This window comes from Flavobacterium salmonis (assembly GCF_903819435.1).
Taxonomy (GTDB): domain Bacteria; phylum Bacteroidota; class Bacteroidia; order Flavobacteriales; family Flavobacteriaceae; genus Flavobacterium; species Flavobacterium chungangense.
Genome location: NZ_CAIJDP010000066.1, coordinates 57672 through 107546 on the forward strand (window position 1 = coordinate 57672; position 49875 = coordinate 107546).

The 49875-nt window shown below is 33.0% G+C and carries 49 protein-coding genes, 3 tRNA genes and 1 pseudogene (1 of these 53 cut by a window edge); 30 read left to right on the forward strand and 23 right to left on the reverse strand.

The window, feature by feature from the left end; genetic code table 11:
* Nucleotides 1–384, forward strand: the 3' portion of a protein-coding gene (locus FLACHUCJ7_RS09540; RefSeq protein ID WP_180908737.1) for a 3-hydroxyanthranilate 3,4-dioxygenase. 156 nt of this gene lie to the left of the window's left edge; only the last 384 of its 540 coding nucleotides appear in the window; its start codon lies off the left edge, out of view; the stop codon is at nt 382–384.
* A 149-nt stretch (nt 385–533) separates the two neighbouring features.
* On the opposite strand, the gene FLACHUCJ7_RS09545 is transcribed toward FLACHUCJ7_RS09540, so the two are convergent.
* From FLACHUCJ7_RS09545 to FLACHUCJ7_RS09560, 4 genes and pseudogenes are all read right to left on the reverse strand, one after another.
* Nucleotides 534–911, reverse strand: coding sequence for an ASCH domain-containing protein (locus FLACHUCJ7_RS09545; RefSeq protein WP_180908738.1), 378 nt, complete (start codon nt 909–911; stop codon nt 534–536).
* A gap of 97 nt (nt 912–1008) precedes the next feature.
* Entirely contained in the window at nt 1009–2502 is a 1494-nt protein-coding gene (locus FLACHUCJ7_RS09550) for a PIN domain-containing protein (RefSeq protein WP_180908739.1), read from the reverse strand.
* Entirely contained in the window at nt 2502–3020 is a 519-nt protein-coding gene (locus FLACHUCJ7_RS09555; protein WP_180908740.1) for an ATP-binding protein, read from the reverse strand. Before FLACHUCJ7_RS09555 ends, FLACHUCJ7_RS09550 begins: the two co-directional genes overlap by 1 nt.
* A gap of 51 nt (nt 3021–3071) precedes the next feature.
* A pseudogene (locus FLACHUCJ7_RS09560) lies at nt 3072–4410 on the reverse strand (serine hydrolase domain-containing protein).
* Between the two features lie 225 nt (nt 4411–4635).
* Here FLACHUCJ7_RS09560 and FLACHUCJ7_RS09565 point away from each other — a divergent pair.
* The 7 genes from FLACHUCJ7_RS09565 to FLACHUCJ7_RS09595 all read left to right on the forward strand — a co-directional run bounded on the left by FLACHUCJ7_RS09565 (nt 4636) and on the right by FLACHUCJ7_RS09595 (nt 9381).
* Entirely contained in the window at nt 4636–5850 is a 1215-nt protein-coding gene (locus FLACHUCJ7_RS09565; protein WP_031453988.1) for an aminotransferase class V-fold PLP-dependent enzyme, read from the forward strand.
* Between the two features lie 82 nt (nt 5851–5932).
* Nucleotides 5933–6286 (forward strand): hypothetical protein, encoded by a 354-nt coding sequence (locus FLACHUCJ7_RS09570; protein ID WP_317170891.1) that lies wholly within the window; start codon nt 5933–5935, stop codon nt 6284–6286.
* A 2-nt stretch (nt 6287–6288) separates the two neighbouring features.
* Nucleotides 6289–6714 (forward strand): SufE family protein, encoded by a 426-nt coding sequence (locus FLACHUCJ7_RS09575; protein WP_031453990.1) that lies wholly within the window; start codon nt 6289–6291, stop codon nt 6712–6714.
* 182 nt (nt 6715–6896) lie between these two features.
* The gene (locus FLACHUCJ7_RS09580) at nt 6897–7307 is read left to right on the forward strand and encodes a GxxExxY protein (protein ID WP_180908741.1); all 411 of its coding nucleotides are present in this window, start codon (nt 6897–6899) and stop codon (nt 7305–7307) included.
* 144 nt (nt 7308–7451) lie between these two features.
* On the forward strand, nt 7452–7775 hold the full coding sequence (locus FLACHUCJ7_RS09585; protein ID WP_031453991.1) for an SUF system Fe-S cluster assembly protein: 324 nt from the start codon (nt 7452–7454) through the stop codon (nt 7773–7775).
* Between the two features lie 84 nt (nt 7776–7859).
* A complete protein-coding gene (locus tag FLACHUCJ7_RS09590; protein ID WP_180908742.1) occupies nt 7860–8369 on the forward strand; it encodes a DUF2480 family protein in 510 nt (169 codons plus the stop codon).
* A gap of 79 nt (nt 8370–8448) precedes the next feature.
* Complete coding sequence (locus FLACHUCJ7_RS09595) at nt 8449–9381, forward strand: DUF3078 domain-containing protein (protein ID WP_031453993.1); 933 nt, start codon at nt 8449–8451, stop codon at nt 9379–9381.
* 129 nt (nt 9382–9510) lie between these two features.
* Here the strand turns inward: FLACHUCJ7_RS09595 and hflX are convergent, their stop codons facing one another.
* The 8 genes from hflX to FLACHUCJ7_RS09635 form a co-directional block, all read right to left on the reverse strand.
* Entirely contained in the window at nt 9511–10740 is a 1230-nt protein-coding gene (gene hflX / locus FLACHUCJ7_RS09600; protein ID WP_031454005.1) for a GTPase HflX, read from the reverse strand.
* A 162-nt stretch (nt 10741–10902) separates the two neighbouring features.
* On the reverse strand, nt 10903–11766 hold the full coding sequence (locus FLACHUCJ7_RS09605; protein WP_031454006.1) for a hypothetical protein: 864 nt from the start codon (nt 11764–11766) through the stop codon (nt 10903–10905).
* A 296-nt stretch (nt 11767–12062) separates the two neighbouring features.
* Nucleotides 12063–13415 (reverse strand): DUF5689 domain-containing protein, encoded by a 1353-nt coding sequence (locus FLACHUCJ7_RS09610; RefSeq protein ID WP_180908743.1) that lies wholly within the window; start codon nt 13413–13415, stop codon nt 12063–12065.
* 20 nt (nt 13416–13435) lie between these two features.
* Entirely contained in the window at nt 13436–16273 is a 2838-nt protein-coding gene (locus FLACHUCJ7_RS09615) for a carboxypeptidase-like regulatory domain-containing protein (protein ID WP_180908744.1), read from the reverse strand.
* 302 nt (nt 16274–16575) lie between these two features.
* Complete coding sequence (locus FLACHUCJ7_RS09620; RefSeq protein ID WP_180908745.1) at nt 16576–17793, reverse strand: MFS transporter; 1218 nt, start codon at nt 17791–17793, stop codon at nt 16576–16578.
* 111 nt (nt 17794–17904) lie between these two features.
* The gene (locus FLACHUCJ7_RS09625; RefSeq protein ID WP_031454010.1) at nt 17905–18468 is read right to left on the reverse strand and encodes a DUF4256 domain-containing protein; all 564 of its coding nucleotides are present in this window, start codon (nt 18466–18468) and stop codon (nt 17905–17907) included.
* A 126-nt stretch (nt 18469–18594) separates the two neighbouring features.
* Nucleotides 18595–19638, reverse strand: coding sequence for a Gfo/Idh/MocA family oxidoreductase (locus tag FLACHUCJ7_RS09630; protein ID WP_180908746.1), 1044 nt, complete (start codon nt 19636–19638; stop codon nt 18595–18597).
* A gap of 76 nt (nt 19639–19714) precedes the next feature.
* Nucleotides 19715–20785: an NADH:flavin oxidoreductase/NADH oxidase gene (locus tag FLACHUCJ7_RS09635; RefSeq protein ID WP_180908747.1), complete on the reverse strand. Its 1071-nt coding sequence runs from the start codon at nt 20783–20785 to the stop codon at nt 19715–19717.
* 199 nt (nt 20786–20984) lie between these two features.
* Here FLACHUCJ7_RS09635 and rseP point away from each other — a divergent pair, with 199 nt between their 5' ends.
* The 3 genes from rseP to FLACHUCJ7_RS09650 all read left to right on the forward strand — a co-directional run bounded on the left by rseP (nt 20985) and on the right by FLACHUCJ7_RS09650 (nt 22604).
* Nucleotides 20985–22331: an RIP metalloprotease RseP gene (rseP, locus tag FLACHUCJ7_RS09640; protein ID WP_180908748.1), complete on the forward strand. Its 1347-nt coding sequence runs from the start codon at nt 20985–20987 to the stop codon at nt 22329–22331.
* 86 nt (nt 22332–22417) lie between these two features.
* Nucleotides 22418–22491 (forward strand) — tRNA-Asn (locus FLACHUCJ7_RS09645).
* A gap of 39 nt (nt 22492–22530) precedes the next feature.
* A tRNA-Asn gene (locus tag FLACHUCJ7_RS09650) sits at nt 22531–22604 on the forward strand.
* Nucleotides 22605–22656: 52 nt separating this feature from the next.
* Here FLACHUCJ7_RS09650 and FLACHUCJ7_RS09655 read toward each other — a convergent pair.
* Nucleotides 22657–23346 carry a hypothetical protein gene (locus tag FLACHUCJ7_RS09655; protein ID WP_180908749.1) on the reverse strand — a complete coding sequence of 230 codons (690 nt, stop codon included), beginning with the start codon at nt 23344–23346 and terminating at the stop codon, nt 22657–22659.
* 482 nt (nt 23347–23828) lie between these two features.
* On the opposite strand from FLACHUCJ7_RS09655, the gene FLACHUCJ7_RS09660 reads away from it, so the two are divergent.
* The 6 genes from FLACHUCJ7_RS09660 to FLACHUCJ7_RS09685 all read left to right on the forward strand — a co-directional run bounded on the left by FLACHUCJ7_RS09660 (nt 23829) and on the right by FLACHUCJ7_RS09685 (nt 28612).
* Complete coding sequence (locus FLACHUCJ7_RS09660) at nt 23829–24416, forward strand: GNAT family N-acetyltransferase (RefSeq protein WP_180908750.1); 588 nt, start codon at nt 23829–23831, stop codon at nt 24414–24416.
* A 17-nt stretch (nt 24417–24433) separates the two neighbouring features.
* A complete protein-coding gene (locus FLACHUCJ7_RS09665; protein ID WP_180908751.1) occupies nt 24434–25180 on the forward strand; it encodes an iron-containing redox enzyme family protein in 747 nt (248 codons plus the stop codon).
* Nucleotides 25180–26262, forward strand: a complete 1083-nt coding sequence (locus FLACHUCJ7_RS09670; RefSeq protein ID WP_180908752.1) for a DUF3419 family protein — start codon at nt 25180–25182, stop codon at nt 26260–26262. Before FLACHUCJ7_RS09665 ends, FLACHUCJ7_RS09670 begins: the two co-directional genes overlap by 1 nt.
* Nucleotides 26232–26885, forward strand: a complete 654-nt coding sequence (locus FLACHUCJ7_RS09675; protein WP_180908753.1) for a hypothetical protein — start codon at nt 26232–26234, stop codon at nt 26883–26885. Before FLACHUCJ7_RS09670 ends, FLACHUCJ7_RS09675 begins: the two co-directional genes overlap by 31 nt.
* A 76-nt stretch (nt 26886–26961) precedes the next feature.
* Nucleotides 26962–27690, forward strand: a complete 729-nt coding sequence (locus FLACHUCJ7_RS09680) for a 1-acyl-sn-glycerol-3-phosphate acyltransferase (protein ID WP_180908754.1) — start codon at nt 26962–26964, stop codon at nt 27688–27690.
* On the forward strand, nt 27683–28612 hold the full coding sequence (locus tag FLACHUCJ7_RS09685; RefSeq protein ID WP_180908755.1) for a fatty acid desaturase family protein: 930 nt from the start codon (nt 27683–27685) through the stop codon (nt 28610–28612). Before FLACHUCJ7_RS09680 ends, FLACHUCJ7_RS09685 begins: the two co-directional genes overlap by 8 nt.
* A 309-nt stretch (nt 28613–28921) precedes the next feature.
* Here the strand turns inward: FLACHUCJ7_RS09685 and FLACHUCJ7_RS09690 are convergent.
* Nucleotides 28922–29001: transfer RNA gene (locus tag FLACHUCJ7_RS09690), tRNA-Leu, on the reverse strand.
* Nucleotides 29002–29302: 301 nt separating this feature from the next.
* On the opposite strand from FLACHUCJ7_RS09690, the gene FLACHUCJ7_RS09695 reads away from it, so the two are divergent.
* The 4 genes from FLACHUCJ7_RS09695 (at nt 29303) to FLACHUCJ7_RS09710 (ending at nt 32898) form a co-directional block, all read left to right on the forward strand.
* On the forward strand, nt 29303–30244 hold the full coding sequence (locus tag FLACHUCJ7_RS09695; RefSeq protein ID WP_078226894.1) for a ribose-phosphate pyrophosphokinase: 942 nt from the start codon (nt 29303–29305) through the stop codon (nt 30242–30244).
* A 71-nt stretch (nt 30245–30315) separates the two neighbouring features.
* Entirely contained in the window at nt 30316–30927 is a 612-nt protein-coding gene (locus FLACHUCJ7_RS09700; RefSeq protein ID WP_110308570.1) for a 50S ribosomal protein L25/general stress protein Ctc, read from the forward strand.
* A 595-nt stretch (nt 30928–31522) separates the two neighbouring features.
* Entirely contained in the window at nt 31523–32149 is a 627-nt protein-coding gene (gene pth, locus FLACHUCJ7_RS09705) for an aminoacyl-tRNA hydrolase (RefSeq protein ID WP_180908756.1), read from the forward strand.
* 137 nt (nt 32150–32286) lie between these two features.
* Nucleotides 32287–32898: a superoxide dismutase gene (locus tag FLACHUCJ7_RS09710; protein ID WP_078226896.1), complete on the forward strand. Its 612-nt coding sequence runs from the start codon at nt 32287–32289 to the stop codon at nt 32896–32898.
* Nucleotides 32899–33347: 449 nt separating this feature from the next.
* On the opposite strand, the gene FLACHUCJ7_RS09715 is transcribed toward FLACHUCJ7_RS09710, so the two are convergent.
* The 5 genes from FLACHUCJ7_RS09715 to FLACHUCJ7_RS09735 all read right to left on the reverse strand — a co-directional run bounded on the left by FLACHUCJ7_RS09715 (nt 33348) and on the right by FLACHUCJ7_RS09735 (nt 38430).
* Entirely contained in the window at nt 33348–35246 is a 1899-nt protein-coding gene (locus tag FLACHUCJ7_RS09715) for an amidophosphoribosyltransferase (protein WP_078227943.1), read from the reverse strand.
* Nucleotides 35247–35324: 78 nt separating this feature from the next.
* Complete coding sequence (locus FLACHUCJ7_RS09720) at nt 35325–36248, reverse strand: PfkB family carbohydrate kinase (RefSeq protein ID WP_180908757.1); 924 nt, start codon at nt 36246–36248, stop codon at nt 35325–35327.
* Nucleotides 36249–36531: 283 nt separating this feature from the next.
* Nucleotides 36532–37449, reverse strand: coding sequence for an alpha/beta hydrolase family protein (locus tag FLACHUCJ7_RS09725; RefSeq protein WP_180908758.1), 918 nt, complete (start codon nt 37447–37449; stop codon nt 36532–36534).
* Between the two features lie 14 nt (nt 37450–37463).
* The gene (locus tag FLACHUCJ7_RS09730) at nt 37464–37859 is read right to left on the reverse strand and encodes a hypothetical protein (RefSeq protein ID WP_180908759.1); all 396 of its coding nucleotides are present in this window, start codon (nt 37857–37859) and stop codon (nt 37464–37466) included.
* Nucleotides 37846–38430 (reverse strand): RNA polymerase sigma factor, encoded by a 585-nt coding sequence (locus FLACHUCJ7_RS09735; RefSeq protein WP_180908760.1) that lies wholly within the window; start codon nt 38428–38430, stop codon nt 37846–37848. The genes FLACHUCJ7_RS09730 and FLACHUCJ7_RS09735 overlap by 14 nt, the downstream gene beginning before the upstream one ends.
* A 335-nt stretch (nt 38431–38765) precedes the next feature.
* Between FLACHUCJ7_RS09735 and FLACHUCJ7_RS09740 the strand changes: the two genes are divergently transcribed.
* The gene (locus tag FLACHUCJ7_RS09740; protein ID WP_031454026.1) at nt 38766–39116 is read left to right on the forward strand and encodes a DUF6249 domain-containing protein; all 351 of its coding nucleotides are present in this window, start codon (nt 38766–38768) and stop codon (nt 39114–39116) included.
* Nucleotides 39117–39165: 49 nt separating this feature from the next.
* Here FLACHUCJ7_RS09740 and rnhA read toward each other — a convergent pair whose 3' ends face one another.
* Both rnhA and purN read right to left on the reverse strand, forming a co-directional pair.
* Nucleotides 39166–39642 carry a ribonuclease HI gene (gene rnhA, locus FLACHUCJ7_RS09745; RefSeq protein ID WP_031454027.1) on the reverse strand — a complete coding sequence of 159 codons (477 nt, stop codon included), beginning with the start codon at nt 39640–39642 and terminating at the stop codon, nt 39166–39168.
* Nucleotides 39643–39721: 79 nt separating this feature from the next.
* Entirely contained in the window at nt 39722–40285 is a 564-nt protein-coding gene (gene purN, locus FLACHUCJ7_RS09750) for a phosphoribosylglycinamide formyltransferase (RefSeq protein WP_078226901.1), read from the reverse strand.
* A 175-nt stretch (nt 40286–40460) separates the two neighbouring features.
* Between purN and FLACHUCJ7_RS09755 the strand changes: the two genes are divergently transcribed.
* The 5 genes from FLACHUCJ7_RS09755 (at nt 40461) to pyk (ending at nt 44931) form a co-directional block, all read left to right on the forward strand.
* Nucleotides 40461–40697, forward strand: coding sequence for an acyl carrier protein (locus FLACHUCJ7_RS09755; protein ID WP_007137004.1), 237 nt, complete (start codon nt 40461–40463; stop codon nt 40695–40697).
* 178 nt (nt 40698–40875) lie between these two features.
* Nucleotides 40876–42129 carry a beta-ketoacyl-ACP synthase II gene (fabF, locus tag FLACHUCJ7_RS09760; RefSeq protein WP_180908761.1) on the forward strand — a complete coding sequence of 418 codons (1254 nt, stop codon included), beginning with the start codon at nt 40876–40878 and terminating at the stop codon, nt 42127–42129.
* Nucleotides 42130–42137: 8 nt separating this feature from the next.
* Nucleotides 42138–42878, forward strand: coding sequence for a ribonuclease III (gene rnc, locus FLACHUCJ7_RS09765; RefSeq protein ID WP_078226903.1), 741 nt, complete (start codon nt 42138–42140; stop codon nt 42876–42878).
* Nucleotides 42879–43003: 125 nt separating this feature from the next.
* Nucleotides 43004–43492, forward strand: a complete 489-nt coding sequence (locus FLACHUCJ7_RS09770; RefSeq protein WP_031454031.1) for an IPExxxVDY family protein — start codon at nt 43004–43006, stop codon at nt 43490–43492.
* 5 nt (nt 43493–43497) lie between these two features.
* Nucleotides 43498–44931, forward strand: a complete 1434-nt coding sequence (gene pyk / locus FLACHUCJ7_RS09775) for a pyruvate kinase (RefSeq protein WP_031454032.1) — start codon at nt 43498–43500, stop codon at nt 44929–44931.
* A 159-nt stretch (nt 44932–45090) separates the two neighbouring features.
* Here the strand turns inward: pyk and FLACHUCJ7_RS09780 are convergent, their stop codons facing one another.
* Both FLACHUCJ7_RS09780 and FLACHUCJ7_RS09785 read right to left on the reverse strand, forming a co-directional pair.
* Nucleotides 45091–45951, reverse strand: a complete 861-nt coding sequence (locus FLACHUCJ7_RS09780; RefSeq protein WP_180908762.1) for a CPBP family intramembrane glutamic endopeptidase — start codon at nt 45949–45951, stop codon at nt 45091–45093.
* Between the two features lie 78 nt (nt 45952–46029).
* Entirely contained in the window at nt 46030–46827 is a 798-nt protein-coding gene (locus FLACHUCJ7_RS09785) for an AraC family transcriptional regulator (protein WP_078226905.1), read from the reverse strand.
* Between the two features lie 243 nt (nt 46828–47070).
* Between FLACHUCJ7_RS09785 and FLACHUCJ7_RS09790 the strand changes: the two genes are divergently transcribed.
* The 3 genes from FLACHUCJ7_RS09790 to FLACHUCJ7_RS09800 all read left to right on the forward strand — a co-directional run bounded on the left by FLACHUCJ7_RS09790 (nt 47071) and on the right by FLACHUCJ7_RS09800 (nt 49723).
* Nucleotides 47071–48267 carry a C1 family peptidase gene (locus FLACHUCJ7_RS09790; RefSeq protein ID WP_078226906.1) on the forward strand — a complete coding sequence of 399 codons (1197 nt, stop codon included), beginning with the start codon at nt 47071–47073 and terminating at the stop codon, nt 48265–48267.
* 156 nt (nt 48268–48423) lie between these two features.
* Nucleotides 48424–49149, forward strand: a complete 726-nt coding sequence (locus tag FLACHUCJ7_RS09795) for a metallophosphoesterase family protein (RefSeq protein WP_031454036.1) — start codon at nt 48424–48426, stop codon at nt 49147–49149.
* Nucleotides 49150–49192: 43 nt separating this feature from the next.
* A complete protein-coding gene (locus tag FLACHUCJ7_RS09800; RefSeq protein WP_180908763.1) occupies nt 49193–49723 on the forward strand; it encodes a DUF6646 family protein in 531 nt (176 codons plus the stop codon).
* Nucleotides 49724–49875 lie beyond the last annotated feature (152 nt).

Here is a 49875-nt window from a genome sequence, read left to right on the forward strand (position 1 = left end):
AACGAAACCGAAGAGCTTTTTTACCAATTGGAAGGCAATATAAAAGTAGTGATTCAGGAAGATGGCGAGCGTAAAGAAATGATTCTGAATCCAGGCGATATGTATCTCAATCCTGCAAAAGTGCCGCATTCTCCAGTTCGTTCCGAGGGGTCTATTGGTTTGGTGATTGAGAGAAAACGTGCCGGATTAGGCTACACAGATGGTTTGCTTTGGTATTGCGACAACTGTAACCATAAATTATACGAAGTGTTTTTCGAACTGCACAATATCGAAAAAGATTTCCTGCCGCATTTCGAACATTTCTACAATTCAGAAGAGCTGAGAACCTGCGATAATTGCGGAACCGTTATGGAATCTGATCCGAGGTTTGTGGCTAAAAAATAATTATATACAAAATCTATAAATAAAAAACCGATAGACTTTTATTAGTTTATCGGTTTTTTTAGGAGCTATTTCCCGCTATTCGTTGCAATCTTTTTTTCGATAAAGAATCTCAAAAAAGGATTTACACTTCTATCGGGGCTAAAACTAACTTATTCATTTGACCAATATGCAAATGATTGAGGAGGAGTTAAATTATAATCTGTTTTTAAACATTTAGGATTTGTAAATCTTTTTTTATTTTTTATTTGAATTGCAAAACCTTGTTCTCTATTTTCAAAATATTCATAAAAATAATCTTCCGTTATACCTGAATGCTCTTTGGTTTTATCCCAAAGTTCTTTAAGGTCTAAATTGAATATTTCACCAATTTCGAATTCACCAATTACTTTTTGAACAGGAGAAGAAGCATAAACTAAAACCGAAGTAACATTTTGGTTTTTGAAAATAGCTTTTCTAAACTCAAATTTCTTTGTCCCGTCAAATATTTTATTTGCAAATTGGGGCTTAATCGACATTACTACTTTCATAATTAAAATTAATTAAATATTGATTTAGATATAAAATACACTAACACATAAATTACTAATTGCAAATATCGCATTTTTAAAAAACCTTTAAAGATTTTTATTCATAAGCATACCTTAAAACTTTATTAAATTGTTCAACTGTTATTTTAGAAAAGCCTCTTGGTACATTTTCATAACTTGAAATAATTCCATTATTGACTAACCATTCAAGATTAGGTCTATTTCTAAATGAATATGTATAAAGAAAGTTCACAATAAAGGGTCTATTTGCTAAATTATGATTCCAGTGTTCTGATAATTCCTGATTTGTAAAGACACTTCTTTTTCTACATAGAGAAATGAATTCTTCTTCATTTTCAATTTCTAAAATTGAAGATTCAACTATTCCTAATGTTGTTGCAACGCCCTTATATTTTCCGCCAGTCATATAGAAAACAATAACATCACCTGATTTCATTTTTTTCTCATAAGAACGAGAAATATATACTTTACTTAAAGCATTTCTATGAGGATAGTTTTCAATAAAATCTTTTGGGGATTGAGTGTTTAATATCGAATCAGGAAATAATTCTGTGTGATATTCAGGATAAATTGGAACTATAAAAAGATTTTGTTCTCGAGAAAAGAATGGAAATGTTAGTTTAGGATTGTCAACATTGATAAGTTCTTTATTAAATTTTCTAACATAGACTTGCTCTTCCCCATTTTGAGTGGTTTTTATCCCAAAATGATTAAATCCCCATATTTTTAATAAGTCTATCAATCTTTCTTGTTCTTCTCTTTTATCAAAAATTGTAACATAGATTTCATCAACTCTAAATTGTAAAGCGTTATCAAAAATTATTTTTAAAAATCGTTCTCCAATCTTATAACCATTTGCAGTTACTTTAAATGTACCAATTTTTAATCTTTTTTTAGGTTGGAAAACAGGAGATAGATTAGAATAATTCTCATTTTCATCTTCTCTTTTTATAAATAAAAATGCGGTTAATTGATTTTCACTATAACAGACATAACAAATGTCATCGGACTTTTTATTAAACCATTTGTCAAATTCAGCATAATCCTCTCTGAAACTATTAAAAAAATCATCTTTTATATTTACTTCAGCAAAATCAACTTTTTGTACAGATAAAACTTTATAATCAACTAATTCTGGATTTTCAGATATTACTTTTTCTAAGAAATTTTGAATTTTAAAAACTTTATCTCCTATACCTAATAAATTAGCCTTTGTGTGGATTTTTTTATCTTCTGAAATCAAAATATCAACTCGACCTTCATAAACTTCGTTTAAGATTTGAGTGTCATTTATATCATTGTGTTGACTATCAATATTTTTGCTGACTTTTAATATTTGCTGACCTAAAGGAGCTTGATGTTTTAGTAAATTATAACTTTCAATCTTAATACTCATAGTACCAAGAGCATTTGGATCTTTATATCTTTCTAATTCTTCAACGGTTAAAGGATGAATATATTTGGAGTATTTAAGATTGTCAATCCATTTAAAAAGCTGACCAATTTCAGGTTTGTAAATTTTGTTTGCTTCTCTATGAATAATGATATTGGTGTCTAGTAAAATTTTCATCAAATATTTTCCATTAGTTGATTATAATTTCCGTCTGTTATTTCGATATAAGGAATTGAATACTTATCTGAAAGATATTTTGCATATTCTATTTCCATTTCTTGCAATTCATTCAAAATCTGAATATTATAAATTTTACCATCTCGTGATTTTAATCTTTTTGCAATTTTTTCAACATCATCAATTACAATTGTTATTGCTTTTGGATTAATTTGATCAAAAGTATCTTCATTGATTCTACATGGAATGCTATCTGAATTTAATAAACAAAAGTGACCATCAAGAAGATATATTTCATCTTTTTTAATTAGATTTTTCAAGTTTTTGATTAATCGGTCTTGTGATGAATTAATATCTTTTACAAGTTTATTATCGCTATCGCTAATTTCTTCCCATTTTAAAACTTGACTTGCAGTTATATGTATTAGTCTAGTCTTAGATGCTATTTCTTTACAAATAGTTCCTTTTCCCACACCATGAATCCCGCCGATAAAATATATGTTTTCAAATACTTTCACAAATGAATTTTTGACTAATATATTAAAAAGAATGAAATATATTACATTTTTTTATTTCACACTCCCAACAATCCCTTTCAAAAACCCATTAAAATCAAAAGCAGGATCTTCCTTCAGTCCCATTCTCACAATCACCATATCTTTTGATGGAATAATCGCAACCATTTGACCCTGATAACCGTTGCAGTAAAACATGTCGCGTGGAGCGTCCGGGAATTTTCCGCCAGCATTCAGCCAGAATTGTGCACCATATTTTCCTTCAGAAGTATTGGTTGGAGTTGCGGTGTATTTTATCCAGCTTTCGTCGAGAATTTGTTTACCGTTCCAATTGCCTTTATTTAGATATAATAATCCAAATTTTGACCAGTCACGTGCAATTGCCATCCGTATGAAGATCCTACAAAAGTTCCGGTCATGTCCTGCTCTGTAATCATCGAAGTCATTCCGATTTTGTCAATAACGGCGTTGTACCAGAAATTCAGGTATTCCTGTTGGGTTTTAAATTGTCTTCTTAAAATAAGCGACAACAAATTTGTTGTTCCCGAAGAGTAATTCCAATGTGTGTTGGGCTTAAACTGAGCCGGTTTGTCCAGCTGTACTTTACCCATATCTTCGGCCAGAAAAAGCATTTTTGTTGCATCGCAGATGGTATTGTAGTTTTCTTCCCATTCCAGACCTGAATTCATGTGCAGCAGGTCGTTTAGGTGATGTTTTTACGCTCATCTTTTTGCCATTCTGCGACAGGAGCTGGTTTAAAAATATCTATTTTTCCTTGTTTCGCTAAAACCCCAAAGACCGAACTGGTAATGCTTTTTGTCATCGACCAGCCTAAAATTTTACTGTCTTTCGTAAAACCGGTATCGTATTTTTCGGCAATCAGTCTGTTTTTGTATAAAACGACTATGGCACGTGTTCTTTTTAATTTTCCACCGGATTTATCGAAAGCATTGTCGATCGCTTTTTTTAGTTTTGAGTAATCAATATTGGTAAAAACCGTGTCTTTTGGCTCGATGTTTCCGTAAGGGAAAGGCAAAGTTTTAGATTTTAATCTTCTGGGAAGCAAATAGGGTTTTGAAACATCAAAATCATCATTTATTAAAGTTGCTCCCAAACCTTCACGGTAAATGGCTTTTCGTTCCTTTAATCCATAGACATTGGAAGTAGCAAATTTTCCGGCATCATCAATTGTGTTTGTTGCCAGGTCGATGAGGTTAATATCATTGTCGGTTTTTTCGATTAACTCTTTCGAACGGTTATCCAAAAAATGTCCCGAAGCAATACTTTTGGCTGAAAAGCCTGAAATCAGATCCAGTTTTGGGTAAGTGGTAAAACCAAAATAAAGAATTATTAAAAGAAGAAGAATGCCAAGTAAACGAAAAACTTTTTTCATAATTTTTTGCAGTTGTTTTGAATGCAATATAAATAATTTATAGACAGTATTTTATCAGGCTGGTTTTTAAATTATTTGAAAGAAACTCTGAAAAAAAGAATTAATTTTTGAGGAATCTGCATTACAATTTTGAATTTGATAGTACTATAAAAGGAAATGATAGAATTGGCAGATAAAACAATTTAGTTTTAGTACTTTTGTAAATAGAATTTTTCTAAATAAATTATGCTGGATATTCAAAAAATAAGAGCTGATTTTCCGATACTTTCTGAAAAAGTAAACGGAAAACCATTAATATATTTCGACAATGGGGCAACCTCGCAAAAACCACAAATCGTGATTGATGCCGAAGCGAAATACTATCAGGAAATAAACGCCAATATTCACCGTGGAGTTCATACTTTGAGTCAGTTGGCGACAGATGCGTATGAAATTTCGCGTGTAAAATTGCAACATCATATCAATGCCAAATTTTCTCATGAAGTTTTATTTACTTCAGGAACAACACACGGAATCAATTTAGTAGCGAATGGTTTTGCTTCTATTTTAAAACCGGGTGATGAAGTTTTAGTTTCTTCTTTGGAACATCACAGCAATATAGTGCCGTGGCAAATGTTGTGTGAAAAAACGGGAGCTGTCTTAAAAGTGATTCCGATCAATGAAGAAGGAGAACTGATCATCAGCGAATATGAATCTTTATTATCTGAGAAAACTAAAATCGTTACGGTAAATCATATTTCGAATGCACTTGGTGTAATCAATCCTGTGAAGGAGATGATTGCTAAAGCACATGCCGTTGGAGCTGCTGTTTTAATTGACGGAGCACAGGCTGTTCCGCATTTAAAACCGGACGTTCAGGATTTGGATTGTGACTTTTACGCTTTTTCAGGGCATAAAATGTGCGGGCCAACCGGAACCGGAATTTTATTCGGAAAAGAAGAATGGCTAAACAAACTGCCTCCATATCAAGGTGGTGGTGAAATGATCAAAGAAGTTACTTTCGAAAAAACAACATATGCTGATCTGCCTCATAAATTTGAAGCCGGAACCCCAAATATCGCTGGCGGAATAGTTTTAGGAACTGCAGTTGATTATTTAAACAATATTGGTTTTGGAAATATTCAGCTTCAGGAAAACAAATTGTTAGAACATGCTACAAAACGTTTGTTAGAAATCGAAGGTTTGAGAATTTACGGAAACGGAAAAAATAAAGCTTCGGTAGTTTCGTTTAATATAGACGGGATTCATCCTTATGACATTGGTTCTATCATCGATAAATTAGGAATTGCAGTTCGTACCGGACACCATTGTGCGCAGCCAATTATGAATTTCTTTTGTATCCCGGGAACGATTCGTGCTTCGTTTTCTTTTTACAATACGAAAGAAGAAATTGATATAATGGTTGAGGCCGTTAAAAAAGCAAAAACAATGTTAAGCTAAAATTCATCTTATGAGAATTGTATCATTATTGCTCCTCGTTATTTTTATCGGAACGGGATGTTCCAGCCAAAAAAAAACAGACATGACGTCAACAGTTATTGAATATTCGGCTATGTCAAGAGGCTATTTTAAAAAGATAGTGGTTCAAAATCAGTCCGTTTCAGTTATCAATGGCAGAGATGTACAAGCAGTAGAAAATAAAATCGATGATGCAAAATGGAAACAGATTGTAGCGGAATTCGAAAAAATAAATTTAGAAAGTATACCAACTTTAAAAGCACCAACTGAAAAACGTTTTTATGACGGTGCCGCAATTGGGAATCTAAAAATAACCCAAAATCAGAAAACCTACGAGACACCGGGTTTTGACAATGGTTTTCCACCAAAGGAAATTGAAAAACTGGTAAATTTGCTGACTGATTTTGTTAAAGAATAATTATGACAATTAAAGAAATACAAAACGAAATAATAGATGAATTTTCGATGTTTGACGATTGGATGCAGCGTTACGAATACATCATCGAATTAGGAAAAAGTCTTCCGTTAATCAAAGAAGAATATAAAACAGAGGAAAATTTAATCAAAGGCTGCCAGTCGAAAGTGTGGCTTCAGGGAGAACAAAATGATGATAAAATTGTTTTCACAGCAGACAGTGATGCGATTTTAACCAAAGGAATTATTGCAATTCTGATTCGTGCTTTCTCCAATCAAAAAGCTGAAGATATTATAAAAGCAGATACGGAGTTTATAGACGAAATTGGTTTAAAGGAACATCTATCTGCAACACGTGCAAACGGTTTAGTTTCAATGATAAAAAACATCAAAATGTACGCTTTGGCTTTTGATTCAAAAAACAAAAATTAAAAGTTTTTTTAACCATATAAGTTCATATTAGAAAATATAAGCTTTGTGCTTACTGGTTTACTTAAGAAAGAAAATCATATAAGATTACAGTATTTAATGAACTTATATTACTTATATGGTGAAAAATAAAAAAAGTAAGTTTTATCGTTCTTTTTTATTTCTTATTATTGTGAAAAAATTACATGATAACAAAGAAATATTTAACGGATTTAATTTATCAGGTTAATGGAGCGGCGATTGAAGTTCATAAAAATATTGGCGCAGGGCTTTTAGAAAACATTTATCATCAGTGCTTGATAAGAGAATTATCTTTAAGAGGAATAAATTTTCAATCTGAGTTGATTATTCCGGTTGAATATAAGGGCTTAGTATTGGAATCAGATTTAAGATGTGATTTATTTATAGAAAATTGTTTAGTACTTGAATTAAAAGCTGTTGATCAGATTATTCCAGTTCATATTGCCAAATTAATGTCTTATATGAAACTTTTAAAGTCTCCAATTGGACTAATGATAAACTTTAACGTTACAAATATTTATCACGAAGGCCAAAAAACATATGTCAACGAATTGTATCGCTGGCTAGAAGATTAAAAAAAATAAAAATTAAACCATATAAGTTATATAAGTAAATTTAAGTTCGCTTCTTAAATGCGCTTTTATTATCCGACACAAATAGGTTTCAAAAATTAAATGAACTTATATCACTTATATGGTGAAAAAGAAAAAACAAATAAAATGGAACAAGAAATAGACACAAACGAATTAGGAGAATCAATTGTAAAAGTTTTAAAAACGATTTACGATCCTGAGATTCCTGTAGATATTTACGAATTAGGATTGATTTATGATGTAATGGTGAATACGGATTACGAAGTGAAAATCCTTATGACTTTAACATCTCCAAACTGCCCGGTTGCAGAAAGCTTACCAAGAGAGGTAGAGGAAAAAGTAAAAACAATCGAACACATAAAAGATGTTGAGGTAGAAATTACTTTTGATCCGCCATGGAGTAAAGATTTAATGAGCGAAGAAGCAAAATTAGAATTAGGAATGCTTTAAAAAATAGTCGTAAAGTTGAAAGTCATAAAGTCTGAAAGTACAAAGACTTTATGACTTTCGACCTTCGACTTTCAGACTAAAAAAATGGAAGAAATTATCAATAAAGTTGCCAACAGCGCCTTAGAAGTTTTTGATCTGGAGGATTATTATCCCAAAGGAATGCGTGTACAGATTGACATTTCGCAATGGCTTCTGGAAGGATTTTTATTAAAAGAAAAAGACTTTAGGGAGCATCTTAAAAATCATGACTGGACACAATATCAGGATCAGTATGTGGCTGTCCATTGCAGTACAGATGCTATTATCCCGGCTTGGGCATTAATTTTAGTTGCAGTACAATTAGCTCCATTTGCAAAAAAAGTAGTTAATGGAACAATAGAAGATCTGGACGGAAGTTTGTACGAAGAAATTTTATTAACAATTGATTATTCGGCATACAAAAACAAACCTGTTATTGTAAAAGGCTGTTCCAAAAAACCGGTACCTATGCGCGCTTATATTTTGGCAACAACATATTTACAGCCTTTTGCCAGAAGCATTATGTATGGAGAGGCATGTTCTGCGGTACCCTTATATAAAGAATCTAAGAAATAACTTTCTTTATAACCCAATAAACTCTCGGGCTTTAGCGTTTTTAGTACTATATTTGTTAATACACTTAAACTAAACAACCATGAGAAAGATACTTGTATTACTCTTCGTTTTAGCAAATTTAGCTTTAGTTCAGGCACAAAACACCGAAAAAGAATTAATTCAGAATACTGAAAAAGCAGTTAAAATTATAAACGATACTGTTGTAGATGAAGGCTGGAAAACCAAAGGAACCGTATCACTGTTGTTAAATCAATCGAGTTTCAACAACTGGATTGCAGGAGGAGAAGACAGTTTTTCAGGGACTCTTGGAATTAATTACGACTTCAATTACAAAAAAGACGATATAACCTGGGATAACAAAATTCTGGCTTCTTACGGACTTTTACAGACTAAAACGGCTGATTTCGCAAAAAAGACAGATGACCGTTTAGAATTTAACTCTATTGTAGGTAAAAAAGCTTTTGGAGAATGGTATTACTCCTATTTTTTGAATTTTAGGACACAGTTCACAACAGGATATATTTATGGTCAGGATAGTAACGGAAAAGAAATCAGAACCGAAAGTACTAAGTTTTTGTCTCCGGGTTATCTGACTACTGGTCCTGGTATTTACTGGTCAAAAGATGCCAATCTAAAAATAAACTTTGCACCGTTAACCTCAAAATTCACTTTTGTAGATAATGCTTACACTTCAGGAACTGGTTACGTAGATGGAACTTATTTTGGAGTCGATGCCAATAAAAGTGTACGTTACGAATTAGGTTTTTATTCCTCGATTTATTACAAACTGGCTATTATGACCAACGTAACTGCAGAAAACACCCTGAATGTTTATTCAAACTATTTAGAAGATCCACAGAATGTTGATATGGATTACTCTTTAAATATCATTATGAAAGTTAATAAATATCTATCAGCCAATTTTTCTTTCCAGGCCATTTACGATGATAATGCTTTCAGGGGATTTCAAACCAGACAAGTTTTTGGACTAGGGATTAGTTTCGGATTTTAAAAGTTTTAAAAGCAATAATAAAAAGGCTGCTGAAAATTTTCAGCAGCCTTTTGTTATTATATATTGTATCTGGTTTATACTTTAATAAAAATATAAATTATTTTTTTGCACTTACAATATCAGGAATTTTTATTCTTCGTCCTTCTCAATTGCATCCTTGTAATCCGGATACAGGAATTTATTATAAGGAAATCTCGTAATATGAATCTGTCGGACAGCTTCGTAAACCCTTTCCCTGAATTCTTCGAAATTCTCTTTATTGGCAGCCGAAATAAAGAGAGCATTATCTTCGCCTAAACGATGCATCCAGGTTGTTTTCCACTCCTCAAGTGTAAAATGTCTTGGCGTCTTTTCAGTCATTAAATCATCTTCATCAATCGTCAGATGTTTGTAAGCATCAATTTTATTGAAAACCATAATAACCGGTTTTTCATGTGCTTTAATATCCTGCAAAGTCTGATTTACAGAGGCAATATGATCTTCAAATTCAGGATGCGATATGTCTACAATGTGTAGCAATAAATCGGCTTCGCGAACTTCATCAAGTGTGCTTTTAAAAGAATCTACCAATTGAGTTGGCAATTTTCTAATAAAACCTACCGTGTCCGAAAGTAAAAATGGCAGGTTTTTAATCACCACTTTTCGAACCGTAGTATCTAAGGTTGCGAACAATTTATTCTCAACAAAAACATCGCTTTTGCCAATAGCGTTCATCAAGGTTGATTTTCCAACATTGGTATAGCCCACAAGAGCAACTCTGACCATCGCACCGCGATTGCTTCGCTGAACACCCATTTGTTTATCAATGGTTTTGATTTTATCTTTCAGAAGCGAAATTCGGTCACGCACGATACGTCTGTCTGTTTCAATCTCAGTTTCACCCGGACCACGCATACCAATACCCCCTTTTTGGCGCTCAAGGTGTGTCCATAGACCAGAAAGTCTTGGCAGTAAATATTGACATTGTGCTAGTTCTACTTGTGTTCTTGCATACGATGTTTCGGCTCTTTGAGCAAATATATCCAGGATAAGATTGGTTCTGTCCAGAATTTTACAATCTATAATTTTAGAAATATTTTTTTGCTGCGATGGCGTTAATTCATCATCAAAAATTAAAGTTGATATACTGTTTTCTTTTACAAAAAGATTAATTTCATCTATTTTTCCCGTACCAACAAAAGTTTTAGGATTCGGGCGTTCCATTTTTTGCGAAAAGCGTTTAATCACTTCACCACCGGCGGTAAAAGTCAAAAACTCTAATTCATCCAGATATTCGTTAAGTTTTTCTTCACTTTGATTTTGAGTTACAATACCAACAATAGCTGTTTTCTCAAAATTTATAACTTCTTTTTCTAACATAGCTTTGAATAAGTTGCAAATTTAATGATTTGTAAACTACTAACACTTATAGAATATTGTTTTTAAGTTCTATTTAAGAAATTGTTGCAGACCTTGTATAAAAACAAAACCATTTAGAAAATTAATTCTCTAAATGGTTTAAAGTAAACTGAAATACAGTGTTTATTCGTAAATAAATGTTTTTTCTGTTTTTACAATTCCGTTTTCTTCAATTTGAGAGCATGAAATAGGAAAATTTAATTTATTGTATTTGTACTTTCTGCTTACGGCAACTAAAGCAGTAGAAGTAGGGCTGAAATTTACTTCATTATTATAAGATATTGTTTCAAAGCTAAACTCATTTTCATGATATGAAATCATTGGAACAATAATTTTATAATTATCGCCAAATAAATTCTGAACGATTAACTGATCTACAGACTTTTTATCATCAAAAGTATACGTTTTAGAGATCTTATCTCCAACAAGCCCCTTATGTTTTGATACGTTGTCATTTACATAGACATATTCAATTTTACCAATAATGGCCTTATTTCTGTCACGTGAGGTGCGTCTTACAATAATGCCGTTTTCTACAATATATTCAATATCTTCAAGGATATTCTGGTGATTTGTACTTTTCTTTGTTATAGCTTTTATTCTTGCTCCATCGTATGAAAAGGTCACGGTTTTAGTTATGTAGTCATTACCTTCGTGATACTTGTTTACAAATTTTGTAATATTGTTATCTGCGTTATAAGTGTAATTAATAACTTCTTTCCAGTCGCTCCCAATTTTATCCTTCACGGTCATATCCAATAATCCATTTTTATTGTAAAAGAATTTCTGAATAACATCTGAAGTTGTGATGCTTTCAATTTTTCCGTCTTTAAAAAGAACTGTTTTGTTTACAATTTCACCGTCTTTAGAATTTTGGTAATTTGTTTTTACAATGTTAATTTGTTTTAAGCGAACTGGGCTGTCCTGACTGTGTAATAAACTGGTAGAAACCATTGCAATGATGGCAAACAAGTAGATTTTTTTCATATGTATTTCAATTGATTTGGGACGACCAAAATACAAAATTCTATAAAAAATTAACAATTTATGATTAAAATAATTTTTAAAATTAATTCATAAACCATTTGTACTTTGTAATCTATTATATTTTCTAAATTTTAACTGGTTTATTATTGATTTTAAGGGTGTTTATTATTTTGGTTGCTTCTTTAAAATACAGATTAAAAAATTTATTAACTAACTTTATTTGTTTTTGGATTACAATTAAACAAAGCTATTAACTACCAACTTGAATTAATTATTATTTGATGTTTAGTTATTAGCTAATTTTTTTCTCCAAACATTTTCACATCGTCCACCATAAATGCTCCGTTAAGTGTCTTGTCTTTTCCTGATCCTGTATATTTAAATGCAATATTTACATTTCCTGAATAAGCAGATAAATCAATTCCACCGGAACTCATAAACTGGCGTGTTGGTGTAGAAAGTGATGCTACTTTTGCGTCTAGTTTTATCCAGGTGGCTTTGGTTACATTTGATCCGTCAAAATTGGTTGAGATGTAAACTTCTAAAGTGTTCAAAGCCGAATCGACTTTTAAGTCATGTTGTGCACTTCTAAAAGACAATACCGTATTTTTATATTGAGTTAAATTAATTTTTGGCGTTACCAGCCAGGCAATATTTTGTGCAGCTGTTGTGCTTGTAGTGTTAAATTCTGCATAACCGTTTCCGGCGGTAACCATAGTTCTCCATAATTTTGAAGCTTTTTCTACGATATTGCTCCAATCGGGTAATGCAAAATTGACATTATTGGTAACCGTTTGAAAATCTTCGGTAAAAAAAGGAATATTGCTTTTTCCATCCATAACAACATCTTTTTCTGAACGGATCATTAATTGATAATCGGAAGCATATTTGGTTAAAATTCCGCGTACTTTTCCGCTGCCTTCAGGAACTAAATGGTCTGAAAAATCAGCAAAACTACTGGTTCTGAAAATGATCTGATTTCCGGATTTATCTCTTAGTCCCCAGTTGGTAGATCCTCCAACATTATTCGCCTCTTCAAAATAATGACGGCCAATAGCTGCTTCCAAAAACTGAACGTCAGACAATTCAATAAGCGTGTTTAGTTTACTGTCGTCTAAAGCTTCTTCAATAGAAATTGAATTGACTAATTGATCTTCATCGAGCATCGTACACGAAGCATGTACTACTTTTTTATAATCATTTTGAGAAATTCTTCCTACCGAAGCGGCTCCTGAATTGCCTTCATATAGACTTCCAATTCGCATTCCTCCATAAAATAAATCGGTAAACTGGTCTTTTAATTTGATGTACACTTTATTTCCAACACGATAATCTATAAAAGTGTTTGTCGCATCTATAGCAACGCTGAATCCAACAGCTGGCTTGGTGTCTGTCGCCAGAGTCTGAAGATACAGGATTTTAAAAAAGTTTCCGTTTTCATCACTTGAAATTACATAAGCTTCAATTATATCATCGTAAACATATTTTGTAGCAGTAATCGTTGCCGTTTTCAGCACATTTTCAACGGTTCTGTTTACGATTAAATCAGGCTGCGTGCATTCTAATTTTGGAATGTTGACATCATCATTGCAATTACAAAAAAGGAATAGGAATAATATTGATATGAAACTTTTATTGCTGTTTTTCATTTGAAAAAAGGATTTTTAAATTATAAATTAATAGTCATATTGACAAAATAAGTTCTTCCGTAGCCATAAAAATATTTGGGTCCAAAAGAAGGAGTTCCGCTGGAAACATCCTGATTCAATTCTCTGAAGTTTGAATTTCTTGCCTGCTCAAACCCGCCTGTTTTATATCTAAAATCAACTATATTGTTAACACTGGCAAAAAGTCCGATTGTTTTATTGTAAATGCGCCAGGATTTTCCACCGGTTATATTTAAGAGGGATACCGGATTTAGTTTTTCTTGTTTTAACAGCATTTTTGCCCGTTCTTCTGAAGCCTCGGGAAAATTAAAACCACTGGCAGGATTGGTATAAAAACGGGAGGTTCTTGAAATTGGAGAAACATCGACATAACTGTTTGTAATGTAATTGAGATTAGCAGAAATCCACCAGAATTTAGGATCACGATATTCTATTCCACATGAAAAAGCCTGTTGCGGCATACCGGATTGTTTGTAATTTTTGAGTAAGGATTTACCAAAATCAAATGTGTTTTCTGTATCTGCAACCGCTGCATTGGCATCATTGGTAATCAAAACATTTGGATTGCTGCTATAGGTGTAACTTCCGTAAGCCGCTGAGAAAATACTTTTAAGAGTAGATGAAACCTGATATTCAAGGCTTAACTCGGCACCGATGTTTTTCTTGTCTAAATTGGTCAGTGTCTGACTCACAAAAGCATCTGTATTGTCATAGCCGGCTCCGTCATCAAAAATTCCTTCGGCATAAAAGAAGGATGTTTTTGTGGTATTTTTTATCAATGCATAATAACCTGAAATACGCATTTTTAGTTTTGGGGAATGGTAAACATAATTGAGATCAGCACTACTTATAGTTTCGTTTTCGATTCCGTTTACAATTGAATTGTTTAGTCTCGAATTAGAAAAAGTATTTCGGAGAGAAGGCGCTTTGGTTTGATGCATTCCACTAAAAAGAAGCCATTGTTTTCCTGAAATTTTATAGTTAAGTCCGCCTTTGAATCCGAAATTTTCAAAATTTGCTTTTTCGCTTTTGCCGAATGAATTGTCCGGATAAATGCCGTTTTGGTATAAACCTTCTCTCTGGTATTTTGAAGTTGAAAAAGAATTTCCTAAGTAAAAATCGACTTTTCTGTACACAAATCGAAACTGCGTAAAAGCTTCTGCCGTTGTAGCATAAAAATTAAAATTATAGCCATAAGTATCACCGGTTTTTACCTCACGATCCGGGTTTTTTAGATCCGATTGAGATTGGTCTCCTATATAAAATAAATCAATATCCTCAAAATATTCACCGCCTAATAAATCCAGAAGATTCTGAAAATTATGTGATTTTAGATTTTTAAAAAGTATTCCTCCGCTAAAAAAAATGTTTTCTGTAAGCTGCGTAGTAAGGTTTGAGTTAAACGCTAAAGTTTTGTCGTCGGTTCTGTCTTCATAAAGAACATAATGGCTTTTTGAAGGTTCATATCCAGTAATGATTCCTTCCTTATTAACGACAGCTTTTTGATTGGCTTTGTACATTGCATCCCAGTTAATCTGCGAATTTTCTAAAAACAAGGTTTTACTTATTGCCGCATTTTCGTAATCAGGAGTAAATTCTCCCGAAAATTCTCCATTGTCGGCAGCATAAAGTGAACTAAAATAACTGGGCAATTTCCTGTAATAAGTTGGGTCAGGACTGTCTGCATTTTGATAATCAATATTACTGTTACCGATTTTTCCGAACTGATACATAATTGCTGAGGTTAGATTGGTTCGGTCATTGATTTTAAAATAATGATTGAGCATCAGCAATGGTTCTTCGACATTTTTTACTCTTGCATTTCTTTTTTCACCATTTTGATAGCCCCAATAAGAATTGTATTTCTCAGATTTTAGATTAATAACTTCATTAGTATTTGGCGAGTTTTTTCCGCGGGCATTTGGGGTGTAAAAACCCGTAAAGTTTAAAGAATGTTTTGGGTTCAATTTTTTCTCGACACTTATAAAAAAAGAGTTTGCATTATAATTCGTTCCTTCAAAATAGCCTTCGCCGGCCCAGCGTTTTCCAACAGAAAAGACATACGCCCAACCAGAGGTTTTCATTCCTGAAGCATAGGTAACCATGGTTCTCCAGCTATAATTTGTATTGGTTCCCGAGAAAGATATTCGGGTTCCTTTTCTATAAGAAGATGCCTGTGTAAAAATTTGCTGAGTACCTAAAATACCTCCAAAAGTATAGTCGGAAGGAGCTGCACCTATTGAAAAGTCCTGATTTCTGAGTACATCATTCAATCCACCCCAGTTATTCCATTGTGGTCTGCCGTCAAAAATTTTATTCATTTTCATCCCATTAAGCATCATGGTTGCGTTTTCACTGTCTAATCCACGAACACTGAATCTTGCCTGACCCCAGTTGAATGCTGCTGCCTGTAAAAATGCATCTCTCGAAGATTGTAAAAGTCCGGAGGTAGTTTCAGAAGAGGTATTATTTTCTTCTAAATCGCTTTCTAAAAGCGAAATAATAGTTGTTTGTAAATTTTCTGTTTGATCTTCTTCTAATACTAAGATTCCGAGATTTACTTTTTGCCCAAAATTGGAATTAACTTTTAGTAGTAAATCTTTATAACCCTGAGTGTGTACTAAAAGTAATTGCTCACCAGGAAGAACTGAATGCAGTTCAAATGTTCCGTCTTTTTTGGTGAGTTGCATCAATGTTGAATTTTGAACACTGACTACGGTGTTTTCTAATGGACTTTGAGTTTTAGAATCGATAACCAGCCCTGAAAAAATAGTTTTTTCCTGAGCAGAAGCAATTTTGAAAGTTATAAATAAAGTAAGAACCAATAATTTTTTATGCATGAAACCAAATTTGTTTAAAAAAACCCTTTTCCTGTAAAAGGAAAAGGGTGTAAATAGTTTTTTGACTGAAACTTTGAATTTTCAGAAATTTTAGTCAAAAAAATCAAATTGAGTTTGGAAATATAAATGATTGAAAATAAGAGAATTAGTGGTATTAAAATTTTTCAAACATTAATAACTTTAAAGTTAGGTGTGAATTATATTACAAAGATACTACAAAAATACTTTTTATTTGTTTTTTCCTGTTAAAAATTACTTGTATGCAGAATTATCGTCCTATAAAATTTGAGAAATGATTTAGATTATGCTGATACTTTTATTTTAGAAACCATAAAAGCAATCAAAACACCAAAGATTCCAATAAAGGCAAAAGAAAATTTAAGCCCTAAGGTTTCTGCAACATACCCAATAACAGGAGGACCCATAAGAAATCCAAGGAAACTGACACTCGAAACTATCGTTAAGGCTTCGCCTGCTGACACAGTAGGGTTTTTACCTGCAAGGCTGTAAACGGTAGGGACTATAGTAGAAACACCCAGACCAATAATCATAAAAGCAATTGTACAAGGTATAATGTAAGGAAAGAAGACAGCCGTAAAAAGACCCAAAGAAATCATGCAGCCACTAATTTGCATGACGCGTTTTCGGCCAAATTTATTATTCATGGCATCTCCGATAAAGCGTCCGCTGGCCATCATAATCATAAAAGAAGTGTAACCTAAAATTACTAAAGCACCCGGAGCTTTTACGATATCTTTAAAATAAATTCCGCTCCAGTCAAACATAACGCCTTCGCTTGCCATGCTGCAAAAACCAATTATTCCGAGCCATAATAAGGAGCTATCTGGTTTGGTAAATAATTTTTTACCTTCTTTAGCAGGTTTGATTTTTTCTTTTGCTTTAACCAAAAATTTAAAATTGAAAGCAACCATCAACAAAACAACAATTCCTACAATTATAAAATGATGGTAAGGAGTTAAATGAAGTGATAGCATACCCAGCCCTACCAAAGCGCCTGTAAATCCGGCAAAACTCCACATACCGTGAAAGGATGACATGATATTTTTTTTGAAAAGTGTTTCAGTATAAACGCCCTGAGTGTTCACGGCAATATTAGCCAAGTTTCCAAATATACCAAAGGTGAATAATCCCAAGGAAAGCTGAAGCGCACTTGCTGCCAGACCTAAATTGGTCAGGCTGAAAACATACATGATTAATGAGAAAATCAAAATGCGGTGACTTCCAAATTTAGTTACCATTTTGCCCGAAAAAGGCATGATAATCAATTGTCCGACCGGAAGTGCAAAAAGAACAGAACCTAATTCTCCCTCGCTTAAATGTAAAGCCGTTTTAATATCCGGAATTCTGCTTGCCCAGGTGGCAAAACTCAAACCCATTCCAAAATAAAACATTCCAACAGCAAAACGAATTCTATTCAAATAGGAAGCTTTTGCCTCACGATAGACTTTTTTGATTTTTCCTTTGGTTTGGAATAAGGCTAATGGATTGAAATCTATCACAGAAATACATTTTAAATTTGTATATACAAAGGTACGGAATTCCTATTTTAAAGTTAAAGAACAACGAATTGTTTATTAAATATACAACGTTATTGTTTATAAATTGTGAATTTAAACCCTTAGTGCTCCCCGAAAACCTCTTGCAGCATAATACGATTCAGCTCCGTTGTGATACACAAAAATAGTTTCATAACGATAATCGCAAAAAAGCGCACCGCCAAGTTTTCTAATTTCAGGAGGCGTTTTTATCCAGCTGGAACTTTTTTGGTCAAATTTTCCAAGCTTTTGTAATTCCCTGTATTGTTCTTCGGATAAAAGTTCAATGCTCATAGCGGCAGCCATGTCAATAACATTGTTTTTTGGTTTGAATTCTTTTCTTGATTCTTGTGCTTCACTGTCAAAACAAACACTTCTGCGTCCTTTTGGGCTTTCTGCAGAACAGTCAAAAAAAATGTATTCGTATGTTTTTTCGTCAAAGCTTACAACATCCGGTTCGCCTCCGGTTTTCTCCATTTCATTAAGAGACCACAATTTTTCAGGATTAGATTCCAGTTTTATCTGCACTTTGTCCCAATCCATATTTTGGTGACGGTTTATGTTTTTCTCAAAACGGGTTTTTAGAGTTTTAAGCAGCTGATCACGTTCTTCCGGTAACAATTCTTTTTTGTTTTTCATGACAAAAAGGTCTTTTAGCAAGTTAGTTTTAATTGAAATTCAGTTGTCAGGCTGAGCGGAGTCGAAGCCCTTTTAAGATCAAAACCTTCAATTCTGTTAAGTGCGGCAATAATTTCTATATAACATTTATTGTAAATTAATAATTTTTTTCTGCACATTACTCTCAATCGCGGCTTCAATAACCTGCATTACTTTTACACCGTCCTGAGCGGTAACAGGTTCCGGTTTATTATTTGAAATGGCATTGTAAACACCATCAAAATATTCAAAATAATTGCCCTGAAGTGTTTTGATTTTTTCACGGATTGGTTTTCCATCAATTTCGGTGTGCAAGAGTCCTTCAAAACCGTCTAATTCTGTTCCCCAGGAGTCACGGTTTGGTTTTTTACCTATTTTGAGTTCGTCTTCCTGAACATCGCCACGCTGTTTTAAAAAAGAACCTTTTTTACCGTGAATGGTATAAGCAGGATGTGCTTCTCTCACAAAAAAACCAGCTTTTAAACGTACCCTGAAATCTTCATAAATCAATAACAAATCGATCCAGTCATCTACTACCGAGTTTTCTCTGGTATAACGAATATCTGAAAAAACAGATTTTGGAGAACCAAACAGACAAACGGCCTGATCAATTAAATGAGGCCCTAAATCTTTGAGGATTCCGGCTCCGTCATTGACAGTTTCTTTGTGAGCTTTTGGACTTAATATCGGATTGTATCTGTCAAAATGAAATTCGGCTTCAACCAGATCTCCCAAAACGCCATCGTTAATTACTTTCTGGATCGTTTTAAAATCGCTGTCCCATCTTCTGTTTTGAAAAACAGCCAGTTTCAAACCTTTCTCTTTGGCAATTTGAGCCAGTTCTTCAGCCTCAGCTACGGTTGTAGTAAATGCTTTTTCAACAACGGCATGTTTTCCGGCCAGAAGCACTTTTTTAGCATATTCAAAATGAGTTCCAACAGGCGTGTTTACAATAACCAAATCTACATCGTCTGCCAATAATTCATCAATTAAAGGATAACTTTTTACAGTTGGATAATCTTCCTGAATCAGTTTTTTGCTTCTTTCCCATGAACCTAATAATTCAAAACCGGGATGAAGATCTAAAAAAGGAGCGTGAAAAACTTTTCCCGACATTCCGTATGATAATAGTGCTGTTTTTATTTTTTGCATTGTTATATGTTTTTTTCTGCTACGTATCCACGAATTTATTTTAAAAACTATAATTCGTAAAGCGTGGCTAATAAATTTATAGTTTAGCTCTTTCGTATTGTTTTGGCCATTGAATATTGTCGTTTAATGCAGCGGCGAAATCTAATGGCAGGCGTGGATTTCTTAGTGATTCTCTGGCAAACAAAATTAAATCGGCCTGACTGTTATTTAAAATTTCTTCAGCTTGTTTGGCTTCGGTAATCAAACCAACTGCTCCGGTTAAAATATTAGCTTCTTTTTTTACTTTTTCTGCAAAAGAAACCTGATAACCCGGGGCAATAGCAATTTTTTGATGTGAAACCAATCCGCCGGATGAAACATCGATTAAATCTACTCCTTTTTCTTTTAATAGTTGCGAAAGCTGTACAGATTCTTCAGGATTCCAGCCTCCTTCCGCCCAGTCTGTCGCTGAAATTCTGACAAACAAAGGCCAATCTGAAGGCCACTCTGTCTGAACGGCTTCAACAATTTCTAAGGTAAAACGAATTCTGTTTTCAAAACTTCCGCCATATTCATCTGTTCTCACATTCGTTAAAGGCGATAAAAACTGATGTAATAAATAACCATGTGCGGCATGGATTTCGATAACCTGATATCCGGCTTCAACGGCTCTTTTAGCAGCGTTTTTAAAATCAGAAATCACTTTTTGAATTCCGGTTTTATCTAAAGCTTCCGGAAGAAATGGCTCATTTTCGTGATAGGGTATTGCGCTTGGAGCGACAGTTTGCCATCCTATATTTGATTTCTCTAACTTTTTATTTCCCAGCCATGGAGCCGAAACACTGGCTTTTCGTCCTGCATGAGCGAGTTGGATTCCCGGGATCGAATTTTGAGAAACTATAAATTCATTTATTTCTTTTAGTTTTTCGATGTGCCCGTCTTTCCAGATTCCCAAATCTGCCGGAGAAATCCTGGCTTCGGGAGAAACGGCTGTAGCTTCCTGAATAATCAAACCTGCGCCACCGCTGGCCCGGCTTCCTAAGTGAACCAAATGCCAATTATTTGCAAATCCCTCTACTGCAGAATATTGGCACATTGGCGAAATAACAATCCGGTTTTTGAACGTAATATTTTTTATAGTAAGTGGTGAGAATAATAATGAAGCCATATCTGTAACTTTTAATGGTTTTATGCTACCAATTGAATAGGATAGCGATTAAAAAGTAAAGTTAAAGCATCTTTGTAAAAGTAGAAATTCAAATGTTTATTAATTAACAAACATTTAAAACCTTATGTATTATATTGCGCTGTCAAATTAAAATAGAAACGTTACTTTTGTGCGTTAAATTAAGAACTAAAAATACAAAATGGATATAGTTATCAAGCTTTCTCAATTTCTATTGAGTTTATCATTACTTATTATTCTTCACGAATTAGGGCATTTTATTCCTGCAAAATTATTTAAAACCAGAGTCGAAAAATTTTATTTATTTTTTGATGTTAAATATTCGTTGTTTAAAAAACAAATAGGCGAAACCGTTTACGGAATTGGATGGCTTCCGCTTGGAGGGTATGTAAAAATCTCCGGAATGATAGACGAGAGTATGGACAAAGAGCAAATGGCTCTTCCTCCTCAACCATGGGAATTTCGTTCGAAACCGGCATGGCAGCGTTTGATTATTATGTTGGGAGGGGTTACGGTAAACTTTATTCTTGCTTTTATTATATATATAGGTATGGCATTTGTTTACGGTGATACGTATGTGGCTAATGCGGATTTGAAAGATGGTATTTGGGTAACCAATCCTGCAATTGAAAAGGCAGGAATACAAACGGGAGATAAAATTATTGCTGTTAACGGAAAGAAAATGGATCGTTACAATGATATCGCTAAGAACTTATACATGGGGAAAGAAGTCACGGTAGAGAGAAACAACGAAACAAAAACGATTAAGTTTCCTATTAACATCATTAATAAGATTAGTAACTCTGGAGTAAAACATTCTTTAGTAGAAATGAGAATTCCGTTTGTGGTTAGTGGATTCCAGAAAGGTTCTCCTAACACTAAAACTTTACAAAAAGCTGATATCATAACTCACGTAAATGGGATTCCTCTAAAATATGCAGATGAAGTATCTTCACAGTTTAAAAATTTTAGTGGAAAAACTGTTCCTGTAACAATAAAAAGGGATAATAAAATCATTCAGACAACCATAAAGTTCAATAATAAATCTCAGGCAGGAATAGAGTATCCTCATAGATTACCTTATTCTAATCTGGAAAAATTGAATCTTTATAAAATTAATCGTGAGCAATATACTTTTGCAGAATCTATTCCAATTGGAATTAGAACAGGAGCAAACGGATTGGTTGAATATGCAGGTCAGCTTAAAACGATATTCAATCCTAAAACAGAAGCTTATAAAGAAGTAGGTGGTTTTGCTTCAATTTTTAATGTTTTTCCAGACACTTGGAGCTGGGAAGCTTTCTGGTCAATCACTGCTTTATTATCAATTATGCTTGGCGTAATGAATTTATTGCCAATTCCGGCCCTTGACGGAGGCCATGTGATGTTTTTATTATATGAAATTGTTAGTGGCAAAAAACCAAGTGATAAATTCCTTGAAAATGCCCAAATGGTTGGTTTCGTAATACTTATAGCACTACTTTTGTTTGCCAACGGGAACGATATTTACAAGGCAATTGTGAAGTAGAAAAAATATTTTTTAAAAAGAGTTAAAATATTTTTGAGAAACTAAAAAATCAATTATATTTGCACTCGCTAAAAAGAGCAACAACTTCCTCCTTAGCTCAGTTGGTTAGAGCATCTGACTGTTAATCAGAGGGTCCTTGGTTCGAGCCCAAGAGGGGGAGCAAACTTTTTTTAGCAAACATATTTACCTTTAAGGTGATTCCTCCTTAGCTCAGTTGGTTAGAGCATCTGACTGTTAATCAGAGGGTCCTTGGTTCGAGCCCAAGAGGGGGAGCTTATTAAAAGACTATCATTTTTTGATAGTCTTTTTTTGTTTCGAACCGATTCTATTTTTTGGACATTGCAAGAGCTGTATTTTTACTTTCAAACAATTTAATCATCTCCTCAGCTTTTTCCGGTTGATTAATTGCTTTTAGAGACTTGGCACATCGTAAATAATATACAGGTTCTGAATTTTCTTCAAGACTAAATAGTTCTGAGTAGTATTTAGTCGCTGCTTCAAAATCATTTTCAAAATAAAATTTATCTGCGACCTTTTTAAGCATGTCTGCTGATTTGTATCCTTTGTCTACAACATTAGTGTATATGTTTAAAACATTAATGCTTACGGAGTCTTTACTATATGCAGGAACGGTTGTCTTAATGTTTATCGGCTGAATGGTTTTGTCGGTTTTGACAGTTATTATTTTTGAGGGTGCGACAGGTTCAGTAGCTTTAACATGTGCTTTTTGGTATATGGCTGTTACGGTTCTGGTGTTATTGGGTCCTAAATCGTAGGTGTTGACCATGTCGAGTTTTGAGACTTCGTATGTCGTAATTCTTTTTTTTCCGACAGCGAGATTGATTACTTCTTCGACAGAATACGATTCTATAACAAGATCTTCGTCGGATTTGTCGTCAAACTTTAAGGGTGCTTTTCGAATATCGGCATTGGTAATTACCTGGTTTACCTGACTAAAACTATTCAAAGAAAAAACACCTGCAATTACTATAAGATGTATCGCATTAGCTTTCATGATAATTAAATAAAAGTTGAGAACAGCAGTGAAATTACATATAAAGATACTGATTATGTGTTGTTTGTGATTTGTTTTGACGTTCAATTGCTCTGAAAAACGTTTAAGTGCAGCCTGAGACCGTTAAATATTTTCATAATTAATCTCCTAAATCAATTTTCTGCTATAATTCAGTTAAAAAGAAAGAAAAATATTGTTATATTTTAGAAAAAAAAACTAAATTTGATATAGTTTTTAATCAAAAACTTAAAATACCACAAAATTTAACGGCGCAATAACTGCCAATTGTTGTTGCATATAGTTCATCGTTTAGTTTTTAGCCTAAAGCTTTTTACTATTTGAAAAAATTAATCTTACTCATGCTTTTTTGCATGATGTGTTTGATTTAATTATATAAACGAAATAGAAATAACTAAGGGAATACTACAAAATCCTTAAAACAAGGGAACAATAGGTTAAAAGTTAAAGTAAATCAAACCAATATGACTAAAATCAATGACACATTAACAAGAGATACTAGTTTTACCTTTAAGTTAGCGGAAACACAGACAGAGAAAAATGAAATATATAATTCAAGGTATGAAATTGCCAAAGAAAAATTTCCTTACTTGTTTAATACCAGCAAATATGGTCATATAGCAAAAGATGGCTATGATGATCATTCTTTTCTCTTTTATTGCAAAGACAAGGCAATAATTGGCAGTTGTAGAGCCTCTCCTATAATAAATGGCAAATGGGAATTTAGTGACGCTCTTCCTGAATACTTAAATTTTGTTTTTAACGATCAATCCACATTGCAACTAAACAGGGTATATATTGATGAAAATCATAGAAATAAAGAATTACACGCTTTGTTATTTTACAATTTCAGCTGTTGGGTCATTAACAATACTTCTTATACTAGATATTTCGCAATCTGTAATGCAGGATTAGTGAGAATGTACAAAAGACTTGGAGCAGAATTATTGCTGGAGCAAGGTTTCGAGTTAAAAGACAGATCGTCACACAACTACTATTTAGTAGGCGGTCAGATTGAAGATATAATTAATACAATTGAACATAAACATTAACCAAAAAAATTATAAATATGTCAGTACAAAAAATTGAAGAAAACGTATCGGTTTCCCGATTCATCGAGCTAAAACAAAAAAGAGACAGCGAATGGGCTAATTTATTGGAAAATTCAAATTGGGCTAATTTTATTTTAAACGGAGATTTTGATGCCCGATTTTATGGCATATATCTAATCGAAACCTACCATTATGTAATGCACAATCCAAAACACCAGGCTCTTGTGGGTGCACATATGAAAGAAAAAATATTTAAATATATAAAATTTTGCTTTGAACATGCGGAAGAAGAAACTGGACATGAAATGATGGCCATGCACGACTTACTGAGTTTGGGTTTAGAGAAAGAAAGCTTTCTGGTTCCAAGCCCACATCCTAATACCGAAGTATTCATTGGATACTTGTATTGGATTTCTACAAATGGAAACCCTTTGCAAAGGCTAGGATATAGTTTTTGGGCGGAAGATTCATATCAGTATATAGGACAATTAATGGAAAAGGTAAAAACAACTTTGAATTTGCAAAAAAGCCAGATGACTTTTCTGATTTCACATGCAACGATTGACGAAAAACATGCTGAGGAAATAGATGAAATGATAAGCGAATTCTGCAAAACAGATGATGATTGGTATGTTGTTGAAAAAGTTTTGAAAACATCTCTTCGACTTCAGTCTGAAATGCTAGATAGTGTTTTGGATGAGTATTTAAACCTAAAAAAGGGAGGAAAAAGTAGGTATCATTTATTGAATGACCTGATAAAGTAATGAAAAGTAAATATTTTAATACACTAAACTATACATTAGGTGATGAGGATACAAGTCTTGAATTAAGCTTGTGTCCTCAAAACAGCAAAAATGTCTTTTCTATTGCAGGCAGCGGCGGACGTATTCTGCCTCTTTTTGCAAAAGAACCGGTATGTATAAATTGTGTTGATATATTAAAAGAGCAATTATATATTACAGAATTGAGAATTGAAACCGTAAAAGCATTGACTCACGAAGAGTTTTGTAACTTTTGGGGATATTCTGTAACTGACATAACTCCAACAGAAAGACAGGAAATTTTTAATCGTATCACAATCTCAAGTGAAGCCAGGCTTTTTCTTTGGGCCTTCTTTCAACAAAATAAGTGGAGTAAGATAATCTACATGGGGAAATTTGAAAAAATGCTTATTCAATTATCTAAAATAAATAATCTTATAACAGGAAAGAAGGGGCAAAAAATCTTTTTTTCAAAATCCCTTGAAGAACAGAAATTCTATTATCTTAATTTCTTCCCTCATCTGCGCTGGAAAATCGTTTTATTGCTACTTGGAAATTCTGCAGTTTTAAATTCTATCCTGTATAAAGGTGATTTCCCTAAAAAAAACATTAAAGGTTCTACTTATAAAAATTTTGCTCGAATATTTTTGAATATTTTTGAAACCATAAGCATAAGAGGTAGTTTTTTTGCTCAAATGGCTTTCTGGGGTAACATAAAATTTAAAGAAGGTTATCTTATTGAAGCAGATCCTGAACTATTCCAACAAATAAAGCAAGGTGCTAATAAAACTACTGTCAAATATATACAGGGCAATATTTTTGAAGTTATAAAAAACAGTCATGAAAATGCAACTTTTCTTTCTCTCTCTGATGTTCCGTCTTTTCTCAAAGGAAAAACAGAAGAGACTTATCTGCAAGAAATTAGCCCTAAAATTGAACAAGGGAGCTTAATTGTAGTTCGTGGAAACCTTCGAGTAACAAAACCATTTTCGGATGATTATTTTATTTTAAGTGATCAATACGATGAGTTAATAAAAAAAGAAACTACTCAATTATGGAACATACATATATACAAAAAGAATTAAATGCTTTAGATATAGTGCTAAAAGTTATAAGCGATGACCAGATTCATGAAATTGCAGACTTACTGACTGTATCTATGCTGAACAATAATGCATATTTGTACGTTTTTAACAATAAAAAAACAAGAGCAACTAAATTGAAGCTATTGCTAACCTGTATGGTGAGATTGTATTCAAGACATAATGGGACTTTTGCCATATATCATAATTCAAAAATAGTAGGTACATTTACGTTTTTACCTTCAAGTTATTTAAGACCTAATCTTATTGATTTAATAAAGAGTAGAATTATTTTTATCCCTTTTCTGATTGATTTTGGAGAGTTAAAAAGATTATTGAAGATTTCAAAAATAAACATTACTTTCTTAAAAAAAATAGAACCCCATTTATCATTTTGGCATTGTTGCATGCTGGCAGTAAAATTGGAGAGTCAACAATTTCGTATCGGTAAAAAATCAATAGAAATTTTTCTTCAACAAAATGATATTATCAATAAGTGTATTGTACTTACAACACAGGGAGATAAAAATATTAAATTTTTTAGTCAGTTCGGATTTTCTATAAAACACAAATATGTCATAAATAATTTTGAAAACATCATAATGCAAAAAAATGAACTTATATGAGTTGATCATAAAAAAAATAGGGTTTAATAATTTCTTTATTAAAATTATTTTACAACCTATATGTTTATTGCTCAAAATGAATCGTTTTGAAAGTCTTTTAGATGAGGCTAAAACCTATAAGAATATAAAATTTATTGATTTTGTGTTTTATAAGTTTAACATTAAAAACCAGGCTGTTTTTCTAAATGATGATATCTTTCTGTCGAACAAGCCATTCATAATTGTAGCAAATCACCCTACAGGATTATTAGATGGACTATCCATCATTCATGTTTTGTTGAAACGTAATAAAAAAGTAAAAATTGTTGTCAATTATTTGCTTAAAGAATTTGCTCAAATTCACGAGGCTCTTGGAGAGAATTTCATTTATGTTAACCCTTTTGATCACAGTAAAAAAAAGCATTTAAGTTATCTGGGATTAAAGGAAATAATTAAAAGTTTATCAAATAATGAAGTAGTTGTTTTTTTTCCGGCTGGAGATATATCAAAAATAAAAGGAAGAAAATTTAACATTGCAGATAATGAATGGAATGACACTTGTATAAAATTTATTAACAAATCAAAAATAACTGTGGTTCCTGTATTTATTGATTCGAAAAATTCATCTGTTTTCTATCTTTTAAATACTTTAAGTAATAAAATTGGTTTGTTGTTTATTTTTAGAGAATTTTTTAATAAATGTAACACTAATGTTCGGTTGGTTTTTGGTAATGAATTTGAAAATCAAATGTTTGAAAACCATCAGGAAATGAAGAAAAAGTTAAAAGACAGCGTGTATCAATTAAAAAAAGACAGTTATGCTTAAAGCAAACGAAAAATATCCAATCCCAAATAAAATAAACATTGTGCTTTCCATTTTGTTTGTGAGTGCAATCCATTATCTTTTATTCATTGGAGGAAAAAATGAAGTTCTGGGCTTGAAATTTTTAATTATCTGTTTGCTTTTTGGGCTTTTTCTTATTCCTGTTTATTCCATTATTCATGAAGCTGAACACAATATAGCATTAAATGATAAAAAGATGAATTATTATTTAGGTGTTATGCTTTCTATTGTGTTTGGATCTTCCTTTACCTTTATTCAGAAAGCGCATTTAAATCATCATAAAAACAATCGAACAGACTATGAGCTAATTGATTTGTATTATGACCATCGTAAAAGATGGTTTAAAAAAATAAGCTTTTTTATGATTAACATAGGGTTTAAATGGATTAGTATTCTCATTGCTACTTTTGTTTTCGCTCTTTTGCCAAGGGAGATAATAAATTTACTTATTCAAAATAAAAACGATATATCAGAATTGGTGAACGGTACTAATTCTAACAGTCAAAGGTATATTAAAATTAGAATTGAAAGTGTGATAACAATTTGTTATCATATTGGTATAATAATTTTTCTAAACTTGAATATAGTGCCATATTTACTTATGTATCTATTTCATGCATTTATATGGTCTTCTCAAAATTATGTTAGTCATGCCTTCTCTCATAGATCTGTCGTTCATGGTGCTCACAATCATAAAATGAATCCATTGTTTAGGTTGTTTTATCTTAATTTCAATCTCCATCTGGCACATCATGAAAATCCTTCTGTTCCATGGTTGCATTTAAATAAATTTGTTAAACCGCATAACAATATTTCTTATTTCAGGGCCTATATGAGGTTATGGAAAGGGCCAAAACTAATTTTGCCAGATGATCCCATTGAATACAAACAAATGGTAAAGTGACTTATCCTCAACCATGTCAAAATATAGATTGAAAGATTGTTTTAAAATCGTTACTATTAAAAAACATTCAAAAACTCGAATTCAAAATATCAAAATTTACCGGGTCCGATTGGTTTGTATGAGAGAGTTGTCAAAATAATTAGCCAGACACTAAATAATTCTTCAATTCAAAGAATTGAGTTATCTGATAAAATTGAATATCTGCAATTCTAGTATTAAATTAGAAAACATGCATTTTAGTAGAGTTAGCAAGTGCTTGCAGGAAATTAAAAACGGTCAAACCGTTAAAAAACAGTTTGACCGTTAATGTACCCGGAGCCGGAGTCGAACCGGCACGGTTTCCCACAGGTGTTTGAGACCAGCGCGTCTACCAATTCCGCCATCCGGGCTTAGCAGACGAAAAAACAACTAATAAATCAGTTATTTTAACGCAATAGAATAAGTAATTATGAAGTCATAAGTGTGCTTATTCCTTTAACACGGTGCAAATGTAAAAAATAAAATTAAATGTGCTACTAAAAATACTTAAATTTTTCCTTTCAGTGTCCAATAAATTTTCTAAATTTGCACCTCGTTAAAACGAAGCACACACAACTAACTACACCCGAGGTAATTATATGTATTTTGCTTTACCGAAAATGGTGAAGCCGAATTGTACAAAGAGCAGCGGAGCAAAAACAACAAATTATAATGTCGCACCTAGAACCAGAAGCTAAAATTTTTGCTTGTTCACAAAGTGTTTATCTTGCAGAAAAAATTGCCGAACAATACGGGATTCCGTTAGGTAAAGTAACGATGTCAACGTATAGTGATGGAGAATTTCAGCCATCTTACGAAGAATCAATCCGAGGATTACGCGTTTTTATCGTGTGTTCCACTTTTCCAACTGCTGATAATTTGATGGAATTGTTGCTAATGATCGATGCGGCAAAACGTGCATCAGCAAGACACATTACAGCTGTTATGCCTTATTTTGGTTGGGCAAGACAAGACAGAAAAGACAAACCAAGAGTTCCGATTGGAGCAAAATTAGTAGCTAATCTATTAGATGCTGCCGGAGCAACAAGAGTAATGACAATGGATTTGCACGCAGATCAAATTCAGGGGTTTTTCGAAAAACCGGTAGATCATTTATTTGCATCAACCATCTTTTTACCATACGTAGAAAGTTTAGGATTAGAAAATTTAACCATTGCATCTCCGGATATGGGAGGTTCAAAAAGAGCATATGCTTACTCTAAGTTTTTAGAATCAGATGTAGTAATCTGTTACAAACAAAGAAAAGCAGCTAACGTTATCGACACTATGGAACTAATTGGTGAAGTAAAAGGACGTAACGTAGTATTGGTAGACGATATGATCGATACTGGCGGTACTTTGGCGAAAGCAGCCGATTTAATGATCGAAAAAGGAGCGTTAAGTGTAAGGGCAATTTGTACCCACGCTATCTTATCAGGTGGAGCTTACGAAAAAATTGAAAACTCGAAATTGAGCGAATTAATCGTAACAGATTCTATTCCTTTAAAGAGACATTCAGATAAAATAAGAGTAGTGAGTTGTGCGCCTCTTTTTGCAGAAGTTATGCACATGGTGCACCACAACAATTCCATCAGTGGAAAATTTATAATGTAGTCATTGCGAGGAACGAAGCAATCTCACTACAACAAGAATTAGAATATTTTTAATAACTATATTTTTTTACAATGAAATCGATTACAATTAAAGGATCAGAAAGAGAAAGCGTGGGCAAAGTGTCAACTAAAGCCTTACGTAATGCTGGAGCGGTTCCTTGCGTGTTATACGGAGGAAATCAGGCAGTACACTTCTCAGCAGACGCTGCAGCGTTCAAAAACTTGGTTTACACTCCAAATGCACACACAGTTGTGATTGAGCTTGGAAAAGGAAAATCATTCAATGCAATTTTACAGGATATTCAGGTTCACCCGGTATCTGACAAAATCTTACACATTGACTTCTTTCAATTATTTGATGACAAAGAAATCACTATGGAAGTTCCTGTAAAAGTTGTAGGTACATCTAAAGGTGTTCTTGCAGGTGGTGTTTTACGTTTAAACACTCGTAAATTAAAAGTTAAAGCTTTACCTAAAAACCTTCCAGATTTTGTTGAAGCAGATATTACGCCACTTGAAATGGGTAACAAATTATACGTTACTAAAGTTGGATCACCAGAATACAAAGTGATGCACCCGGACAACACTGTTGTGGCTCAGGTAAGAATTTCTCGTGCTGCAATGAAAGCTGCTCAGGAAGCTGCAAAAGCTGCAAAAGCTCCTGCAAAAGGAAAGAAAAAATAATTTTTTCAAATCAATACAAAAGCATCAATCGAAAGGTTGGTGCTTTTTTTGTTTTTAGAGGTTTTGAGTTGCTAAGAGGTTGAGGTTCTAAATTTTCAAATGTCAGACTGAGCGAAGTCGAAGCTTTTTATATTTTTACATTTTTTGTTTGTAGCAGATACTTTTCGTTTTTTCAAGGCCAGACGTTCCTGCCATCCACTTGTATCTTTTCCTGGCTAAAGAAGCCAGAAAAAGGATACCGCTTCTGTCAGGGCTAGCTAAACGTTTAGTTTTTATAAGCTTTTGAGATGAGAAAATCTACAACATGTCAGACTGAGCGAAGTCGAAGTCCAGTAAAACAATTTTCTTTAGATTGTCGAGCTTCTTGCGGAGATCCTTCCTTCGTCAGGATGACAAAAATGTGGGTAAATTTGGTGTTATAAATAAAAATCCGCGTAAATCGGTTTAAAATCTGCGTCATCTGCGTGCTACCCTTAGCGAACTTAGCGAACTTAGCGAAAAAAACCTTTGCGTTCTTTGCGGTTAATGACAATGTAAATCAAATTATCTAATTGACACATTTTCTAATTACCAAATTAAACCTATTTTTGCAAGCATGATAAAATGGATTACAAAACTGTTTTCATCAACACAAAAAGAAGAGAACACAGATTATATGAAAAAATATTTAATCGTAGGATTAGGAAACATCGGAGCCGAATATGTTAACACAAGGCATAACATTGGATTTAAAGTACTGGACTTTTTAGCCAAAAAAGAAAGCCTTTCCTTCGAAACTGTCAAACTCGGTGCACTTGCCCAATACAAGTTTAAAGGAAGGACCTTTTTGCTGCTCAAGCCAAACACTTATATGAACCTTAGTGGAAAAGCGGTAAAGTACTGGATGGATAATGAAAACATTCCGTTAGAAAATATTCTGGTCATTACAGATGACTTAAACCTCTCTTTTGGAACCATCCGAATAAAACCAAAAGGAAGCGACGGAGGGCACAACGGACTTAAAAACATCAATCTGGTTTTGAATACGCAGCAATATACCCGATTCCGGTTTGGTATCAGTGATCAGTTCAAAAAAGGGCAGCAGGTTGATTACGTTTTAGGGGATTGGGATGAAGAGGAAAAAACAAAATTACCTGAAAGGCTCGAAGTCGCTTCAGAAATTATCAAATCTTTTGGTACTGCAGGATTAGAAAATACAATGACAACTTTTAACGGTAAGTAAAGGCTTTTACATCGATTTTAGTGTAAAAACAACAATTATCACTTAACTAAATTCAATTATAACGAAATAGAATTTTCTATTCCAAAGTTAAATGTATAAATTTGAATAAATTATTATAAATCATAAAATCATATATCATGGCTTTTGAATTACCACAATTACCTTATGCATATGACGCATTAGAACCACATATTGATGCGCGCACAATGGAGATCCACCATTCTAAACATCATAATGCTTACACAACAAATCTTAACGCTGCAATTACAGGTACAGATTTAGAAGGAAAAACAATAGAAAATATCTTAATCAATTTAGATAAATCTAACGCAGCAGTGCGTAATAACGGTGGAGGTTTTTACAACCACAATTTATTCTGGACTGTTATGTCTCCAAACGGTGGCGGATTACCAACAGGTGATTTGTTAGCTGCAATTGAGGCTTCTTTTGGAACTTTCGAAGAGTTTAAGGCAAAATTTGCTAAAGCTGGTGCAACGCAATTCGGTTCAGGATGGGCTTGGTTAACAGTTCAAAAAGGAGGAAAATTAGAAGTTGTAGGTACTCCAAATCAAGATAACCCATTAATGCCAGAAGTTGCTGGTAACGGTGGAACTCCAATCTTAGGAATGGACGTTTGGGAACATGCTTACTACTTAAACTACCAAAACAGAAGACCAGATTATATTGAAGCTTTCTTTAGTGTAATTAATTGGACAGAAGTTGCAAGAAGATTTGCTTTAGACAAATAAAAGAATAGAGTAAGTAATATAGAAATAGACGGATAATCAAAAGATTGTTTGTCTATTTTTTTTATTTATGTTTCTGAAATTGTTATGTTCAGTTTGGGAGAATTTATTAAATAAAAAAGGCGGAATCTCTTCCGCCTTTTTTGCCCCAAATTTACCATATACTTAACCTACTTAATTTTATGGTGGATCAAATGTATGGCACTATATTATTTATTTCAAATATTTCTGATTAAATGTAATAATATCCGATTAACTGATTGGTTTCTAAAAATTTAAATTTATCCCAATAAAAAAGGTGAGATTGCTCCCACCTTTTTTGCCCCAAATCTACCATAAACTTAACCTACTAATGTTATGGTTCTTCAAAGATATATTAGCATTGTAGTTTTCCCAAAAATATAGGATGAAATACATAAAAATCCGATGAAATGCATTTTTTAACTTTTTATTTAGTATGCTCTTGCGTTTTTTCCTTCATAAAAGTTAATAAATGCTCTATTTACAACACGATTTCCGCCTGGAGTTGGATACTCTCCGGTGAAATACCAATCGCCGAGATTTTTCGGACAGGCAATGTGTAAGTCTTCTACTTTTTGGAAGATAATTTTTACTTCGGCATTGATTTCAGGAGAGCTTAACATCTCGGCAATTCTGTCTGAAACTTCTTCAGGTGTAAATTGATCATAAATCGCTGTTACATAATTTACAACATCTGTATCTACATAATTTTCCTGTGCTTTACATTTTGCATATACTTCATCAACGATATGATATAAATTTCTTTCTTTCAATAAATCCAAAGCCGCTCTAAAAGCAACAAGGCCTTCCAGTTTTGCCATATCAATTCCGTAGCAATCCGGATAACGAATTTGCGGGGCAGAAGAAACAATTACAATACGTTTTGGTTTTAAACGATCCATCATTTTAATGATGCTCATTTTTAATGTTGTACCACGAACAATACTATCGTCAATAATGACCAAATTATCTTCTGGCTTAATCACTCCGTATGTAACATCATATACGTGAGCTACTAAATCGTCACGGCTGCTGTCTTCTGTAATAAAGGTTCTAAGTTTAGCATCTTTAATGGCCACTTTCTCTGTGCGTATTTTTACAGCTAAAAGTTCCTGAAGTGTCTCAGCGGTTAATGTATTTCTGTTTTCTAAGATATAATTGTTCTTTCTTTGGTTTAAGAAATCCTGGGCTGCTTCAACCAATCCATAAAAAGAGGTTTCAGCTGTATTTGGAATATAAGAGAAAACGGTGTTATCTGTGTCGCTGTCAATTGCTTTAAGAACTGCAGGCAAAATTAATTTTCCTAAATTTTTACGTTCCTGATAAATTTCAGCATCACTTCCTCTTGAAAAGTAGATTCTTTCAAAAGAACAAGCCTTTTTAACGGTTGGTTCCAGAATTTGATTCATGGTAACTTTTCCGCTTTTCTTTATAATTAAGGCATTTCCAGGTTCAATTTCCTTAACGCTTTCAAACGGAACATTAAATACAGTTTGAATAACAGGTCTTTCTGAAGCTACAACAACAACTTCGTCATCCTGATAGAAATAGGCCGGACGAATACCCGCCGGATCTCTAAAAACAAATGCGTCTCCGTGCCCTAATAAACCAGCCATTGCGTAACCACCATCTAAATTTTTAGCTGAGCGTGTTAGTATTTTTGCAAGATCCAGGCGTTCTGCAATTACCGGAGAGGCTTCTCTTTTTGAATATCCTTCTGCTTTACAGTCCTGATACAATTGCATTACTTCTTTATCTAAAAAGTGACCAATTTTTTCCATGACAGTAACGGTATCAGCCATTTCTTTTGGATGTTGTCCAAGTTCAACCAGATTTTGAAAGAGTTCTTTAACATTTGTCATATTAAAGTTTCCTGCCAAAATCAGATTACGGTGCATCCAGTTGCTCTGACGTAAAAAGGGGTGTACGCTTTCGATGCTGTTTTTGCCGAAAGTTCCGTAACGAACGTGTCCTAAAAACAATTCTCCTATATAAGGTATGTTTGCTTTTAGCTCTTTTATATTGTCATTCAGTTCAGGATTTGCTTTTAGTTCCTCACTGATACGTTCATTGATTTGTTTGAAAACATCCTGGATTGGCTGTGAATGGTTTGAACGAACCCTGCTGATATAACGTTCACCAGGTTCTACATCTAATTTGATACTTGCAAAACCAGCACCATCCTGACCACGGTTGTGCTGTTTTTCCATCATCAGGTACATTTTCTGAATTCCGTAAAAAGCAGTTCCGTATTTTTCTTTGTAATATTCAAGCGGTTTAAGAAGTCTGACTAAGGCTATACCACATTCGTGTTTTAAAGCGTCGCTCATTGTTTTTGTATTTGTGTTGTTGTAAGTTGTCTGTATTGTCGTAATAAAAAAGCCCCGTTTTATCGAGGCTCTTCGGCATTATATTTCTATGTCAAACTGAGTTAACGACTTAAATTGCTGTAATCGAATCGCTACTTCGGCCTTGCTTAATGTTTCCATCCTCTCGGTTCCGAATTTCTCGACACAAAATGAAGCTAAATTTGAACCGTAAATAATTGCGTTTTTCATGTTGCCAAACGAAATATTTTCACTTTGCGCAATAAATCCTGAAAATCCGCCAGCGAAAGTATCTCCCGCTCCGGTTGGATCAAAAACTTCTTCCAGCGGTAAAGCTGGCGCAAAGAACACTTCTCTGTTGTGGAATAAAAGCGCACCGTGTTCTCCTTTTTTGATCACCACATATTTTGGTCCCATTTCCTGAATTTTAGCAGCCGCTTTTACTAATGAATATTCACCTGAAAGCTGTCTTGCTTCTTCGTCATTGATTGTAATAACGTCAACACGTTTGATAACCTCCAGTAATTCCGGAAGAGCGCAGTCCATCCAAAAGTTCATGGTGTCTAAAACCACTAATTTTGGTTTTTTCTCCATTTGATCCAAAACACTGCTTTGTACTAACGGGTGTAAGTTTCCTAACATCACAACATCAGCATCTTTAAAATTTTGAGGAACTTTTGGCTGAAAATCAGCTAAAACATTTAACTCTGTTACCAAAGTGTCTCTTGAATTAAGATCGTTGTGATATAAACCGCTCCAGAAAAAGGTTTTTCCGCCTTTTACAATTTCGATACCCGAGATATCGATATTTTTTGAAGTCAGTAAATCTAAATGTTTCTGAGGAAAATCGTCACCAACTACAGAAACTATGGCTGATTGCAGGTTGAAAAATGAGGCTGATAAACCAATGTATGTTGCAGCACCACCTAATATTTTATCTGTTTTTCCGAAAGGAGTTTCAATCGCGTCGAAAGCAACTGTTCCAACAATCAATAATTTATTCATTTTATGAATTTCGAATTAAGGTGCAAAGATACTTCATAAGTTACAATATTGCAACGGTTTGCAATCTCAAAATTTTCATAAAAAAACGACAACGATTTCTAGGTAAAACTCTTGTAAATGAATTGTTTAAAATTGTTTTTTCAGAAAGCTTAAAATATGTTTTCCTGATTTAAAATGCAACTTATATTTTGGAAAAAACTAATTTGCTTTTGTCTTAGTTTTTTAAAGGATGAAGTTTTTCTTTTTTCGCTTAAAACGTTAAGAATAGTATTAGGATATTTTTTTACTTATGATTCTTTAACTTGTTTATATTTTTTATCCAATTGATTGCATCCTTCATAGGTTCTTCATAGTTTGAAAATGCTGTGTTGTGACCCAAGTTTGGAAACAATTTATATTCATAACGTTTTCCTTTAGATTTTAATGTATCAAGGTATTCGATTGATAGCTTTACTGGAACTTGAATGTCTTTACCTCCAAAAATCCAGAGTCCTGGAATTGATAATTTTGAAAGAATGTCATTGGGATTTGTATCAATAAATTCATATTTGTCTGGATCATTGAATACATGTTTTCTCGCTTCTTCTTCTAAGTGTGTATCCCAAAAATTTTTATCTCCATTTGTATAAAATTGGAATCTCAATTGTTCTTTGACTGTTATAAGCGCACCGCTAAATATTGTCATAAATTGGACATTCTTGTTTTTTTCTGCGGCCAATGGCATTATCCATCCAGCTTGACTACCCCCTATTAAACCAATTGGTATTTGATTATTTAATAAAGATTTAGATAAAGTATTTACGGCAGCGCTAGCATCTAAAGATAAAAGATTTAGGTTTGAGAAATCTACATTGTTAGTTCCTACTTCAGGACCAGCATATATACCTTCTGATTCTCCGACTCCACGTTTATCATACGTTAAAACAGCAATTCCATTATCGGCCAGAATTGTTGCAAAGTTTATCATTCTTTTTTCTTGTCCGGATCCATGAACAAGCACAACAGCAGCCTGTATTTTGTTAGGTGTAAAAATAGTTGCTGAAAGTGAAACTCCTTCACTAACAAATTTTATTTCTTTAGTCGTAAAGTTTGATGAAATTGCAGTTGCATAACCAGGGGCAGAAAACAATAACAGTAAGAAGAAATACGTGCAGATTCTTTTTGCTCTTACAATGCTTTTAAAATGGTAGTTTGTTTTCATTTTTTAAAATCCTATTACACCTGATACTTCTTATCAAAATAATTCTTTAAAACCCCAACCTGAACCAAAATCATAAAAGGAACAATTAAGATTGCATACAATGTAGTTTTAGAAATATGAATCCCGGAAACAATTGCCGAAATTTTATCGGTATACGATTTTCCAATTTCTATATTATTTTCTGCTCCGGCAAAAAAGACATTATAAAGGACCAAAACAGCCAAAGCAATTCCGATAAAAATCCATGTTGAAATGGAAATCAAAGGTTTATAAGGCTTAATTTTTGCTTTTTCAGCCACAAGAATATGTGACATTAAATTGGATGTAAAGTCGGCAGATGGCGATTCTAAAGTGTTTTCGGCCATCATTTTCTCAATTAGATTTTCTATTTCTTTATCATTTTCTTTCATAACATTCTATTATTTCTGGTTCTAATTGCTTTTTCAAAATTACAGCTAACTTTTGTCGGCTTCTAAATAATTTTACCTTGACATTATTAGCATTAATATTCATGATTTTACCTATTTCTTCTAAACTCTGATCTTCAAAATAAAATAAAGTTAGCAGAAAATTCTCATCACTTGTTAATAAATTTAGACAATTCTGAATCGTCTGCTTTCGCTCTTTCTCTTGCAAAGCACTTAAAGCATTGTCCATCGTTTTAATTAAGTGTGCCGAAAATTCATCTATCGAAATATTGTTTTCTTCCTTTTTGCTTTTCTTCAGACGATCTAAACAGGTGTTATATGCTATTTTGTAAATCCAGGTCGAAAATTTAGAATCGCCTTTAAATTTACTCAGTGAATTATATATTTTGATAAAAGTGTCCTGAGAAACTTCTTCGGCTTCTTCTCTGTTTTTAACCATTTTGAGGGCCAATGTAAAAATCATATCCTTATAACGGTCAACCAGCACGGCAAAAGAACTTGTTTCGCCCTGAAGGATTTTATCGATATAATGTTGATCAGGTATTGTACTCATATTATATAGGACGACAATTTGTTCTTTTAGGTTACAAGAATTTTAAAAATAAATTCCAGTTTTTTAAATTTCCAAAATTTCAACTTCGATATTTTACATATATAATTAAGGATTGAACTTTGACAAAAACTTACATTCATAAAATGGTTCATGCGTTTTGTCATTTCGACTCGTATTTTGAAATTAAATCCTTGTTAATGATGTTTAAAATTAGCTGAAAATCATCAGGTTTTGGAGTTTTTAATTTAAAAATTGAAATTTTTCACCAAAACATGTAACCTCAATTTAAAAGATATCGTCATATGAAGTATCAATCAATTAAAACAATATAAATTATGGGACCGGAAATATTAGTACCATTTAGTTTTTGTGCAACAATCTTTGGGATTGTCTATCTTATTTACTCAACAAGAAACAGAGAACGTCTGGCTCTTATCGAAAAAGGTGTTGATGCCAGTATATTTTTAAAAGGAAGAGGGAAAGGCGGTTCTGCCTGGAAAATTTTTGTTGTAAATCTTGCTTTCTTGTTAATAGGCAGTGGTGTTGGAATTTTTATTGCTTTATTAATTACAACCTACACTTCATTAAATGATGGAGCAGTTTACCCTTCAATTATTTTTGTAATGGCTGGTATTGGACTTTTGGTTGGCTTTAAAACAGCAAAAGATATTGATAAAGAAGGATAAAAAAATTAAGTAAGTAACGAAAAAACGCATCAATTTTTGATGCGTTTTTTTATTCTTTAGATCCAATGGTTTCGTAATATGTGTCTACAGAAAGTTTAGGCTGCATCGATGCCATTACAGCCAATTGATCGCAGCGTTCGTTTTGAGGATGATTATTATGGCCTTTAATCCATTTAAAATCAACCTGATGTTTGCGATAAACAACTAAAAACCGTTTCCATAAATCTGGATTCTTTCTGCCTGCAAATTTCTTTTTTTCCCAGCCTAAAATCCATTTCTTCTCAACGGAATCGACAACATATTTTGAGTCTGAAATCACAAGTACTTTCATATTTGGCTTTTTCAGTTTTTCTAAACCAACAATTACAGCCAAAAGTTCCATTCGGTTATTTGTTGTTAAACGAAAACCTTCATAAAACTCTTTTTTATGGGGTGTTCCAACTAATTCCATAACGACTCCATAGCCGCCATTACCGGGATTTCCTTTTGCAGCACCGTCTGTATATATGTGTACTTCGTGAGTCATTGTTTTGTATTTCAGATTTCAGATTGATTAAGCTAATCTAAAATTGATTTTTTGTGTTGTAATTATTTTGGATTGGTATTTATTCGCTTAATAATCTTTGAATAATCTCAGGGAAATGTTTTTGTTCTAATTCATGGATTTTCTCTGCGACTGTTTCAGGAGTATCCTGGTCGGTCAGGGCAACATTTGCCTGAAAAATAATGGCACCTTCGTCATAATGTTCGTTTACATAATGAATAGAAATCCCTGTTTCTTTTTCCTTATTATTGACTATAGCCCTGTGTATGTGTATTCCGTACATGCCTTTTCCTCCATAATTAGGTAAAAGTGCAGGGTGAATATTGATAATTTTATTTGGATACAGTTCAATTATGTTTTCAGGGAATTTCAATAAAAATCCAGCCAGAACGATCAGATCCGGGTCGATTTCTTGTATTTTTTGTAATACATTTCGTTCTAAAAGTTCGTTTTTTGAGAAGATTTCGACAGGAATTTGATGATTTTTTGCTCTTTGAATAACTTTTGCATTTGGGTTATTTGTAAAGACCGAAACAACATTTGCAATTTTAGTTTCTTTAAAGTGTTTGATAATATTTTCTGCATTACTGCCTGAACCTGAGGCAAAAACAACAATTTTTTTCATAATCAAATTTATTTTGAGAATGCAAAAAACGGAATAAAAAATCAAAATAAATAGTATTAAAAGACCTTTCTTGAAATTAATTTTATAAATTAGTAACACATTTATTAACTAAATAGTTGTTTTAAAATAAAGTTTTTTATTTTTGCCAACAAATTAAATTCTAAAATTAAAGATTATGTCAGACATTGCATCAAGAGTAAAAGCGATTATCGTAGACAAATTAGGTGTTGACGAAAACGAAGTTGTAACAGAAGCAAGCTTCACTAATGATTTAGGAGCTGACTCATTAGACACTGTTGAGCTTATTATGGAATTCGAAAAAGAATTTGATATTCAAATTCCGGACGATCAAGCAGAAAACATTGCTACTGTTGGTCAAGCTATTTCTTATATCGAGGAAGCTAAAAAATAATAAATATACACCCGGTTTATATGGTATAAACCGGGTGTTATTATTTTTTTTAAAATTTAAATTTAGATTGGTACACAATCAAAAGATATATTTATATTGTAATGCCCATGGCTCTTAAGTAAATACTATAGTTAAGAAAGCATGGGTTTTATTTGTTAAAGACACAAAATACATTTTTATGGCATTAAAGCGAGTTGTTGTTACAGGACTAGGTGCTCTTACTCCTATTGGAAATAATATCCAGGAATATTGGGATGCACTTATTAATGGAGTTAGCGGTGCTGCCCCTATTACGTATTATGATACAGAGAAACATAAAACTAAGTTTGCCTGCGAAGTAAAAAACTTCAATATTGAAGATTATATGGACCGCAAGGAATCGCGCAGATTAGATAAATTTGCTCAATATGCAGTTGCGGCCAGTGATGAAGCTATTAAAGATGCTGGATTAACAGACGAAAATATCGACAAACAAAGAGTTGGAGTTATTTGGGGAGCCGGAATTGGAGGTTTGGAAACTTTTCAGGATGAAGTAATGTATTATGCAAAAGGAGATGGAACTCCAAAATTCAATCCTTTCTTTATTCCTAAAATGATTGCCGATATTGCGCCAGCGCATATTTCTATGCGTAATGGCTATATGGGACCTAATTATACAACTGTTTCAGCTTGTGCTTCTTCTGCAAATGCTTTAATTGACGCTTTCAACTATATTCGTTTAGGAATGTGTGATGTTATTGTGTCAGGAGGTTCAGAAGCAGCAGTTACTATTGCAGGTATGGGAGGTTTTAGTTCCATGCACGCTTTATCTACAAGAAACGAAAGCCCGGAAACGGCTTCCAGACCTTTTGATGCTACCAGAGATGGTTTTGTTTTAGGGGAAGGAGCAGGAGCATTGGTCCTTGAAGAATACGAACATGCTAAAGCCAGAGGCGCAAAAATTTATTGTGAAGTTGGAGGAGGTGGAATGTCATCTGATGCTTACCACTTAACTGCACCACATCCTGAAGGAATTGGAGTTATTGCAGTAATGAAAAATACTTTAAGAGATGCAGGAATGAACCCGGAAGATGTTGATCATATCAACACACACGGAACTTCTACTCCTCTTGGAGACGTAGCTGAGTTAAAAGCGATCAGTGCTGTGTTTGGAAGCCATGCAAAAAACATCAACATAAATTCAACAAAATCAATGACTGGACACTTACTTGGTGCAGCTGGTGCTATTGAGGCAATTGCGTCTATTTTAGCGATGCAGCACAGTATTGTTCCTCCAACAATTAATCATACTGTTGTTGATGAAAATATTGATCCGTCATTAAACCTAACTTTGAACAAACCTCAAAAAAGAGAAGTAAATGTTGCTATGAGTAACACTTTCGGTTTTGGAGGACACAACGCTTGTGTATTGTTTAAAAAATTAGTTGATTAGTCTTGTCTATGAATATTATCAAAAAAATATTTTCAAAATCCCGTTCTCAAGAAGACGGGATTTTTTTTGACACTATTCAGAAAATTCTTGGTTTTCAGCCAATTACTATAGGGTTTTACAAGAAAGCATTTACACACCGCTCCTCTAATAAATTGGATGAATCCGGAAATCCCATTAATTATGAGAGACTTGAATTTTTGGGTGATGCTATGTTAAGTTCTGTTATTGCTGCACATTTATTTAATAAGGCACCCAACGGTGATGAGGGTTATTTGACTAAAATGCGCTCTAAGATTGTAAGCAGGGAACACTTGAACGAACTAGGTAAAGATTTAAATTTAGTAAGGTTTGTTGAGAGTAAAGTGCCTATTCAGCATTTTGGTGAAAATATTCACGGAAATATTTTTGAAGCACTTATAGGTGCTATTTATTTAGATCGGGGCTATTCTTTTTGTGAAAAATTTATTCAAAAAAGAGTCATTATACCCTATGTTGATATAGCACGACTTGAAGGAAAAGTAATTAGTTATAAAAGTCTGGTTATCGAATGGTGTCAAAAAGAGAAGAGAATCTTTCATTATGATATTTTTGAAGATAACGGAATTGATGGGCAGCGTTTGTTTGGCGTTAAATTAAGTATAGACGATAAAATAATTGCAAGGGCAAGAGCAACTTCAAAAAAGAAAGCAGAAGAGAAAGCTTCGCAACGTGCATATTTTGCATTTCAGGAAAAAATGGATAAGAAATAACACGAAAAGTAGTGTAATATTCCTAATGCTATAACGTTTTCGTTTATAAATTAACAAAAACATGCTGTTCTTAACTATTGATGCTACGATAGAAATAGTATATTTACAGCTTGATATTTTATGAAATGGCTATTCATAGATTAGATTTAGACGAATTTGACGAAATTGATTATTATTTAATGGCGATCCATACTTCTTTAGAAGATTATAGATTAGCGTATTTTATCAATAAAAAACTTCCGATAAACTTAAGTAAGAGTAAAAACGAGATCCATGCTCAAACTAAGGAAGGAGAAACAAATTTTTCCAGATTCTATTATTATGACACCGACAAAGCCCTTTCATGGAATTTGATTCAGAATAAAAATGAAATCATTTCAGTGAGTACGAATGATTTTCAGAATTTGTTTTCCAATGAAAATAGTGAGGTTTCAACAACAATTCATTTACTTCCTGAATTCAAAAAAGTAGATTTTTTCCTGAAAATAGATAATAGCGGTGAGGCTATAAACTTTTCAGAAATACAGCAAAAGCTAAATACAATTGAGAGTATCGCAGCTATTTATGCTGTAGATATCAATAAAATAAAATCAAAAAACAATTTAATTTTTTAAAAAAAATGCTTACAAACAAAAAAACCAAAATTGTAGCCACACTTGGACCTGCATGTGGAACGAAAGAGATCATTAAAGATATGATCGACGCTGGTGTAAATGTATTTAGAGTTAATTTTTCGCATGCTGATTATGAAGGTGTAAAAGAGAAAATTAATATTATTAGAGGCTTAAATGAAGAGTTTGGTTATACTACTGCAATATTAGGAGATTTGCAGGGACCTAAACTTAGAGTAGGAGTAATGGAAGAAGGAACTACAGTTAATGATGGTGATTTAATCACTTTTACAACTGCAGAAGATATTGTAGGAAATGCTCAAAGAGTATTTATGAAGTATCAAAACTTTCCAAATGATGTGAATGAAGGAGAGCGTATTTTACTTGATGATGGGAAACTTATTTTTGAGATCGTTTCAACGGATAAAAAGACAGAAGTTGTTGCTAAAGTTATTCAGGGGGGAGAATTAAAATCTAAAAAAGGAGTTAATCTTCCAAATACAAAGATTTCTTTACCGGCATTAACAGAAAAAGATATTGCGGATGCTATTTTTGCTATTGAGCAAAAAGTAGACTGGATTGCGCTTTCGTTTGTAAAAACGCCTCGTGATTTACAAGACTTACAGGAATTAATTGCTAAACATTCAGATGTTAAAATTCCGATCGTTGCTAAAATTGAAATGCCGGAAGCTTTAGAGAACATGGATAGAATTGTAGCATATTGTGATGCTTTAATGGTGGCTCGTGGAGATTTAGGAGTTGAACTTCCTGCGCATGAAGTACCATTAGTTCAAAAAGACTTAATTCGAAGAGCTAAAACTGCCAGAATTCCTGTTATCGTTGCTACTCAAATGATGGAAACAATGATTACAAGCTTAACGCCAACAAGAGCAGAGGTGAATGACGTTGCAAACTCTGTAATGGATGGAGCTGATGCGGTGATGCTGTCAGGAGAAACTGCTACAGGAAACTATCCTGTACAGGTAATTCAAAAAATGACTCAAATTTGTGAAGCTGTTGAAAACTCTCCGCTTATTCATGTTCCACAAAACACACCACAAATAAAAACAAAACGTTTTATTACTAAAACAATTTGCCAACAAGCGGCTTTAATGGCTAATACAATTCAGGCAAAAGCCATTTGTACATTGACAAATAGTGGGTATACTGCTTTTCAAATTTCGGCCTGGAGACCATCATCGGCACATATTTTAGTGTTTACTTCAAACAGAAGAATTCTAACACAATTGAATTTATTATGGGGAGTTAAATCATTTTTCTATGATAATGAAAATAGTACTGATGATACAGTAACTGATGTAAATCAAATTGCTGTAGAAAAAGGTTATGCTGTAAAAGGAGATTATTTAATTAATCTTGCTGCGATGCCAATCAAAGATAAAGGAATGGTAAATACCATGAGAGTTTCTGAAATAGAATAATTTTTTTCAAAATAGATATTTAAAATCCATCCGATTATTGGGTGGATTTTTTTGTTTTATTTGTTGGGGAAAAAGATTAGACATGATGAAATATAACCCCCAGATAATTTTTAATTATCTGGGGGTTATAGGTAATTTGTGAGACATAAATTACAAGTACTATCTTTTCCGGGATGGTTTAATAATTTTATTTTCTTTATGAATTAAAATTAAAAATACTATTGTTGCAACCACACAGAAGGCAATAGCCTGAATTGATCCTTCAGGGCCAAATTCACCGCCTGTAATATATTCAGGACCTTGTATTTTGGATTCAAGTAAGCTATTTGTTTTTTCGTTTCCTGATGTAATGGCGCCAAATATTCCCGACTGTGTAAAGTTCCAGGCAAAGTGTAAAGCAATTGGCAGCCATAAACTGCGACTGTAAATATAAGCAGCTCCAAATAAAAAACCTGCGGTGGTTATGCATATTCCCGAAAGCAAAGTTCCGTGAGGATTTGCTAGATGAAAAACACCAAACAGAACTGATGAAATGGTAAGCGAAATATGGCTTCCCAGTTTTTCTTCTAAAACTCTAAATATAATTCCGCGAACCAATATTTCTTCTATAATAGCCACTGTAAACATAATGGCAAAAGGAATCAGGATAAATGAAACCGGGTTTACAGCCGCAACACTATAACTTCCGTTTAGGTAAATTACTAAAATAGTTAACGATTGCAGGATAAAGCCAACCGAAATTCCAATGATAAGATTTTTTGCAATTCCTTTTGAAGCAAATTCTTTTACAGCTCTTTTTTCGTATTTTTTAAAGAAAAGAATATAGCTTAACACACATGATGTCGAAACAAAAAGTCCTTTTAAAAGGTTTCTATAGTCTTTGTCTAGTGGAGTCGAGTTAAGTAATTTTGAAGCAATCTGTTGTCCGATAATAACAACTGTCATAAAAACAAGCAATGCAAGAATCATCTTGGTTACAGGTGATTTAAATATTTTTTGTTTTGTAGTAAGGGTTTCCATTTCGATTTGGTTTAAGTATTAATTTGAAGCAAATGTAGATCGATGCTTAACCAAAAAATAGAATGAAATTTGCCTGCCTTATAGTTTTTGGAATTGCTTTGGTAAAAATCCGGTTAGGTTTTTGAAGGTTCTGATAAAATGGCTTTGATCAGCAAACCCACATTCTAAGCTAATTTCAGTTAAATTGCTTTGGTTTAACTGTATAAGTGAAAGCGAACGATTTATTTTGATTCGGCGCATATATTCACCCAGCGTGCACCCAAAATATTTTGGAAAATGTTTGGATATCGTAATCGGATTTAGTTGTAAAACCTGCGCCAGATCATGAAGGTTTGGATTCTCATTCCAGCAATCGTTTAATAATTCATTTAGGCTTTTTACCCAATACGGACTTTTTTCATATCTGTCCAAATGCTTATGAGTATTCGATAATTGAGAAAATAACATCGTAATGCTATCGCTGGAAAATGCATCCGCAGTGATTGTTTCCTTAAAAATTTTCAAAATTAAAAATTTCGTAAGTACAGAATTTTGAATTGCTTTTTCGAGAATGTTTTCGGTTAATTGAAGGTTTTTAAGAAAATTTTCTTCAATTTCGATATTAATATTTCTGGACGGAAAAAGAGTATTTTTATTTAGATGTAATTCATCACTGTGATAAAATAATAATGAGCCCGAACCTACTGTTTCACTAAAATTTTTTCGTTTTTCGGTTGTTCCGCCTTTCAGAAAAAGTGTAATATGTGCATTATTATGTGAATGCCAGCCTTCGTAAACTTTATTTTGATACTCAGTTTCGACCACTGAAATACCTTGTGTGGTGTTGAAAATGTTTTTCGTATTGCCTAAATATTTCTCCTTTTCGAGTTCGTACATTCGTGGACTGTTGATGGTATTTATAAACTAAAAATACTATTTATTAAGAAATTAAAATATTAAAAAAGCACTTTTTTGATCAATGATTGCTTTTTAAAGAATTTGTAAGGTTTGGCTGCTTAATAAAAATATTGTATAAATATTAACTGAAAAATAATAGTTTTTTTTACTTAATATTTAATTGATTTGTAACAAAAATAAAATAGGGGCTACTAATGAGTCAACTATTTAAATCATTTGATTATGTATAAAATTACGATGAAATCAGTTTTTGCTGCGTCTGTTTTTTTGGTAGGTGTCAGTGGCGGTTTTGCACAAGACATTTTAGTAAATTCACTAAAGCTCAATGCAAGTGATAAAAGCAAAGAAAATTTTAAGTTCACTGAAGTGATTAATTTAGGAACGACTTCGGTAAAATTACAAGGCTCTTCGGGAACTTGCTGGAGTTATTCTACAAATTCTTTTCTGGAATCTGAAATGATTCGTTTAGGAAAACAACCAGTTGAATTGTCTCAGATTTTTTCTGCAAGAAATGTATATGTTGAAAAAGGAAAAAATTATGTACGCATGCATGGAGCTGTTACTTTGGGTGACGGAGGATCTTTGCATGATGTAATTAACATGTATAAAAAATACGGAACAGTTCCAAGAGAAGTTTACACAGGGCTAAACTATGGGACTGATAAAAATAAATTTGCAGAAATGGCAGCTCTTATTGAAGGAGTCTTGACGGCTGTTGTTAAAAATCCAAATGGTCAATTGACGCCAAGCTGGGAAAAAGCGTATGCCGCTGTTATTGATTCTTACTTAGGTAAAGTTCCGGATAATTTTGCATACAAAGGAAAAAACTATACACCCCAAAGTTTTGCAAAAGAAGTGGTAGGAATTAATCCGGATGAATATGTTGAGATGTCATCATTTACTACAGCTCCTTATTATCAAAAAACACTTTTGGCTGTGCCGGACAACTGGTCTTTTGATCAGGTTTACAATGTTAAAGTAAATGATATGACTGATGTTATTGACAATGCTTTAAAGAAGGGTTATACAGTAGCCTGGGCAACTGATGTGAGTGAGAAAAGTTTTAGCTGGAAAAATGGTGTTGCTTACGTTTCTACTAAAAAATATGATGACATGACGGCTGATGAAAAAGCGGATATGTTTAACGGACCAAAAGTAGAACCAGAAATCACTCCGGAAATGCGTCAGACTGCTTTTGATAATTACCAAACTACAGATGATCATGGGATGCATATTATTGGTTTGGCAAAAGATCAAACTGGGAAAGAGTATTATATTGTAAAAAATTCATGGGGAGAAACAAATGACTATAAAGGTTTCTTGTTTGTGACTAAAAACTTTGTAAAATATAAAACTACTGCCTTAATGGTTAACAAAGGAGGAATTCCAATAGAAATTGCAAAAAAACTTGGAGTTTAATTTTTTATAAAATTCTAAATTATCCCGGGAACCTAAAACAAATTTATAAGGTTCTCGGGATTTACGTTTGTATTAGCAATATAAATTAGATTGACGAGTTAATGTTTAAAGCAGATCATTTTCTATATTTTTGTATTCCGGATTAAATAATTAAAAATGAGAACATTTGTTATTGGCGACGTTCATGGTGGTTTACTTGCCCTTGAACAAGTGATGAAAAAAGCTGAAGTTACTGAAAAAGACACCTTAATATTTCTTGGAGATTATGTTGATGGCTGGAGTCAGTCTCCACAGGTAATTGATTATTTGATTCATCTTCAAAGTAAACAAAACTGTATTTGTATTAGAGGTAATCATGATGAGTTATTATTAGAATGGCTTAAAAATGCTAAAAACAATGAACTATGGTATCAGCATGGAGGGGAAGCCACAGTTTTGGCTTATGCAAAATTAAATGAAAAACAAAAAGAGGTACATATAAAATTTTTAGAATCATTGCAGGATTATCATCTTGATGAAGAAAATCGATTGTTCGTACATGCAGGTTTTACGAATTTAAATGGTGTTGCTTATGAATATTTCCCTAAATTATTTTATTGGGACAGAACTTTATGGGAAACAGCTCTTTCGGTAGATCCAAATATGAATAAAGAAGATTTATATTATCCCAAAAGATTTACCTTATATAAGGAAATTTTTATAGGTCATACTCCGGTTAGCCGTATTGGAGAAACAGTTCCGGTTAATAAAGCATGCGTTTGGAATATAGATACAGGGGCGGCTTTCAAAGGGCCATTGACTATAATGAATGTGGATACAAAAGAATTTTGGCAAAGTGAACCTTTAAACGAATTGTATTCTAATGAAAGAGGCAGAAATTAAGTTGTAAAATTCTATTTTTGCTAATAAAAAATATTTAAGATTTATGAAAAAAGTTATCACATTATTATTTCTGATATTATTCGGAATTACACAAGCACAGGAAGCTTTTAAAGGAAAAGGAGATATAAAAGTTAATGTAGGTGCGAATATTCAGGATGGAGGTTCAGGAATTCAGGGCTCAGTTGATTTTGGTTTGGCTGAAAATTTTTCTTATGGTTTTGTTGGTTCTTATTTATTGGGAGTAAACGAATTTTCAGGATTTTATAATGGTAGTGAAACTCCATATGATAATGTAAAACCAGATTTTAAAGATCGTTTCGACGCAAAATTCAGAATAAATGCTAATATTGGAAATGTTTTTAATGTCGATGAAAAATTAGACATTTATCCAGGACTAAGTTTAGGGCTGAAAAATTTTGGAGGTCACGTAGGAGGCCGTTACCTTTTTACAGAAGGATTTGGTGTTTTTACTGAACTTGGGTTTCCAATTGCAAAATACAGTGATGATAATGATATGTTTGATCACTTAAATAATCAGTTTACTTTTAGTTTGGGAGCATCCTTTAATTTATAAGGAATAATATAAAAGCAGCTTTCTTATAAAAAGGCGACAATTTGAAATTTCAAATTGTCGCCTTTTTTAATTCCAAAAACTTAGACAGGTTAGATTTAGAATTAAATAATTAAAACCCGTTAGGTTAAATTAAAAATAGTGTCATCCTGAGC

What these genes read in the sequence shown, in the direction of transcription:
- FLACHUCJ7_RS09575 (WP_031453990.1), top strand. Translation starts at nt 6,289, where the DNA reads ATGACAATTAAAGAAATACAAAACGAAATAATAGATGAATTTTCGATG.
- FLACHUCJ7_RS09715 (WP_078227943.1), bottom strand. Translation starts at nt 35,246, where the DNA reads ATGAGCGACGCTTTAAAACACGAATGTGGTATAGCCTTAGTCAGACTT.
- FLACHUCJ7_RS09680 (WP_180908754.1), top strand. Translation starts at nt 26,962, where the DNA reads ATGAATCGTTTTGAAAGTCTTTTAGATGAGGCTAAAACCTATAAGAAT.
- FLACHUCJ7_RS09800 (WP_180908763.1), top strand. Translation starts at nt 49,193, where the DNA reads ATGAAAAAAGTTATCACATTATTATTTCTGATATTATTCGGAATTACA.
- FLACHUCJ7_RS09720 (WP_180908757.1), bottom strand. Translation starts at nt 36,248, where the DNA reads ATGAATAAATTATTGATTGTTGGAACAGTTGCTTTCGACGCGATTGAA.
- FLACHUCJ7_RS09730 (WP_180908759.1), bottom strand. Translation starts at nt 37,859, where the DNA reads ATGAAAGAAAATGATAAAGAAATAGAAAATCTAATTGAGAAAATGATG.
- FLACHUCJ7_RS09625 (WP_031454010.1), bottom strand. Translation starts at nt 18,468, where the DNA reads ATGAAAAACAAAAAAGAATTGTTACCGGAAGAACGTGATCAGCTGCTT.
- FLACHUCJ7_RS09755 (WP_007137004.1), top strand. Translation starts at nt 40,461, where the DNA reads ATGTCAGACATTGCATCAAGAGTAAAAGCGATTATCGTAGACAAATTA.
- FLACHUCJ7_RS09550 (WP_180908739.1), bottom strand. Translation starts at nt 2,502, where the DNA reads ATGAAAATTTTACTAGACACCAATATCATTATTCATAGAGAAGCAAAC.
- FLACHUCJ7_RS09770 (WP_031454031.1), top strand. Translation starts at nt 43,004, where the DNA reads ATGGCTATTCATAGATTAGATTTAGACGAATTTGACGAAATTGATTAT.
- FLACHUCJ7_RS09605 (WP_031454006.1), bottom strand. Translation starts at nt 11,766, where the DNA reads ATGAAAAAAATCTACTTGTTTGCCATCATTGCAATGGTTTCTACCAGT.
- FLACHUCJ7_RS09660 (WP_180908750.1), top strand. Translation starts at nt 23,829, where the DNA reads ATGACTAAAATCAATGACACATTAACAAGAGATACTAGTTTTACCTTT.
- FLACHUCJ7_RS09655 (WP_180908749.1), bottom strand. Translation starts at nt 23,346, where the DNA reads ATGAAAGCTAATGCGATACATCTTATAGTAATTGCAGGTGTTTTTTCT.
- FLACHUCJ7_RS09585 (WP_031453991.1), top strand. Translation starts at nt 7,452, where the DNA reads ATGGAACAAGAAATAGACACAAACGAATTAGGAGAATCAATTGTAAAA.
- FLACHUCJ7_RS09590 (WP_180908742.1), top strand. Translation starts at nt 7,860, where the DNA reads ATGGAAGAAATTATCAATAAAGTTGCCAACAGCGCCTTAGAAGTTTTT.
- rnc (WP_078226903.1), top strand. Translation starts at nt 42,138, where the DNA reads ATGAATATTATCAAAAAAATATTTTCAAAATCCCGTTCTCAAGAAGAC.
- hflX (WP_031454005.1), bottom strand. Translation starts at nt 10,740, where the DNA reads ATGTTAGAAAAAGAAGTTATAAATTTTGAGAAAACAGCTATTGTTGGT.
- FLACHUCJ7_RS09785 (WP_078226905.1), bottom strand. Translation starts at nt 46,827, where the DNA reads ATGTACGAACTCGAAAAGGAGAAATATTTAGGCAATACGAAAAACATT.
- FLACHUCJ7_RS09710 (WP_078226896.1), top strand. Translation starts at nt 32,287, where the DNA reads ATGGCTTTTGAATTACCACAATTACCTTATGCATATGACGCATTAGAA.
- pth (WP_180908756.1), top strand. Translation starts at nt 31,523, where the DNA reads ATGATAAAATGGATTACAAAACTGTTTTCATCAACACAAAAAGAAGAG.
- FLACHUCJ7_RS09670 (WP_180908752.1), top strand. Translation starts at nt 25,180, where the DNA reads ATGAAAAGTAAATATTTTAATACACTAAACTATACATTAGGTGATGAG.
- FLACHUCJ7_RS09570 (WP_317170891.1), top strand. Translation starts at nt 5,933, where the DNA reads ATGACGTCAACAGTTATTGAATATTCGGCTATGTCAAGAGGCTATTTT.
- FLACHUCJ7_RS09635 (WP_180908747.1), bottom strand. Translation starts at nt 20,785, where the DNA reads ATGGCTTCATTATTATTCTCACCACTTACTATAAAAAATATTACGTTC.
- FLACHUCJ7_RS09780 (WP_180908762.1), bottom strand. Translation starts at nt 45,951, where the DNA reads ATGGAAACCCTTACTACAAAACAAAAAATATTTAAATCACCTGTAACC.
- FLACHUCJ7_RS09665 (WP_180908751.1), top strand. Translation starts at nt 24,434, where the DNA reads ATGTCAGTACAAAAAATTGAAGAAAACGTATCGGTTTCCCGATTCATC.
- pyk (WP_031454032.1), top strand. Translation starts at nt 43,498, where the DNA reads ATGCTTACAAACAAAAAAACCAAAATTGTAGCCACACTTGGACCTGCA.
- FLACHUCJ7_RS09795 (WP_031454036.1), top strand. Translation starts at nt 48,424, where the DNA reads ATGAGAACATTTGTTATTGGCGACGTTCATGGTGGTTTACTTGCCCTT.
- FLACHUCJ7_RS09735 (WP_180908760.1), bottom strand. Translation starts at nt 38,430, where the DNA reads ATGAGTACAATACCTGATCAACATTATATCGATAAAATCCTTCAGGGC.
- FLACHUCJ7_RS09595 (WP_031453993.1), top strand. Translation starts at nt 8,449, where the DNA reads ATGAGAAAGATACTTGTATTACTCTTCGTTTTAGCAAATTTAGCTTTA.
- FLACHUCJ7_RS09675 (WP_180908753.1), top strand. Translation starts at nt 26,232, where the DNA reads ATGGAACATACATATATACAAAAAGAATTAAATGCTTTAGATATAGTG.
- FLACHUCJ7_RS09725 (WP_180908758.1), bottom strand. Translation starts at nt 37,449, where the DNA reads ATGAAAACAAACTACCATTTTAAAAGCATTGTAAGAGCAAAAAGAATC.
- FLACHUCJ7_RS09740 (WP_031454026.1), top strand. Translation starts at nt 38,766, where the DNA reads ATGGGACCGGAAATATTAGTACCATTTAGTTTTTGTGCAACAATCTTT.
- FLACHUCJ7_RS09700 (WP_110308570.1), top strand. Translation starts at nt 30,316, where the DNA reads ATGAAATCGATTACAATTAAAGGATCAGAAAGAGAAAGCGTGGGCAAA.
- FLACHUCJ7_RS09545 (WP_180908738.1), bottom strand. Translation starts at nt 911, where the DNA reads ATGAAAGTAGTAATGTCGATTAAGCCCCAATTTGCAAATAAAATATTT.
- FLACHUCJ7_RS09790 (WP_078226906.1), top strand. Translation starts at nt 47,071, where the DNA reads ATGTATAAAATTACGATGAAATCAGTTTTTGCTGCGTCTGTTTTTTTG.
- rnhA (WP_031454027.1), bottom strand. Translation starts at nt 39,642, where the DNA reads ATGACTCACGAAGTACACATATATACAGACGGTGCTGCAAAAGGAAAT.
- FLACHUCJ7_RS09685 (WP_180908755.1), top strand. Translation starts at nt 27,683, where the DNA reads ATGCTTAAAGCAAACGAAAAATATCCAATCCCAAATAAAATAAACATT.
- FLACHUCJ7_RS09695 (WP_078226894.1), top strand. Translation starts at nt 29,303, where the DNA reads ATGTCGCACCTAGAACCAGAAGCTAAAATTTTTGCTTGTTCACAAAGT.
- rseP (WP_180908748.1), top strand. Translation starts at nt 20,985, where the DNA reads ATGGATATAGTTATCAAGCTTTCTCAATTTCTATTGAGTTTATCATTA.
- FLACHUCJ7_RS09610 (WP_180908743.1), bottom strand. Translation starts at nt 13,415, where the DNA reads ATGAAAAACAGCAATAAAAGTTTCATATCAATATTATTCCTATTCCTT.
- purN (WP_078226901.1), bottom strand. Translation starts at nt 40,285, where the DNA reads ATGAAAAAAATTGTTGTTTTTGCCTCAGGTTCAGGCAGTAATGCAGAA.
- FLACHUCJ7_RS09615 (WP_180908744.1), bottom strand. Translation starts at nt 16,273, where the DNA reads ATGCATAAAAAATTATTGGTTCTTACTTTATTTATAACTTTCAAAATT.
- fabF (WP_180908761.1), top strand. Translation starts at nt 40,876, where the DNA reads ATGGCATTAAAGCGAGTTGTTGTTACAGGACTAGGTGCTCTTACTCCT.
- FLACHUCJ7_RS09580 (WP_180908741.1), top strand. Translation starts at nt 6,897, where the DNA reads ATGATAACAAAGAAATATTTAACGGATTTAATTTATCAGGTTAATGGA.
- FLACHUCJ7_RS09565 (WP_031453988.1), top strand. Translation starts at nt 4,636, where the DNA reads ATGCTGGATATTCAAAAAATAAGAGCTGATTTTCCGATACTTTCTGAA.
- FLACHUCJ7_RS09630 (WP_180908746.1), bottom strand. Translation starts at nt 19,638, where the DNA reads ATGCAAAAAATAAAAACAGCACTATTATCATACGGAATGTCGGGAAAA.